General features: G+C 72.5%; 56 protein-coding genes (2 of these 56 only partly in view). 19 read left to right on the top strand and 37 right to left on the bottom strand.

Annotated elements, in window-relative coordinates; all coding sequences use genetic code 11:
• The 3 genes in view from ABT154_RS28515 to ABT154_RS28505 are tightly spaced (each overlapping or abutting the next) and all read left to right on the top strand, a layout consistent with a single transcriptional unit that may run on beyond the window.
• A protein-coding gene (locus tag ABT154_RS28515) for an ABC transporter permease (RefSeq protein WP_351860445.1) crosses the window boundary here: on the top strand, positions 1-221 show its 3' end. The gene continues 766 nt to the left of window position 1, outside the view; only the last 221 of its 987 coding nucleotides appear in the window; its start codon lies beyond the left edge, outside the window; the stop codon is at positions 219-221.
• Positions 221-1,225 (top strand): ABC transporter ATP-binding protein, encoded by a 1,005-nt coding sequence (locus ABT154_RS28510; RefSeq protein ID WP_351860443.1) that lies wholly within the window; start codon positions 221-223, stop codon positions 1,223-1,225. Before ABT154_RS28515 ends, ABT154_RS28510 begins: the two co-directional genes overlap by 1 nt.
• Positions 1,222-2,202 (top strand): ABC transporter ATP-binding protein, encoded by a 981-nt coding sequence (locus ABT154_RS28505; protein WP_351860440.1) that lies wholly within the window; start codon positions 1,222-1,224, stop codon positions 2,200-2,202. Before ABT154_RS28510 ends, ABT154_RS28505 begins: the two co-directional genes overlap by 4 nt.
• Before the next feature lie 56 nt (positions 2,203-2,258).
• Here ABT154_RS28505 and ABT154_RS28500 read toward each other — a convergent pair whose 3' ends face one another.
• From ABT154_RS28500 to ABT154_RS28490, 3 genes are all read right to left on the bottom strand, one after another.
• Positions 2,259-3,194, bottom strand: coding sequence for an ornithine cyclodeaminase family protein (locus tag ABT154_RS28500; protein WP_351860438.1), 936 nt, complete (start codon positions 3,192-3,194; stop codon positions 2,259-2,261).
• Complete coding sequence (locus ABT154_RS28495) at positions 3,191-4,177, bottom strand: proline racemase family protein (RefSeq protein ID WP_351860436.1); 987 nt, start codon at positions 4,175-4,177, stop codon at positions 3,191-3,193. Before ABT154_RS28495 ends, ABT154_RS28500 begins: the two co-directional genes overlap by 4 nt.
• Positions 4,178-4,392: 215 nt before the next feature.
• A complete protein-coding gene (locus ABT154_RS28490; protein ID WP_351860434.1) occupies positions 4,393-5,880 on the bottom strand; it encodes an MFS transporter in 1,488 nt (495 codons plus the stop codon).
• A 136-nt stretch (positions 5,881-6,016) separates the two neighbouring features.
• On the opposite strand from ABT154_RS28490, the gene ABT154_RS28485 reads away from it, so the two are divergent.
• The gene (locus ABT154_RS28485; RefSeq protein WP_351860432.1) at positions 6,017-6,457 is read left to right on the top strand and encodes a MarR family winged helix-turn-helix transcriptional regulator; all 441 of its coding nucleotides are present in this window, start codon (positions 6,017-6,019) and stop codon (positions 6,455-6,457) included.
• A gap of 72 nt (positions 6,458-6,529) precedes the next feature.
• Here ABT154_RS28485 and ABT154_RS28480 read toward each other — a convergent pair whose 3' ends face one another.
• The 6 genes from ABT154_RS28480 to ABT154_RS28455 form a co-directional block, all read right to left on the bottom strand.
• Positions 6,530-7,108: a hypothetical protein gene (locus ABT154_RS28480; RefSeq protein WP_351860430.1), complete on the bottom strand. Its 579-nt coding sequence runs from the start codon at positions 7,106-7,108 to the stop codon at positions 6,530-6,532.
• The gene (locus ABT154_RS28475; RefSeq protein WP_351860428.1) at positions 7,105-8,280 is read right to left on the bottom strand and encodes an ROK family glucokinase; all 1,176 of its coding nucleotides are present in this window, start codon (positions 8,278-8,280) and stop codon (positions 7,105-7,107) included. Before ABT154_RS28475 ends, ABT154_RS28480 begins: the two co-directional genes overlap by 4 nt.
• Before the next feature lie 57 nt (positions 8,281-8,337).
• Positions 8,338-9,144, bottom strand: a complete 807-nt coding sequence (locus tag ABT154_RS28470; protein WP_351860426.1) for an ATP-binding cassette domain-containing protein — start codon at positions 9,142-9,144, stop codon at positions 8,338-8,340.
• Complete coding sequence (locus tag ABT154_RS28465; protein WP_351860424.1) at positions 9,141-10,202, bottom strand: ABC transporter permease; 1,062 nt, start codon at positions 10,200-10,202, stop codon at positions 9,141-9,143. Before ABT154_RS28465 ends, ABT154_RS28470 begins: the two co-directional genes overlap by 4 nt.
• Positions 10,199-11,218 (bottom strand): sugar ABC transporter substrate-binding protein, encoded by a 1,020-nt coding sequence (locus ABT154_RS28460; RefSeq protein ID WP_351860422.1) that lies wholly within the window; start codon positions 11,216-11,218, stop codon positions 10,199-10,201. Before ABT154_RS28460 ends, ABT154_RS28465 begins: the two co-directional genes overlap by 4 nt.
• A gap of 111 nt (positions 11,219-11,329) precedes the next feature.
• A complete protein-coding gene (locus ABT154_RS28455) occupies positions 11,330-12,049 on the bottom strand; it encodes a GntR family transcriptional regulator (protein ID WP_351860482.1) in 720 nt (239 codons plus the stop codon).
• Positions 12,050-12,188: 139 nt separating this feature from the next.
• Between ABT154_RS28455 and ABT154_RS28450 the strand changes: the two genes are divergently transcribed.
• Complete coding sequence (locus ABT154_RS28450; RefSeq protein WP_351860421.1) at positions 12,189-13,196, top strand: Gfo/Idh/MocA family protein; 1,008 nt, start codon at positions 12,189-12,191, stop codon at positions 13,194-13,196.
• Positions 13,197-13,462: 266 nt separating this feature from the next.
• Here ABT154_RS28450 and ABT154_RS28445 read toward each other — a convergent pair whose 3' ends face one another.
• Positions 13,463-13,873 (bottom strand): SgcJ/EcaC family oxidoreductase, encoded by a 411-nt coding sequence (locus ABT154_RS28445; protein WP_351860419.1) that lies wholly within the window; start codon positions 13,871-13,873, stop codon positions 13,463-13,465.
• A 202-nt stretch (positions 13,874-14,075) separates the two neighbouring features.
• Between ABT154_RS28445 and ABT154_RS28440 the strand changes: the two genes are divergently transcribed.
• The gene (locus ABT154_RS28440; RefSeq protein ID WP_351860417.1) at positions 14,076-14,453 is read left to right on the top strand and encodes a nuclear transport factor 2 family protein; all 378 of its coding nucleotides are present in this window, start codon (positions 14,076-14,078) and stop codon (positions 14,451-14,453) included.
• A 110-nt stretch (positions 14,454-14,563) separates the two neighbouring features.
• On the opposite strand, the gene ABT154_RS28435 is transcribed toward ABT154_RS28440, so the two are convergent.
• From ABT154_RS28435 to ABT154_RS28420, 4 genes are read right to left on the bottom strand one after another with little or no spacing between them, the layout of a single operon-like run.
• Positions 14,564-15,568 (bottom strand): sigma-70 family RNA polymerase sigma factor, encoded by a 1,005-nt coding sequence (locus tag ABT154_RS28435; protein ID WP_351860415.1) that lies wholly within the window; start codon positions 15,566-15,568, stop codon positions 14,564-14,566.
• Entirely contained in the window at positions 15,565-16,743 is a 1,179-nt protein-coding gene (locus tag ABT154_RS28430) for a cytochrome P450 family protein (protein WP_351860413.1), read from the bottom strand. Before ABT154_RS28430 ends, ABT154_RS28435 begins: the two co-directional genes overlap by 4 nt.
• A gap of 9 nt (positions 16,744-16,752) precedes the next feature.
• Positions 16,753-17,430 carry a response regulator gene (locus ABT154_RS28425; protein ID WP_351860411.1) on the bottom strand — a complete coding sequence of 226 codons (678 nt, stop codon included), beginning with the start codon at positions 17,428-17,430 and terminating at the stop codon, positions 16,753-16,755.
• Positions 17,427-18,641, bottom strand: a complete 1,215-nt coding sequence (locus ABT154_RS28420) for a sensor histidine kinase (protein WP_351860409.1) — start codon at positions 18,639-18,641, stop codon at positions 17,427-17,429. Before ABT154_RS28420 ends, ABT154_RS28425 begins: the two co-directional genes overlap by 4 nt.
• A gap of 144 nt (positions 18,642-18,785) precedes the next feature.
• On the opposite strand from ABT154_RS28420, the gene ABT154_RS28415 reads away from it, so the two are divergent.
• Positions 18,786-19,010, top strand: coding sequence for a hypothetical protein (locus ABT154_RS28415; RefSeq protein WP_351860407.1), 225 nt, complete (start codon positions 18,786-18,788; stop codon positions 19,008-19,010).
• 21 nt (positions 19,011-19,031) lie between these two features.
• On the opposite strand, the gene ABT154_RS28410 is transcribed toward ABT154_RS28415, so the two are convergent.
• The 3 genes from ABT154_RS28410 to ABT154_RS28400 all read right to left on the bottom strand — a co-directional run bounded on the left by ABT154_RS28410 (position 19,032) and on the right by ABT154_RS28400 (position 21,136).
• Positions 19,032-19,394 (bottom strand): hypothetical protein, encoded by a 363-nt coding sequence (locus ABT154_RS28410; RefSeq protein ID WP_351860406.1) that lies wholly within the window; start codon positions 19,392-19,394, stop codon positions 19,032-19,034.
• Positions 19,395-19,405: 11 nt separating this feature from the next.
• Complete coding sequence (locus tag ABT154_RS28405; protein WP_351860405.1) at positions 19,406-20,341, bottom strand: DMT family transporter; 936 nt, start codon at positions 20,339-20,341, stop codon at positions 19,406-19,408.
• 186 nt (positions 20,342-20,527) lie between these two features.
• Complete coding sequence (locus tag ABT154_RS28400; protein WP_351860404.1) at positions 20,528-21,136, bottom strand: dihydrofolate reductase family protein; 609 nt, start codon at positions 21,134-21,136, stop codon at positions 20,528-20,530.
• A gap of 171 nt (positions 21,137-21,307) precedes the next feature.
• On the opposite strand from ABT154_RS28400, the gene ABT154_RS28395 reads away from it, so the two are divergent.
• A complete protein-coding gene (locus ABT154_RS28395; RefSeq protein ID WP_351860403.1) occupies positions 21,308-22,048 on the top strand; it encodes an SDR family NAD(P)-dependent oxidoreductase in 741 nt (246 codons plus the stop codon).
• Positions 22,049-22,286: 238 nt separating this feature from the next.
• Here ABT154_RS28395 and alc read toward each other — a convergent pair whose 3' ends face one another.
• On the bottom strand, positions 22,287-23,402 hold the full coding sequence (alc, locus tag ABT154_RS28390; protein WP_351860402.1) for an allantoicase: 1,116 nt from the start codon (positions 23,400-23,402) through the stop codon (positions 22,287-22,289).
• A gap of 1 nt (position 23,403) precedes the next feature.
• Positions 23,404-24,738 (bottom strand): allantoinase AllB, encoded by a 1,335-nt coding sequence (allB, locus tag ABT154_RS28385; protein WP_351860401.1) that lies wholly within the window; start codon positions 24,736-24,738, stop codon positions 23,404-23,406.
• 351 nt (positions 24,739-25,089) lie between these two features.
• Here allB and ABT154_RS28380 point away from each other — a divergent pair, with 351 nt between their 5' ends.
• On the top strand, positions 25,090-25,896 hold the full coding sequence (locus ABT154_RS28380) for an IclR family transcriptional regulator (protein ID WP_351860400.1): 807 nt from the start codon (positions 25,090-25,092) through the stop codon (positions 25,894-25,896).
• A gap of 244 nt (positions 25,897-26,140) precedes the next feature.
• On the opposite strand, the gene ABT154_RS28375 is transcribed toward ABT154_RS28380, so the two are convergent.
• Complete coding sequence (locus ABT154_RS28375; RefSeq protein ID WP_351860398.1) at positions 26,141-26,809, bottom strand: response regulator; 669 nt, start codon at positions 26,807-26,809, stop codon at positions 26,141-26,143.
• On the bottom strand, positions 26,806-27,933 hold the full coding sequence (locus ABT154_RS28370) for a sensor histidine kinase (RefSeq protein WP_351860396.1): 1,128 nt from the start codon (positions 27,931-27,933) through the stop codon (positions 26,806-26,808). The genes ABT154_RS28375 and ABT154_RS28370 overlap by 4 nt, the downstream gene beginning before the upstream one ends.
• Before the next feature lie 194 nt (positions 27,934-28,127).
• Here ABT154_RS28370 and ABT154_RS28365 point away from each other — a divergent pair, with 194 nt between their 5' ends.
• Positions 28,128-28,562 (top strand): DUF6223 family protein, encoded by a 435-nt coding sequence (locus tag ABT154_RS28365; protein ID WP_351860395.1) that lies wholly within the window; start codon positions 28,128-28,130, stop codon positions 28,560-28,562.
• Between the two features lie 63 nt (positions 28,563-28,625).
• On the opposite strand, the gene ABT154_RS28360 is transcribed toward ABT154_RS28365, so the two are convergent.
• Complete coding sequence (locus ABT154_RS28360; protein WP_351860393.1) at positions 28,626-29,306, bottom strand: ABC transporter ATP-binding protein; 681 nt, start codon at positions 29,304-29,306, stop codon at positions 28,626-28,628.
• Between the two features lie 40 nt (positions 29,307-29,346).
• Complete coding sequence (locus ABT154_RS28355) at positions 29,347-30,426, bottom strand: ABC transporter permease (protein ID WP_351860391.1); 1,080 nt, start codon at positions 30,424-30,426, stop codon at positions 29,347-29,349.
• Positions 30,427-30,538: 112 nt separating this feature from the next.
• Here ABT154_RS28355 and ABT154_RS28350 point away from each other — a divergent pair, with 112 nt between their 5' ends.
• Together ABT154_RS28350 and ABT154_RS28345 are read left to right on the top strand one after the other, a co-directional pair.
• Positions 30,539-31,720 (top strand): sensor histidine kinase, encoded by a 1,182-nt coding sequence (locus ABT154_RS28350; protein WP_351860389.1) that lies wholly within the window; start codon positions 30,539-30,541, stop codon positions 31,718-31,720.
• A gap of 4 nt (positions 31,721-31,724) precedes the next feature.
• Positions 31,725-32,351 (top strand): response regulator, encoded by a 627-nt coding sequence (locus ABT154_RS28345; protein ID WP_351860387.1) that lies wholly within the window; start codon positions 31,725-31,727, stop codon positions 32,349-32,351.
• Positions 32,352-32,516: 165 nt separating this feature from the next.
• Here ABT154_RS28345 and ABT154_RS28340 read toward each other — a convergent pair whose 3' ends face one another.
• Entirely contained in the window at positions 32,517-32,843 is a 327-nt protein-coding gene (locus tag ABT154_RS28340; protein ID WP_351860385.1) for a DUF5955 family protein, read from the bottom strand.
• A gap of 185 nt (positions 32,844-33,028) precedes the next feature.
• Between ABT154_RS28340 and ABT154_RS28335 the strand changes: the two genes are divergently transcribed.
• The 3 genes from ABT154_RS28335 (at position 33,029) to ABT154_RS28325 (ending at position 36,957) form a co-directional block, all read left to right on the top strand.
• Positions 33,029-33,655 (top strand): nucleotidyltransferase family protein, encoded by a 627-nt coding sequence (locus ABT154_RS28335; protein WP_351860383.1) that lies wholly within the window; start codon positions 33,029-33,031, stop codon positions 33,653-33,655.
• Between the two features lie 297 nt (positions 33,656-33,952).
• Entirely contained in the window at positions 33,953-35,575 is a 1,623-nt protein-coding gene (gene aceB, locus ABT154_RS28330) for a malate synthase A (RefSeq protein WP_351860381.1), read from the top strand.
• Positions 35,576-35,811: 236 nt separating this feature from the next.
• The gene (locus tag ABT154_RS28325) at positions 35,812-36,957 is read left to right on the top strand and encodes a GDSL-type esterase/lipase family protein (protein WP_351860379.1); all 1,146 of its coding nucleotides are present in this window, start codon (positions 35,812-35,814) and stop codon (positions 36,955-36,957) included.
• 42 nt (positions 36,958-36,999) lie between these two features.
• On the opposite strand, the gene ABT154_RS28320 is transcribed toward ABT154_RS28325, so the two are convergent.
• From ABT154_RS28320 to ABT154_RS28310, 3 genes are all read right to left on the bottom strand, one after another.
• Complete coding sequence (locus ABT154_RS28320; RefSeq protein WP_351860377.1) at positions 37,000-38,790, bottom strand: hypothetical protein; 1,791 nt, start codon at positions 38,788-38,790, stop codon at positions 37,000-37,002.
• Between the two features lie 90 nt (positions 38,791-38,880).
• Positions 38,881-40,059, bottom strand: a complete 1,179-nt coding sequence (locus ABT154_RS28315; protein WP_351860375.1) for a beta family protein — start codon at positions 40,057-40,059, stop codon at positions 38,881-38,883.
• A 120-nt stretch (positions 40,060-40,179) separates the two neighbouring features.
• On the bottom strand, positions 40,180-41,139 hold the full coding sequence (locus ABT154_RS28310; RefSeq protein WP_351860373.1) for a fibronectin type III domain-containing protein: 960 nt from the start codon (positions 41,137-41,139) through the stop codon (positions 40,180-40,182).
• Positions 41,140-41,282: 143 nt separating this feature from the next.
• Between ABT154_RS28310 and ABT154_RS28305 the strand changes: the two genes are divergently transcribed.
• On the top strand, positions 41,283-41,915 hold the full coding sequence (locus tag ABT154_RS28305; RefSeq protein ID WP_351860371.1) for a hypothetical protein: 633 nt from the start codon (positions 41,283-41,285) through the stop codon (positions 41,913-41,915).
• Positions 41,916-41,934: 19 nt separating this feature from the next.
• Here the strand turns inward: ABT154_RS28305 and ABT154_RS28300 are convergent, their stop codons facing one another.
• The 9 genes from ABT154_RS28300 to ABT154_RS28260 all read right to left on the bottom strand — a co-directional run bounded on the left by ABT154_RS28300 (position 41,935) and on the right by ABT154_RS28260 (position 49,966).
• The gene (locus ABT154_RS28300) at positions 41,935-42,582 is read right to left on the bottom strand and encodes an aspartate/glutamate racemase family protein (RefSeq protein ID WP_351860369.1); all 648 of its coding nucleotides are present in this window, start codon (positions 42,580-42,582) and stop codon (positions 41,935-41,937) included.
• A gap of 59 nt (positions 42,583-42,641) precedes the next feature.
• Positions 42,642-43,991 carry a nucleobase:cation symporter-2 family protein gene (locus tag ABT154_RS28295; RefSeq protein ID WP_351860480.1) on the bottom strand — a complete coding sequence of 450 codons (1,350 nt, stop codon included), beginning with the start codon at positions 43,989-43,991 and terminating at the stop codon, positions 42,642-42,644.
• Between the two features lie 394 nt (positions 43,992-44,385).
• Positions 44,386-45,774 (bottom strand): 8-oxoguanine deaminase, encoded by a 1,389-nt coding sequence (locus tag ABT154_RS28290; RefSeq protein WP_351860367.1) that lies wholly within the window; start codon positions 45,772-45,774, stop codon positions 44,386-44,388.
• A gap of 48 nt (positions 45,775-45,822) precedes the next feature.
• Positions 45,823-47,241 (bottom strand): nucleobase:cation symporter-2 family protein, encoded by a 1,419-nt coding sequence (locus ABT154_RS28285; RefSeq protein WP_351860365.1) that lies wholly within the window; start codon positions 47,239-47,241, stop codon positions 45,823-45,825.
• A 71-nt stretch (positions 47,242-47,312) separates the two neighbouring features.
• Positions 47,313-48,236, bottom strand: coding sequence for a factor-independent urate hydroxylase (pucL, locus tag ABT154_RS28280; protein WP_351860363.1), 924 nt, complete (start codon positions 48,234-48,236; stop codon positions 47,313-47,315).
• Between the two features lie 5 nt (positions 48,237-48,241).
• Positions 48,242-48,646, bottom strand: coding sequence for a hydroxyisourate hydrolase (gene uraH, locus ABT154_RS28275; RefSeq protein WP_351860361.1), 405 nt, complete (start codon positions 48,644-48,646; stop codon positions 48,242-48,244).
• Positions 48,643-49,176 (bottom strand): 2-oxo-4-hydroxy-4-carboxy-5-ureidoimidazoline decarboxylase, encoded by a 534-nt coding sequence (gene uraD, locus ABT154_RS28270; protein ID WP_351860360.1) that lies wholly within the window; start codon positions 49,174-49,176, stop codon positions 48,643-48,645. Before uraD ends, uraH begins: the two co-directional genes overlap by 4 nt.
• A 155-nt stretch (positions 49,177-49,331) precedes the next feature.
• The gene (locus ABT154_RS28265; protein WP_351860478.1) at positions 49,332-49,670 is read right to left on the bottom strand and encodes a helix-turn-helix domain-containing protein; all 339 of its coding nucleotides are present in this window, start codon (positions 49,668-49,670) and stop codon (positions 49,332-49,334) included.
• 44 nt (positions 49,671-49,714) lie between these two features.
• Positions 49,715-49,966, bottom strand: a complete 252-nt coding sequence (locus tag ABT154_RS28260) for a YkoF family thiamine-binding protein (RefSeq protein ID WP_351860476.1) — start codon at positions 49,964-49,966, stop codon at positions 49,715-49,717.
• Positions 49,967-50,106: 140 nt separating this feature from the next.
• On the opposite strand from ABT154_RS28260, the gene ABT154_RS28255 reads away from it, so the two are divergent.
• From ABT154_RS28255 to ABT154_RS28245, 3 genes are all read left to right on the top strand, one after another.
• A complete protein-coding gene (locus ABT154_RS28255) occupies positions 50,107-50,958 on the top strand; it encodes a TIM barrel protein (RefSeq protein ID WP_351860358.1) in 852 nt (283 codons plus the stop codon).
• A 47-nt stretch (positions 50,959-51,005) separates the two neighbouring features.
• A complete protein-coding gene (locus ABT154_RS28250) occupies positions 51,006-51,896 on the top strand; it encodes a 2-hydroxy-3-oxopropionate reductase (protein WP_351860356.1) in 891 nt (296 codons plus the stop codon).
• A 186-nt stretch (positions 51,897-52,082) separates the two neighbouring features.
• Entirely contained in the window at positions 52,083-53,540 is a 1,458-nt protein-coding gene (locus ABT154_RS28245) for a catalase (protein ID WP_317875516.1), read from the top strand.
• A 302-nt stretch (positions 53,541-53,842) separates the two neighbouring features.
• Here the strand turns inward: ABT154_RS28245 and ABT154_RS28240 are convergent, their stop codons facing one another.
• On the bottom strand, positions 53,843-54,595 hold the 3' portion of the coding sequence (locus ABT154_RS28240) for an MFS transporter (protein WP_351860353.1). It continues 540 nt past the right edge of the window; the window shows 753 of its 1,293 coding nt (coding positions 541-1,293); its start codon lies off the right edge, out of view — the gene reads right to left on this strand; its stop codon occupies positions 53,843-53,845.

Below are 54,595 nucleotides of genomic sequence, written 5' to 3'. Positions count from 1 at the left end.
CCATCTTCGGGATGGACCTGGGCGGGCTGCTCGCGGGCGCGGTGATCACCGAGTCCATCTTCGGACTGCCCGGAGTGGGACGCCTCTTCTACGGCGCCCTGTCCACCGGCGACCAGCCGGTCGTCCTCGGTGTGACCCTGCTCGCCGCCACCTTCATCGTCGTCGCCAACCTGGCCGTCGACCTGCTGTACGCCGTCGTCGACCCGCGAGTGAGGTACTGATGGCCGACTCCGCCTCCCTCCTGTCGGTACGGGACCTCACGGTCACCTTCCCGACGAAGCGCGGCCCCGTCCGGGCCGTCGACTCCCTCGCCTTCGACGTGCTGCCCGGCCGGACCCTCGGCATCGTCGGCGAGTCCGGCTCCGGGAAGTCGGTGACCTCCCTCGCCGTCATGGGCCTGCACACGGGCGCCGAGGTCACCGGCTCCGTCACCCTCGGCGGCCGGGAACTGATCGGCCTCTCCGACCGCGAGCTGAACGGGCTGCGCGGCCGGCGGATGGCCATGATCTTCCAGGACCCGCTGTCCAGCCTCCACCCCTACTACACCGTCGGCGAGCAGGTCGCCGAGCACCACCGGGTCCACTTCGGCTCCCGGCGGGCCGCCGCCCGCGAGCGGGCCGTGGAGGCGCTCGCCGAGGTCGGCATCCCCGAGCCCCGGCGCCGGGCCGGCGAGTACCCCCACCAGTTCTCCGGCGGCATGCGCCAGCGCGTGATGATCGCGATGGCGCTCGTCTGCGAACCCGACCTGCTCATCGCGGACGAACCCACCACCGCGCTCGACGTCACGGTCCAGGCCCAGATCCTGGACCTGATCGCCCGGCTCCAGCAGGAGCGGGGCCTCTCCGTCGTCATGATCACCCACGATCTCGGGGTGGTCGCCCGGGTGGCCCACGACGTGCTCGTCATGTACGGCGGGCGGGCCGCCGAACACGCCTCGGTGGACGACCTGTTCGCGTCCCCCGCCCACCCCTACACCCGGGGGCTGCTCGACTCGCTCCCCCGCCTCGACGACCCCGACGACGCCCCGCTGCGGGCGATCCCGGGCAGCCCGCCGTCGCTGCTCGCACCGGCACCGGGCTGCGCGTTCGCACCCCGCTGCTCCCGGGCCGCCGCCGGCTCCGCCGAGGAGCGGGCCCGCTGCACGGGCGAACGCCCGGCCCTCGGCGGCCCGGACGGCCACCCGGCCGCCTGCCACTTCCCCGCGTACGAAGGCGTCGCCTCATGACCACGACCCCACCGCCCCTGCTCCGGGTCCGGGACCTCACGATGACGTTCCCGGGGCGCCGCAGGAGCTCGGCCCCGGTCCGGGCCGTCGACGGCATCGGCTTCGACGTGGCGGCGGGCGAGACCCTGGGCCTCGTCGGCGAGTCCGGCTGCGGCAAGTCGACCACGGGCCGCACGATCGTACGGCTCCTGGAACCGACCGCCGGATCCGTCTCGTACGCCGGGCGCGACATCAGCCATCTGTCGCAGCGGGAGCTCAAACCGCTCCGGCGCGACCTCCAGATGGTCTTCCAGGACCCGCACTCCTCCCTCAACCCCCGGCAGACGGTGGCCCGGATCATCTCCGACCCGCTGCTCGTGCAGGGGAGTTCGGCGGCTGCGGCGCGCGAGCGGGCCTCGGAGCTGATGGAACTGGTCGGGCTCATCCCCGAGCACATCGACCGCTACCCGCACGAGTTCTCCGGCGGCCAGGCCCAGCGCATCGGCATCGCCCGCGCCCTGGCCACCGGTCCTCGTCTGGTGGTGGCCGACGAACCGGTCTCCGCCCTCGACGTCTCCGTCCAGGCGCAGATCGTCAATCTGATGGAGCGGCTCCAGCGCGAACTGGGCCTCGCCTACCTCTTCATCGCCCACGACCTGTCCGTGGTGAAGCGGGTCTGCGACCGGGTGGCCGTGATGTACCTCGGCCGGATCGTGGAGATCGGCGCCAAGGAACGGGTGTACGCGGCCCCCGCGCACCCCTACACCCGGGCGCTGCTGTCCGCCGTACCGCTGCCGGACCCGGCGGCCGAGCGGGCGCGCGAGCGGATCACGCTGCTCGGTGACCCGCCGAGCCCCGCGTCTCCCCCGCCGGGCTGCACCTTCCACCCGCGCTGCCCGAAGGCGCAGGCGATCTGCCGTACGGAGGCTCCGCTGCTGCGGATCGCGGCGCCGGGCGAGGCGCGGGAGGTCGCCTGCCACTTCCCCGAGGCCGCCTGAGGAACGCCGAATGCCCCGGTCCCGCCTTCGGGCGGGGCCGGGGCATTCGGCTGTGGTCAGGCCGAACCGGCGGCCCGGTAGAGGGCGGTGGCGACGGCGAGGTCCTCCCAGGCCATGCCCACGCTCTTGAAGAAGCGCGGACGGTCCTCGGAGGGCAGGCTGCGGCCGGTCACCAGCTCGGCGAGGTCGCCCGCGATGTGGTCGGCCCCGATCGCTCCCTCGAAGAGGGGGACGAGCAGGTCGCCCGCCTCGCGCAGCGCTGCGGCCCGCCCCTCGACGTAGACCTCGGAGCGGGCGACGAGCGTGCTGTCGGTCTCGCGGGCGTCCGGCTCGTGCGAGCCGACGGCGACGACGGTGGCGCCCGGCGGCACCAGGGCGCCGTCGAAGAGCGGTTCGCGGGCCGTGGTGCAGCAGACGACGAGGTCGGCCTTGGCGACCTCGTCGGGGGCGCCGGTGCGGGCGAGGACGCCGAGGGTGCGGGCGTATCCGGCGAGGGCGCGTCCGCCGGCCTCGTTGCGCGCGACGACGACGGCCTCGGCGACCTCGCGGACGGCGAGGACGGCCTCCAGGTGGCCGTAGGCCTGGGGGCCCGAGCCGAAGACGACGAGACGCAGCGGCCGGTCGGCCGGGGTCAGCCGGCTGACGGCGAGGGCGGAGACGGCCGGGGTGCGCAGCTCGGTGAGGGCCGCCCCGTCGAGGAGGGCGAGCGGCCGGAGGTCGGTGCCGTCGAGCAGCAGGTAGGAGCCGGTGATGCGGGGCAGCCCGAGGGCGGCGTTGCCGGGGGCCACTCCGGCGATCTTGACGCCGGCGAAGGAGCCGAAGGCGGCGGGCATCAGGAGGAGTTCGCCGGCCGGGACGGGCACGGCGGAGCGGTGCGGCTGGGCGTCGGGTTCGAGTCCGGCGCGCAGGACATCGGCGAGGACGTCGGCGACGGCGGCGGGGCCCAGCAGGCGGGCCATGGTCGCGGCGTCGAGGAAGAGCGGCCTGGTCACAGGAGGAACCCCGCTCCCAGGTCGTCGTGGGGGTCGAGGTGGAAGGCGTGGCTGCCGGTGCGGTGGGTGGTGCCGGTGACCTCGGTGACCCCTCCGTCGAGGAGGCGGCCGGTGAAGACGGTGCCGACGACGGATTCGTGGCGCAGGGTCTCGCCGGGGGCGAGGCGGCCGTCCTCGCCGAGCAGGACGAGGCGCGCGGAGGTGCCGGATCCGCAGGGCGAGCGGTCGATCTGGCCGTCGGCGAAGACGGTGACGTTGCGCTGGGCGGGCCCCTCGGGGGTGTCGGGCAGTTCCTCGTGGAGGATGACGCCGTAGACGTCGTACGTGGGGAGCGCGGCGCGGATCTCCCGTCCGGCGCGGACGAGTTCGGGCAGGGCCGGCACGGTGACGTCGAGGCCGAGCGCGCGGGCGGGGACGGAGACGTAGCAGGCGCCGGAGTCGGCGATGTCGACGTCGACGGTGCCGAAGGTGGTGGTGACCGGGACCTTGCGGGCGAGGGTGCGGGCCGGGATGTTGCGGAAGGTGACTCCGGTGGTGCGGCCTTCGGCGCGGTGCACGGTCGCGGTGACGCGGCCGGAGGGCACGTCGATGCGGACGGGGACGTCGCCGTCGTCGGGGGCGGGGACGCGGCCGGTGTCGACGGCCCAGGCGCCGAGGGCCATGGTGCCGTGGCCGCAGGCGGTGGAGTAGCCGTCCTTGTGCCAGAAGAGGACGCCGAAGTGGGCGCCGTCGTCGTCGGGCGGCACGATGAAGCCGCCGTACATTCCGGCGTGCCCGCGCGGCTCCCGGGAGAGGAGGCGGCGCAGGTCGTCGAGGGCGCCGGGGCGCGGGTCGGTGCCGGAGCCGCCGGGTCCGAGCGCGGTGGCGCGGCGCTCGGCGACGGTGTCGCCGGGGATGGGGGGCAGGTCCTCGTCCACGATCCGGAAGGGCTCGCCGGCGGCGTGGTAGTCGGTGGTGCGGACCGTGTGCGGGGTGGTGCTCACGAAGTACAGCCTCCGGGAAGGGATGTCGGGATGACGCGCCTGTACCATAGTAATGTGAAATTGTACTGACAACCCCTGAGCGGAAACCGGTTGCCTCACCCTCGTGGGTCCGGCCGCCCGACCGGTCTCCGAACCGGGTACGACGAAGCCCCGCCGGACCGCTCCGGCGGGGCTTTCTCACTGTCGGCGCCGCTCGACGACGGCCCGGGGGCTCCCTATCCGGCGGCCACCTTCTCGGCGTCGGCGACCGGGGCCGCCTCCGTGGCCGTGCGGGGCTCGGGGCGGGCGCGGAGGCCGATCCAGGCCACCAGACCGACCAGGGCGAAGGCCGTCGCCCCGATCCAGAAGGTGAGGGTGAAGCCGGGCTCCGCCGGCAGCGGCGGGATCCCGGCCGGGAGGTGCTCGACGGTCCGCGAGGCCAGGATCGTCGTGACCACCGCGCTGCCGATCGCGCTGCCCGTGGAGCGCGAGATGGAGTTGATGCCGTTGGCGATGCCGCTCTGGTGGTGCGGGACGCTCGCCATGATGACCGCCGGCATCGCCGCGTACCCGAAGCTGACGGAGGCGCCGACGACCACACCGGCCCCGATCACCGAAGCCGCCTGTCCGTGGCCCAGGGCGAGCCAGACGAAGCCCACCGCGCCGAGGGCGGCGGCCACGGCCAGGGCCGTGCGCGGGCCCCGGTGGCGGACCAGCTGGCCGCCGACGGGCGAGGCGAGCAGCGAGACGATCGCTCCGGGCAGCAGGAACTCGACGGAGGCGCGCAGGACCGACGCCCCGAAGCCGTACCCGGTGAGCGCCTCGGGCATCTGGACCAGGTAGGAGACGCCCAGGAAGTTCGCGAACATGCCGAAGCCGACGAGGACACCGGCCAGGTTGGCCATGAGGACGGGCCGGTGGACGAACATCCTCATGTCGACGAGGGGTTCGCGGACCTTCAGCTCGGTGAGGACCCAGACCGCAGCCATGACGGCCGACCCCGCGAAGCTGCCGAGGGTGCGGGCCGAGGTCCAGCCCCACTCATGGCCCTGCGAGATGGGCAGCAGGAGCAGCAGCAGGGTGAGGCCGAGGGTCAGCGCGCCGAGGAGGTCGGTGCGCCCGCCGGTCTTGTGGCGGGTGGCGGGGACGAGGAGGACGACGGCCAGCAGGGCGAGCGCGGCGAAGCCGGTCGCCATCCAGAATGCGTTGCGGTAGTCGGCGCCGGAGCCCGAGGTGAGCAGGCCGGTGGCGACGAGCGCGAGTCCGCTGCCGAAGGCGAGAGTGCCGCTGACCAGCGACATGGCGCCGGGCAGCTTCTGCGGGCGGACCTCCTCGCGAAGCACGGAGAGGGCGAGCGGGAAGATCGCGGTGGCGGCGCCCTGGAGGACGCGGCCGAGGACGAGCAGGGGCAGCGAGGTCGCGAGGGCGGCGACGACGGAGCCGGCGACCATGACGCCGAGGACGGCGACGAGGGTGGGCTTCTTGCCGTGTTGGTCGCCGAAGCGGCCGAGCAGCGGGGTGAAGACGGCGGCGGAGAGCAGGGTCGCGGTGGTCACCCAGCTCACGTTCGCGGCCGAGGTGCCCAGGTCGGCGCGGATGAGGCCGAGGATCGGGACCGGCAGGGTCTGCATCATCGAGACGACCATGGCGGCGAGGCTCAGGGCGAAGACGATGAGCGTCTCGCGCCGGGGGTCGGCGGAGGGCGGCGCGGGGGTGTGGCTCATGGCAGGAGAGGCCTTTTCAGTGCTTTAGACCGTCGATGTTTGATCTCATCAAGTAACTCGACGAAGGTAGGCCCGGATACTTGAGGTGGTCAAGTAAACAATTGATAATGTCAAGTGTTCTGAGTAGGCTCGTCCCATGAGCGCGACCACCCCCGCCCACCCCACCAAGCTGCAGCTCATGGAGCTGCTCGCCGCCATCGGCACGGCCCAGTGGCGCGACTTCGCGTCCGCCGCCGCGCACCACGGGCTGACCTCCACCCAGGCGAAGGTCCTCGCCCAGCTGAACGGCCCGCTGCCGATGCGCGCGCTCGCCACCCTGCTGGTCTGCGACGCGTCCAACGTCACCGGGATCATCGACCGCCTGGAGGCCCGCGAGCTGGTCCGTCGCGAGCCCGACCCCGCCGACCGCCGCGTGAAGAACGTCGTCGCGACCGACGAGGGCCGCGAGCTCATACGCCGTGTCCGCGAGGAGATGCAGGCCACCAGCGGCGCGCTCGACACCCTCGACGCGGACGAGAGCGCGACCCTCCACACCCTGCTCGCCAGGCTGCGTCCGGGCATGGAGAAGAACGCCTGACAGCAGGGCGGGCCGGGCGTTGTCCGGCCGCTCTCAGGACCGGATCTCAGGACCGGATCTCAGGACCGGATCTCAGGGACTCGTCGCCGAGACCGCGTACACCCGGGGGAACGCCGGGTCCGTGAGGTCGACCGTGATGTCGGTGTGCGGCCGCGGCTTCTCACGCTTCACCGTGGTGCCCGACCACTGCATGCCCTCCACGAAGCGCCAGCCGGCGATCTCGACGTCCCGCTCCCCGACGGTCACCCGCCCGGGAGTGAGGGCCGCGCGGCTCGTGCCGGACTCGGCGAGGAAGACGTCGAGACCCGTCGCGGTCGTCGAGAACTGCACGTACAGCCGGCTCGTCTTCCAGTTGCTGGTCTCGTAGTAGGCGACGCCCCACGCCCCGGCCGGGACCGGCACCTCGAACACCCGGCGCTTCATCAGCGAGGGCCAGTTCTCCTGGAGGCCGGCCGCCGAGGACTCGCGCTCCTTGTCCCGGCCGCTGTCGCGGCTCTGCCCGGCGGAGATGACGAGATAGCCGGCCGGAATGCCGACGAGCAGCACGATGATGACGGCCGTCAGCCAGCGGCGGCGGATCATGTGCCGGTGGTCCTCGGGGAGCCTCTCCTGCGGGGTGCGGGGCGGGGTGGACTGGTGGGGCACGGTCATGAAGGCGGGTCCTCGGGGGTACGGGGGGCCCGGGCCGAGGTCCCGCTGCGCAGGGCCTGGGCGTAGCGCTCGTACCGTTCGTACCGCTCCACCCGGCGCCGGTTGGCGCGGCGGAAGCGGCGGGCGACGAGCCGGGCGAGGTCGGCGGCGCCGACCATGCCCGCCTCGGGGCCGAGCTGGGCGCGGGTGATACGGGCCTCGGGGCGGTAGCCACGGCCGGTGAGATGGCGGCGGAAGGCGTCCCGGGCGGGGCCGATGAGCAGGTCGTCGGCGGCCGAGACACCGCCGCCGATGACGAAGCAGGAGGGGTCGAGCGCGGCGGCGAGGTTGGCGATGCCGACGCCCAGCCACTGGCCGATGTCCTGGAGCAGCTCGACGCACATGGCGTCGCCCTCGCGGGCCAGCTCGGTGATGAGCGGTCCGGTGATCTCCGGGATGTTCCCCTTGACCCGATCGATGATCCCGTACGCCACCGGGGAGTCGGCGGCGGCCAGCTCGCGGGCCTCGCGGACCAGCGCGTTGCCCGAGCTGTACTGCTCCCAGCAGCCCCGGTTGCCGCACGGGCAGCGGTGTCCACCGGGCACGACCTGCATGTGGCCGAACTCGCCGGCGACCCCGTACCGGCCGCGCTTGACCTGGCCGCCCTCCAGGATGGCGCCGCCGATGCCGGTGCCGAGGGTGATCATGACGAGGTGGTCCTCGCCGCGTCCGGCGCCGAAGCGCCACTCGGCCCAGGCGGCGGTGTTGGCGTCGTTGTCGACCATGACGGGCACGGCGAGACGGCCCTGGAGGGCGTCGCGCAGCGGCTCGTTCCGCCAGGCGAGGTGCGGGGCGAAGAGCACGGTGGCGCGCTCGGCGTCGACCCAGCCGGCCGCGCCGATGCCGACGGCGTGCACATCGTGCCGGTCGGAGAGGTCGAGGACCAGCTCGACGATGGTGTCCTCGACGACCTTGGGGCTCTTGGACTTGTCCGGGGTCTCCGTGCGGAGCTTCTCCAGGATGTTGCCGTCGGCGTCGACGACACCGGCCATCACCTTCGTACCGCCGATGTCGATGCCGACGGTCGGCACCCGGGGCGCCGTCAGGTGGGAGCGCCGCTCCCGGGTCCCGACGGTCCGCAGCACGGTGCCCCGGGCCGATCCCCGGTGCGCGAGGTCACGGTAGGTACTCATCGGCTCCGATTCTGCCAGGTGCGGTGTGAAGCGGCCGTCTGGTCGAGGCGGGTCGGGCTACGGCGCGGAGGGGCGCTCCAGCTCGTGGCGGAGGTCCTCCAGCTCGGTGCCGCCGGCCATCTGCCGGGTCAACTCGTCGAGCGTCACGGAGTCCTTGGTGTGGCTGCCGGCCATCACGCCCCGCTTGAGGAGCACGAAACGGTCGCCGACGAGGTAGGCGTGGTGCGGGTTGTGGGTGATGAGGACCACGCCGAGGCCCTGGTCACGGGCGGCGGCCACGTACTTCAGGACGACCCCGGACTGCTTCACGCCGAGCGCGGCGGTCGGCTCGTCGAGGACGAGGACCTTGGCGCCGAAGTGGACGGCGCGGGCGATGGCCACGCACTGCCGCTCGCCGCCGGAGAGGGTGCCGATCGGCTGGTCGACATCGCGCAGGTCGATGCCCATGCGCAGCAGCGCCTCGCGGGTGGTGGACCGCATCAGGGCGACATCGAGCCGCTTGAAGGGGCCGGAGCCCCTGGTGGGCTCGGAGCCCAGGAAGAAGTTCCGCCAGACCGGCATCAGCGGGACCACGGCCAGGTCCTGGTAGACGGTGGCGATGCCCCGGTCGAGGGCGTCGCGCGGGTTGGCGAGGGTGACCTCCTCCCCCTCGATGCGGAAGGTTCCCGCGTCGTGCCGGTGCAGACCGGCGATGATCTTGATGAGGGTGGACTTCCCCGCGCCGTTGTCGCCGAGGACGCAGGAGATCTCGCCGGAGCGGACCTCCAGGGAGACCCCTTCGAGGGCGCGGATGTTGCCGTAGTACTTGCTGACGTCGTCGAGCTCGACCAGCGGGGCGGCCTGCGCCGTGGCTTCGGTCGTCACTTGGTGGCCTCCACGCGCTTGCGGATCCAGGCGTTCAGCAGGGTCGCCAGGAGGAGCATCGCTCCCAGGAAGAACTTGAACCAGTCCGGGTTCCACTCGGCGTACACGATGCCCTTGCTGGTCATGCCGAAGATGAGCGCGCCGACCGCCGAGCCGATGGCGGAGCCGTATCCGCCGGTGATCAGACAGCCGCCGATGACGGCCGCGATGATGTAGATCAGCTCGTTGCCGACGCCTTCGCCCGACTGGACGACGTCGAAGGAGAACAGCAGGTGCTGCCCCGAGATCCAGGCGCAGAAGGCCACGCCCATGTAGAGGCCGATCTTCGTCCGGTAGACCGGGACGCCGACCGCGCGGGCCGCGTCGGCGCCGCCGCCGACCGCGAAGATCCAGTTGCCGAAGCGGGTGCGCAGCAGGATCCAGGTGGCGAGCGCCACGAGCCCGAACCACCAGAGGATGGTCACCTTGAACTCGACGCCGCCGATGGTCAGCTGCGAGGCGAAGAGCTTGCGGGCGGAGTCGAAGCCCTCCATGTCGGCGATGGTCTTGGTGGAGACGGTGCCGCTGATGAGCTTGGTGAGGCCCAGGTTCAGACCGGTCAGCATGAGGAAGGTGCCGAGCGTGATGATGAAGCTGGGCAGTTTCGTACGGGTCAGCATGAAGCCGTTGAAGACGCCGATCGCCAGCGTGACGAGCAGCGAGACCCCGACGCCGACCCAGACGTTCGCCGTCATCTGGTAGCTGAACATCGAGGAGATCAGCGCGGAGCTGGTCACCAGGACACCGGCCGAGAGGTCGAACTCGCCGCCGATCATGAGCATCGCGACCGGGACGGCCATGATGCCGATGGTCGAGGCCGCGTAGAGCACGGTCCCGAGGCTGGAGGCGCGCAGGAAGCTGTCGGCGACCGCCGAGAAGAAGACGAAGACGGCGACCGCGCCGACGACCGAGCCCAGTTCGGGGCGGGCCAGCAGCTTCTTGAGCGGGGTGGTGCGCAGCAGCCGCTCGTCGACGTGGTCGACGCCGGGCGGTTCCGGCGCCGGGGCGGTGGAGCTCATCGGGTGCCCCGCTCCGCGTACCCGACGAGCGCGGCGGCGTCGTCCTTGGTGATGATCTGGGGGCCGGTCAGGACCGGCTTGCCGCCGCCGAGGACGTCGGCGTTGTAGCGGTAGAGCCAGAGCAGGTCGACGGCCTCGTAGCCCTGGAGGTAGGGCTGCTGGTCGACGGCGAAGCCGAGGGTGCCGGCCTGGAGAGAGCTCGCGACCTTGGCGTTGAGGTCGAAGGTGTCGATCTCGGCCTTGCTGCCCGCGCTCCTGGCCGCCTGGACGGCGGTGCCGGCGAAGGGGGCACCGAGGGTGACGACGGCGTCGATGGCCTTGTCGGACTGGAGCTTGGCCTCGATGGAGGCCTTCACGTCGGGCATGTTGGTGCCGTCGACGTACAGGTTGACCAGCTCGCCGCCGAAGGTCTTCTTCGCGCCGGCGCAGCGCTGTTCGTGGCCGACGTTGCCCTGCTCGTGCAGGACGCAGAGCGCCTTCTTCTTGCCGCGCTTGTCGAGTTCCTCGCCGACCGCCTCACCGGCGACGGTCTCGTCCTGGCCGATGTGGGTGAGCGCCCCGTACGCCTTGGACTGCTCGGCGCCCGAGTTCACGGTGATCACCGGGATGCCGGCCTTGACGGCCTTCTCCACGGCGGCCTTCATGGCGTCGGGCTTGGCGAGGGTGACGATCAGTCCGTCGACACCCTTGGCGACGTACGAGTCGATCAGCTGCGCCTGCTGCTGGGCCTCGTCACTGTGGGCGTAGAGGAAGTTGATGTTGTCCTTGACGGCCGCCTGCTTGGCGCCCTTCTGGACGATGTCCCAGAACGTGTCGCCGTCGCCGGAGTGCGTCACCATGGCGACGGTCCAGCGGGGGGTGTCGACGGCCGCCCTGCCCTGGGCCTCGGCTGCCCTGCGGGCGTCCTCCGCCCGCTTTCCGCCGGTGCTGCTGCACCCGGCGAGCGCCCCGGTGAGCGCGAGCGCGAGCACGGCACCGATGACGGCGCGTACCCCTCCTGTCCGAAGCCTGGTCACGAGGCCGTGCCCTCCTTTGTGTCCTTCTGCGTGCATTGCAGTATCGGTCATGCGGGTCGTGGCGCTCGCCGGGGGGCCTGTCTCCGGCCGTCCGGTCGGCCGCCCCGGGTCCTACGGACGGACCATCAGCCGGAACTCGAAGGAGTAACGGGCGGCCCGGTAGAGGTGGGAACCGTACTCGACGGCGCGGCCCGTGTCGTCGTAGGTGACACGTTCCATGGTGAGCAGCGGGGCCCCTTCCCGTTCGTCGAGCAGCGCCGCCTCGGCGGCGGTCGCGGCGCGCGCGCCCACGACCTGCCGGGCGCTGTGCAGGGTGAGCGCGGCGGAACGCAGCATCCGGTAGAGGCCGGTGGTCTCCAGACGGGCGGTGTCCGGGTCGAGCAGGCCGGGCGGAAGATGGTTCCGGAGGTACGCGACGGGCTCCCCGTGCGCCGTCCGGAGCCGCTCCAGATAGTGGACCTCGCTCCCCTCGGGTACGCCGAGGGCCTCGGCGACCGGTCCGGTGGCGGGTTCGACGCGGTTGACCAGGACCCGGGTGGTGGGGCTCCTCCCGGCGGCGTCCAGGTCGTCGTAGAGGCTGCTGAGCTCCGGCGGGCGCCGCACCCCGCTCTGCACGACCTGGGTGCCGACGCCCCGGCGGCGGACCAGGAGGCCCTTGTCGACGAGGGTCTGGATGGCCTGGCGGACGGTGGGCCGGGAGAGGCCGAGGCGGGTGGCGAGGTCGATCTCGTTGCCGAGGAGGGTGCCCGGGGTCAGCGTGCCGTCCTCCACGGCCCTCTCCAGCTGCTGGGCCAGTTGGTGGTAGAGCGGGACCGGGCTGCTGCGGTCCACGGAGAGCGGGGGCAGGGAGGAGCCGGACTGCTTGGACACGGGGGGAGCGTAGCCGGGTGCGCTGATGACGGGAAGCCGTGACGTCCGGTTGTCCTGACAAATCCTTGACAGCGGGGACGGACGGCTCCACGGTGGGGCCATGCGCATCGGACTCATCGGTACGGGACGGATCGGGAGCTTCCACGCGGGGGTGCTGGCCCGGCACCCGGAGGTCGAGTCGCTGGTCGTGGCGGACGCGGACGCCGGCCGGGCGGCCGGGGTCGCGGGCGCGCTGGGCGCGGAGGCGGCGCCGGATGTGACGGCCCTGTTCGGTCACGCCCTCGACGCCGTGGTGATCGCCTCGGCGACGGCCGCGCACGCGGAGCTGATCGCCCGCGCGGCGGGCGCGGGGCTGCCGGCCTTCTGCGAGAAGCCGATCGCCCTGGACGTGCCGGGGACGCGGGTGGCGCTCGCGGCGGTGGCCGAGGCGGGCACGGAACTCCAGCTCGGGTTCATGCGGCGCTTCGACGCGGGGTACCGGGCGGCGCGGGAGGCGGTGCGCTCGGGGCGGCTCGGCCGGCTGCACACCGTACGGGCCGCCACCTCCGACCCGGAGCCGCCGCCCGCCGCGTACCTCCCGCTCTCGGGCGGTCTGTTCCGTGACTGCCTGGTGCACGACTTCGACATCGTCCGCTGGGTGACCGGCCGGGAGGTCGTGGAGGTGTACGCGACCGGCTCGGACGCGGGCCCGGCGATGTTCCGGGCGGCCGGCGACGTGTCCACGGCGGCGGCGCTCCTCACCCTGGACGACGGCACGCTGGTCACGGCGACGGCGACCCGCTGCAACGGCGCCGGGTACGACGTCCGCATGGAGCTGGCGGGCGACCGGGACCAGGTCGTGGTGGGCCTGGACGACCGGACCCCGCTCACCTCGCTGGAGCCGCAGGAGCCGACCGCGCCGGGGAAGCCCTGGCCGGGGTTCCTGGAGCGGTTCGGTCCCGCGTACGAGGCGGAGCTCGACGCCTTCGTCCGGCTGGTGCGCGGGGAGGCGGCCAACCCGTGCGACGGCCGGGAGGCCCTGGCGGCCCTCCGCGTCGCGGAGGCCTGCGAGACCTCGCGCAGGGAGCGGCGCCCGGTACGGGTGGACGACGCTCCCGGGGCCGGCTAGCGCTTCTCCGATGGGCGCGGTCCCACGATCGTGCGCTCGGCCTGTGGGGGAAAGCCGTGGCGGCGGGCGAGTGCGGGGGAACCGCTCGCCCCCGACGCCGAACTCAGCACGCGCATCACCGACTACCGTCTGCGCGCCCTCGACCGGGCCCTGAACAGCCCGCCCGCACCCGGCCGCCCACGCTTGGCCCACGAAACCGGCACCGGCCGCCGTCGGGCGGCCGGTGCCGGTTTCGGCGCCCGGCCCGCGGGTCCGAGCGCCGGGGATCAGCTCCCGGGGGCAAGCACCGGGCTGTTGTGGTGCGCGGCGATCAGCCACCGGCCGTCCCGCTTCTCCAGGACCCAGGTCGCGTACACCTTCCGCGACTCCGGCACCTCGCTCTCGCCGGGGAAGAGGATCCCGGACTCGCTGACGACGATCGCGCCGTCCCCGCCGAGGAGGCGGATGCCCAGCTGCCTGTTGCGGGTGGAGCTGCCCTTGAGCGGCCCCTCGAAGCCCAGGGCCATGTTCTGGCGGATCACGTCACGGCCGTCGCGGAACGAACCGGTCATGATGGCGGTGGCGTCCGCCGTGTAATGGGCGACCATGCCCTCGGCGTCCCCGGCCTCCCACGCCTTGTACGAATCGACCAGCACGGCCTGGACGGCGGCCTCGTCGGCCGCACGACTCCCGGACATCGGACTCTCCCTCACGAACGGCCCGCCGGGCTGTTCCGGCGGACTCGCCCGTACATACCGACGGCGGGAGCGAAACTCATCGCACCCGCCGCTGTTGGTCGAATCCGGTCCGCGCTGCCCGTCGGATCCGGCCCCCGCCAGTGCTGTGACCGGGATGGTTCAGCGTTACGAGCGCACGCGAAACGGCTGGTATTACTGGAGCATGCAGGAAGAGACCGCACGCTCCGCGATCGACACGTTCATCTCCGCGTTCAACGCCTCGGACGACAGCTATGTGACCACCCTGCTCTCCCAGGCCCTGACCTCAGACGTGGTCTTCTGGGGACCGTTGGGTCGCAGCGAAGGAATCGCGGCGGTCGAGCGGTTCGTGCTGGACATCCGGCGCCACCCGGCGGGGACCGGCACGATGGCGCGCTGCTCAGCGGTGGACATGCCTGACGAATGGGCCCGGTACCAGTGGGTCTTCACCACGCCTGACGGAGGCCTCCGCCTGGCGGGAACGGACGTCGTCCATCTGCGACGGAGCCTCATCGACCAGGTCATCGTCTTCGCGGGGGAGATCGAGCCGTCCGCCTCCTGAGTGGTGGGAGTCGGCCAGGGTGAACTGCCGCAGCGGGCCGAAGCGGGTCTCGATCGGGTCGGCCCGGGAAGCGTGGGGTGCTGCAGCTTCTGCCCCTCCTGGTGGGAGCACTAGTCGTCGATTCCGGGCGCCAGGCCGAAGGTCGCGAAGACCTCGGCATCCTGGAACACCGAGTTCCGGCTGATCCCCTCGGTGGTGACCGTGAAGACCTGGAGGGTGTGGAGCTCGTACCCGCCCTCGACGCGCCGGTAGGCGGCGAACCCGGGCTGCCCGTTGGCCGTGACGGGCTTGGCCCGCCAGTCCGTTCCCAGCCGCCCGAAGACCCACTCCATGAACAGCCCGTAATTGCCGCGCCCGACGAACCAGTTGAGCACCGGCGGCATCTCCATGAGCACGTCCTCGGTGAGCAGCCGCTTGAGCCCCTCGACGTCGGCACGCTCGAACGCCTTCATGTAGCGGTCGACCCAGGCGCGCTGCTCGGCGGCGGACGGCTCGCCGAGACCTTCCCGCCGGACCCCGGCCTCCTTCATCCGGATACGCGCCCGCTGGAGGGAGCTGTTCACGGACACGGTGGTGGTGCCGAGGACCGCCGCCGCCTCGGACGCGGAGAAGCGGAGCACGTCACGCAGGATCAGCGCACCCCGCTGCCGGGCCGACAGATGCTGCAGGGCGGCGGCGAACGCCAGGCGCAGGGTGCTGCGGTCGATCACCGCTCCCGCCGGGTCGCCCGCGTCGAGCAGGGCGTCCGGGAGGGGCTGGAGCCATGCGGCGCTCTCGCTCCGGACGAGCGGCCCGAGCGGGTCCGACGCGGCCACGAACCCCGAGGGCAGCGGTCGGCGGCCCCGGGCCTCCAGAGCTGTCATGCAGGCGTTCGTCGTGATCCGGTAGAGCCAGGTGCGCGGGGAGCTCCGGGCTGCGTCGTAGCGCTCGCGCGCCCGCCAGGCCCGCAGGTAGGTCTCCTGGACCAGGTCCTCGGCGTCGTGGGCCGAGCCGAGCATCCAGTAGCAGTACGCGAGCAGCTCCGTACGGAACGGCTCGATCATCCGGCCGAAGACTTCGTGCCCACCCGCGCCGACGTCCTCGCCCACGCCCTTCCCCTCTCCGGTCGTGATCACCAGCGGACCGGCAGGTGGCGGACACCCCGCATGAGAAGGCCGGGGAGCCATTCCCAGGGTTCGGCCTCGGGGTCGAGCGCGAGGCCGGGGAAGCGGTCGAGGAGCGTACGGAGGGCGATACGGCCCTCCAGGCGGGCCAGTGGGGCGCCGAGGCAGTAGTGGATGCCGTGGCCGAAGGCGAGATGGCCGCGGGCGTCCCGGCGGATGTCGAAGCGGTCGGGGTCGGGGAAGCGGGCGGGGTCGCGGTCGAGGGCGCCGATGCCGACGAGCACGCTCTGCCCGGCCGGTATCTCCGTACCGCCGATGGTGACGGCCTCCCGGGTGAAGCGGAAGGTGCCGGTCTCCACGGGGCCGTCGTACCGCAGGGACTCCTCGATCGCCCCGTCCAGGAGGCCGGGATCGGCGCGCAGGGCCGCGAGCTGTTCGGGGTGGGTGAGCAGGTTGCGGACGGTGTTGGAGATCAGGTTGACGGTCGTCTCGTGGCCGGCGATGAGCAACAGATAGGCCATGGCCCGGAGTTCGGGAAGCGAGAGCCGGTCGCCGTCCTCGGCCCGGGCGGCGATCAGACCGGAGAGCAGGTCGTCCGCGGGCGCCGACGCCCGCTTGTCCGCGATGAGTTCGTCGAGGTAGGCGCCGAAGCCCTCCATGGCCTCCTGGAAGCTCCGGTCGTCGGTCGGGGTGACCAGCTCGCTGGACCAGCGGCGGAAGGTGTCGTGGTCCTCGGCGGGGACGCCGAGGAGTTCGCAGATGACGGTGATGGGCAGCGGGTAGGCGAAGGCGTCGACGAGGTCGGCGCGGCCGGCCGGTTCCATCGCGTCGGCGAGCTCCCTGGTGAGCCGCTCGATGCGGGGGCGCAGGCTCTCCACTCGGCGGCCGGTGAACTCTCCGGCGACCAGACGGCGCAGCCGGGTGTGGTCGGGAGCGTCCGCGGCGAGCAGGTGGACGCCTATGAGGTCCTCCTCCGGCGACCGTACGCCGATCACGGAAGGGGACTTGGCGAACCGGGCGTCGGCGAGTGCCGCCCGGCCCTCTTCGTGCCCGACGACCAGCCAGAACTGGAAGCCGTCGGGGAGTCGTACCTCGTGGACGGGACCGGACTCGCGGAGCTTCGCGTAGTAGGGGTACGGGTTCGCGGTGAAGTCCGCGCCGTACTCCCCCAGTTCGATGACGGACATCGGCCCAGCCTACGGGTTGTCCCCCCGGTTCTCGTCGAGGAGTCCCGCGTCGTGGACGAGCAGGGCGATCTGCACGCGGTTGTTGAGGCCGAGCTTGGCGAGCACCCGGGAGACATGGGTCTTCACGGTCGGGACGCTCATGTACAGCTCGGCGGCGATCTCGGCGTTGGCCAGGCCGCGGCCGACGGCGACGGCCACTTCCCTTTCCCGCTCGGCGAGTTCGGCGAGCCGGCCGCCGGCCGCCGCGCGCGGACTGTGTTCGGGCTGCCCGGCGACATGGGTCATGAGCTGGCGGGTGACGGCCGGGGAGAGTACGGGGTCCCCGGCGGCGACCCGGCGGACGGCGGCGACGATCTCGGCGGGCGGGGTGTCCTTGAGGACGAACCCGGCGGCTCCGGCGCGCAGCGCGCGCAGCACCTGCTCGTCCGCGTGGAACGTGGTGAGGACGACGACCTCGGGGGCGCCGGGCCGGGCGCGGAGGAGTTCGGTGGCGGTGAGGCCGTCGACGTCCGGCATGCGGATGTCCATGAGGACGACGTCGGGGGCGTGGCGGGCGACGAGTTCGGGGACTTCGCGGCCGTCGGCGCCCTCGCCTACGATCTCCAGTTCCTCGGCTCCGCCGAGCATCAGGGTGAGGCCCGCGCGGACCAGGGGGTCGTCGTCGACGATGAGCAGCCGGATGGTCATGCGGTCCACGGTAGCCAGGCGCGCAGGGCGAATCCTCCGTCGGGGTCCGGGCCGTGCTCCAGCCGGCCGCCGGCGAGGGCGGCGCGCTCGGTGAGTCCGATGAGTCCCTGACCGGAGCCGGGGACGTGGGGGACGGGTCCGCCGGGTGCCGGGTTGCGGACCTCGACGGTGAGGCCCTCGCCGGGCCGGCCGCGCACGGTGACGGTGACGGTGGTGCCGGGGGCGTGCTTGCGGGCGTTGGTCAGGGCTTCCTGGGCGATGCGGTAGACGGTGCGGCCGGTGGCGGCGGGCACGGCGGCCGGGTCGTCGACGGTGGTGTCGAGGACGACCTCCGCGCCGGCCTCGCGGGATTCGGCGATCAGGGCGCCGAGGGTGGCGAGGGTGGGCTGCGGCCGGTCGCCCGCCTCGCCGTTCTCGCCGGGGGCGCGCAGGACGCCGATGATCTCGCGGAGGTCCTGGAGGGCTTCGTGGGCGCTGTCGCGAATGACTCCGGCGGCGCGGGCGACCTGCTCGGGCGGGGCGTCGGGCCGGAACTCCAGGGCTCCGGCGTGGACGCTGAGCAGGGTGAGCCGGTGGGCGAGGACGTCGTGCATCTCGCGGGCGATGGCCTCACGGGCGAGCCGCTGGGCCTGCGCGGCGCGCAGTTCGGCCTCGGCCTCGGCGCGGCGGGCCCGTTCCCTGAGGGCCTCGACGAGCTGGCGGCGGGAGCGGACGAGCATGCCCCAGGCGGTGACGAGAAGGATGAAGACGAAGCCGATGGCGATGGCGAGGCCGACGTTGATGGTGGGGTCGGGACGGACGATGACCTGGGTGATGGAGGCGGCGACGGCGAGCGCCCCGATCCAGGCGACCTCACGGAAGGGGCGACGTACCGCGACGCTGAACAGGCTCGCGAGGACGGCGCCCGCGGCGACCGGGGCGACGGCGCTCGCCAGACAGAGGCCGACGGCGAGCCCGACGGGCCACCGTCGGCGCAGCCAGAGGGCGCAGCAGGCGGCGGCGCCGGCGAGCTGGTCGAGGAGAGCGACGGTCTCGCTGGTGTACTGCGCGCTGGCGTCGGCGGCGAGCAGGCCGACGAACGCGGCGAGCAGGAAGAGCGAGATGTCCACGACCCAGTCGCGGGCGGTACGGCGGGGCCTGGCCGCCCCGTTCCCACCCGGTTCGACCAGGTGGGAGGGGAACAGCCAGCGCTGTCGGTCCGTACGGGTCATGGGGCGAATCTACGCAGCCGGGCCGCCGCCGCGGGGCATCGGCGGCGGGGGCGCTACCTAAGTCGTACCGGTCGATACTTCGGTAGCGGCGCCGTGGACGGGAGGCGGACGCGCCCCCTCCCGCGCCCCGCCCATGATCACCTCATGAAGAAGTTTCTGGAAGTCGCCGGATTCCTGCTCGCGCTCTTCGGTGCCGCCGGGGTGGTGCGCGAGCTGACGGACGGCTCGTTCCGGCTCCTCGGGGTGACGCGGTACCTCACCGAGAACGTGGGGTTCCTGGAGGGCCGGGAGCTGTTCGCCAACATCGTGATCGCGGTCCTCGGCGTGGTCCTGATGATCGTGTCGGACCGGGTGCCGAAGCCGTCCTGAGGGCGGGCGCCGGGGGTGCGGTCAGGCGCTCGCGGAGTCGAGCCGGGTCACCTCGGCCAGGTGCTCGGCCATGCGGTGCGAGACCGAGCCGCTGGTGTAGAGGACGGCGCCGACGACGGCGAGGGGGACGGATCCGCCGAGGATCGCGAGGAGTTCGGGCCAGTCGCGCTCGTTGACGCAGGCGCTGTTGCCGTTGTGGAGGTTCTCGCTGGTGAACCGCGCGGTGCACTCGCGGCTGCGGTGCTCGCCGGCCTCGTAGGGCGTGAAGAGGAGGACCGCGAGCCAGATCCAGAGCAGGCCCGCGAGGGCGAGCAGTCCGAGGCCCCAGCCCTGGGTGCGCCGGGCGCGGGCGCGGAAGTCGTTGTCGTAGGCAAGTGAACGCATGGTCGAAGAACCTACCCGGCGTCCTTGTCGACGGCCCGGCGGCCCCAACTGGTGCCCGCCAGCAGGAGGATCGCGCCCGCGAGGCCGAGGGGTCCGGGCCGGTCGCCGGCGAGGGCGATGCCCGCGGCGGCGGCCCAGAGCGGCTCGGTGCCGAGGAGGAGGCTGACCCGGGACGGGGAGGTGCGGCGGACCGCCCACATCTGCACGAAGAAGGCGAAGAGGGTGCAGAAGACGGAGAGGAAGAGCAGGCCGGCCCATTCGCCGGGGCCGAAGTCGAGGGCGACCGCCCAGGGCGAGGCGCCCGTACCGGGGAAGCAGGCGATGACGGCGAAGACCGCGACGGCTGCGCCGAGTTGGACGGTGGTCAGGGAGAGCGAGTCGGCCGAACGGACCGCCTTGATCCGTGCCATGGCGAGGACGTGCACGGTACGGGCGACAGCGGCGAGCAGCATGAGCAGGTCGCCCGGGGACGGGGCGGTGAAGCCGGCGCCCTGGGTGAGCAGGACGACGCCGGTGACGGAGAGCGCGGCGGCGGCCAGGAAGGCGCGGGGCGGTCTGCTCCTGGTGACGGCGGCCTCGGCGAGCGGCGTGAGGATCATGGTGAGACTGATGATCAGGCCCGCGTTGGTGGCGGAGGTGTGGACGACCCCGTAGGTCTCCAGGAGGAAGATCCCGCCGAGGATCAGCCCGAGGGTCGCGGCCCCGCGCCACTGGGCCGCGCTCAGCGCCCGGAGCCTCTGCCATCCGGCGGCGACGAGGACGGGCACCACCACGGCGAACCGCAGCACGAGGACGGCGATGACGGTGTGGACGGTGGTGATGCCCTTGGCCGCGAGGTAGCTGGTGCCCCAGACGACCGCGACGAGGAGGACGGGCAGGTCGGTGAGCCAGGCGCGGCGCGGCGCGGCGAGCGCCACGGGCGCGGCGAGGGGGGACGAAGCTGCCATGGCGGACCGGGTCTCCAACGCTCGGGGTGGGGTGGAGACTTCGACGGCTCGCACACGGAGCGATCACCGTACCCGGAGGGGCCCGTGGCGGCTACACCTTTCCAGCGGGCGGGACCGGCCGGGTGCGGGGCGGCCGGTGACGGCCCCGACTCTCCTGGCCGGGCCCTCGCCGGCGGGTCGGCCGGTTCAGAAGCTGCCGTACGTCGGGCGGCCGGCCAGCTCGTACGTGTGGAGGGCGACGCCCTTGCTGGTGACGCGCGCGTCGGTGAGGCGGAAGGCGGTGGGGCGGACCCCTTCGGTGAAGAGGCGGCGGCCGGTGCCCAGGACCACGGGGAAGACGTGCAGGTGGAGGGTGTCGATGAGGTCGTGGTCGAGCAGGGTGCGGGCGAGGCCCGCGCTGCCGTGCATCTGGATCTCGCCGTCGGTGCGCTCCTTGAGGGCGGTGACCTCCTCGACGATGTCCCCGCGGAGCAGGGTGGTGCCCTCCCAGTCGGCCGAGGCGAGGGTGGTGGTCGCGACGTACTTGGGGAGGCCGTTGAGCTTGGAGGCGACGGGGTCGGCCGGGTCGGTGTGCTGGGGCCAGTAGCCCGCGAAGATGTCGTACGTGCGGCGGCCCAGGAGGAAGGCGGTCGGCCGGGCGAAGATCTCGGTGATGCGCTGCCCGAAGTCCTCGTCGCCGTACGGCGCGGACCAGCCGCCGTGCTCGAAGCCGCCGCTGCGGTCCTCGTCGGGGCCTCCGGGTGCCTGGACGACGCCGTCGAGGGTGAGGAACTGGGTGAGGCTGAGGGTGGCCATGCCGGGTGCCCTTTCTGTTCTCGGGACCATCGTGTCCCACCTCTTCCGACCCCACCGCCCGGCGAAAGTCATCGGTGACCGGGTCGGCGTCCGATTCCCGCCAGCGCCGGCACCCGCACCGGAGTTTGCTTGAACCCGCAACCAATCAGCGGGTTCTACGGAGGTTTCGGGATGTCCACGATGAACGGCACGGCGGTACTGATCACGGGCGGCAGCAGGGGCATCGGCGCGGCCACGGCCGTCCGGCTGGCCCGGGAGGGCGCCGATGTCGCCTTCACCTACGTCCAGGACGAGGCGCGGGCCGAGGAGGTCGCCGCGCGGATCGAGGCGGTGGGCCGGAAGGCGCTGCCGCTGCGGGCGGACGCGGCCGACGCCGGGGACGCGGCGGGGGCGGTGGAGTGGGCGGCGGACGCGCTGGGCCGGCTCGACGTCCTGGTGAACAACGCGGGCGTCGGCGTCCTCGGTCCGCTGGAGTCCTTGGCGCTCGCGGATGTGGACCGGGTCCTCGCGGTCAATGTCCGGGCGGCTTTCCTCGCCTCTCAGGCGGCGGCCTCGCGGTTGCCGGAGGGCGGGCGGATCGTCACGATCGGCAGTTGCATGGCGCAGCGGGTGCCGGGCCCGGGCGGGGCGCTGTACGCGATGAGCAAGACGGCCCTGATCGGCCTGACGAAGGCGCTGGCGCGTGAACTCGGCGGGCGTGGCATCACGGCGAATCTGGTCCACCCGGGTCCGATCGACACGGACATGAACCCGGCGGACGGCCCGTACGCGGACGGCCAGTCGGCGCTGACGGCGCTCGGCCGCTTCGGCACGGCGGAGGAGGTGGCGGCGACGGTGGCCTTCCTGGCGGGCCCGGAGGGACGGTACGTGACGGGCGCGGAGTTCGCGGTGGACGGCGGGCACGCGGCCTGACGCGGGAGGCGAAACCCGGCGAGTGAGCCGAAGGGCGCCGCCGGGGGAAGAACCCCGAGCGCGCGGAGCCTCCCGAGGAACGAGGGAGGCGAGCACGGTCGGGGTTCTTCCCCCGGCTCTGGGCGCCCGGAGGCGAACCGAGCCCCAAAAAGAGGGGAGGGAGGCGAGCACGGTCGGGGTTCTTCCCCCGGCTCTGGGCGCCCGGAGGCGAACCGAGCCCCAAGAAAGGGCGGCGTACCTACCCGCCCAGTTCCTGGTGCCGGGCGGTCAGCCGGGTGCGGCCCGCCTCCGTGAGGGAGCCGAAGAGACGGAGGCGCGAGATGCCGCCGTCCGGGTAGATGTCGATCCGGACGCGGGAGCCGACCGCCGGGGTGTCGAGCACGAAGCGGTGGTTGGTGTCGGGCTGGAGGCGGGTCCGGGGCAGGATCTCGGTCCAGTCCTCGGAGCCCTCCGCGGCGACGGAGAGCGCCGCCCAGCCCGCGCTGTTGCCCTTGAGGTACGCGGTGTCGATCTCGACCGCGCGGATCTCGGCCTCGGCGACCAGCTGGTAGCGGATCCAGTCGTTGCCCTCGTCGCGGCGGCGGCGGGTCTCCCAGCCGTCGTCCATCTTGCGGGAGCGGCCGGGCTGGATGGTGTTGGTGGCCGGGGAGTAGAAGCGGTCGGAGGCGTCCTCGACCTGGCCTCCGTTCTCCAGGGCCGCGAGGTCGAACGTACCGAGGACACCGAGCCAGGCCGGGTCGGGGGCGACCTCGCCGTGGACGCGGAGGCGGGCGATGCCGCCGTCGGGGTGCTGGTTGACGCGCAGGTGCGTGAAGCGCCGTTCGACGTCGACGGCGAAGCCGTTGGCGGCGTGGCCGCCGACGGCGGTGCGCGGGACGAGCGTCGTCCACTTCACGTCCTCGGCGAGGAGTTCCTCGGGCGAGGGCGAGCCGGCGACGGAGGCGGCCTCGACGGAGACGGCCTGCGGGTGGTTGCCGCGGAAGTGGGCGGTGTCGAGGACGATGCCGCGGACGACGCCGGGCGCGCCGAGCCGTACGAGGGCCCAGTCGTGGTCGTCCTCGGTGGGGTGCGGCTGCTGGGCGGAGATGCCGCGGCGGCGGCGGGTCTCCCAGCCGTCCATGATCTTGCCCTTGTGACCGAAGTGCTCGGGGTCGAACTCGGCGGCCCCGGGCTTGAGCAGGTTCTCGCGCTCGGCGAAGAACTCGTCGTTGGCGGCGACGACACTCGCGCCGAGGCGCCGGTCGGCGAGGTCGGCGTACTGGGCGAAGGGGAAGTCGGCGGTGCGGTAGTCGGCGTACGGGTCACCGCCGCCGTAGGGGCCGGCGTCGCCGGTGAAGGAGGGGATGACGGACACGTCAGTTGTTCCTTTCGAGGAGGCGGCCGGTGGGCTCGGTGAGGGTGCCGTGGTCGGCGATCCGCTGTCCGCGCAGCCAGGTGGAGGTCACGACGCCGCTGAGGGTCCTGCCCGCGTAGGCGGTGATCCGGTTGCGGTGCTGGAGCTCGGCCGGGTCGACGGTGAAGGTGGCCTCCGGGTCGAGGACGGCGAAGTCGGCGTCGCGGCCGGCCGCGATGGCGCCCTTGCGGGAGAGTCCGGCGAGCCGGGCCGGGCCCTCGGACATCCAGCGGACGACGTCGGTCAGGTCGAAGCCGCGGCGGCGGGCCTCGGTCCAGATGGCGGGCAGGCCGAGCTGGAGGGAGGAGATGCCGCCCCAGGCGGACGCGAAGTCGGGCGTCTTGAGGTCGGCGGTCGACGGGGAGTGGTCGGAGACGACGCAGTCGATCGTGCCGTCCGCGAGCCCCTGCCACAGGGCGTCCTGGTTGGCGGCCTCGCGGATGGGCGGGCAGCACTTGAACTCGGTGGCGCCGTCCGGGATCTCCTCGGCGGTGAGCGTGAGGAAGTGCGGGCAGGACTCGACGGTGATCTTGACGCCCTCGGCCTTGGCGGCGGCGATCAGCGGCAGCGTGTCGGAGGAGGAGAGGTGCAGGACGTGGACGCGGGCGTTGAGCCGGCGGGCCTGGTTGACCAGGTTCTCGATGGCCGTGTTCTCGGCGTCGCGGGGACGCGAGGCCAGGAAGTCGGCGTAGGCGAGGCCGGACTTCTGGGGCGCGGCGGCGAGGTGGTGGGGGTCCTCGGCGTGCACGATCATCAGGCCGTCGAAGCCGGAGATCTCGGCGAGCGAGGTCGCGAGGCGTTCCTGGTCGAGCTCGGGGAACTCGTCGACGCCGGAGGGCGACAGGAAGCACTTGAAGCCGTAGACGCCGGCGTCGTACAGCGGGCGCAGGTCCTTGACGTTGTCGGGCAGGGCGCCGCCCCAGAAGCCGACGTCGATGTGCGCCTTGGTGCGGGCGACCTCCTGCTTGACGCGCAGGTTCTCCACGGTGGTCGTGGGGGGCAGCGAGTTGAGGGGCATGTCGAGCAGCGTGGTGATGCCGCCGGCGGCCGCCGCGCGGGTGGCGGTCCAGAAGCCCTCCCACTCGGTGCGGCCGGGGTCGTTCACGTGGACATGGGTGTCGACGAGGCCGGGCAGGACGACGTCGTCGCCGACGTCCTCGAGCCGGGCGCCGACGGGTACCTCGGCGTCGTACGGCAGCACGGCCGCGATCGTCCCTCCGGAGACGGCGATCGACGCCGGGCGCGTCCCCTCGGGGGTGATGACACGCGTCGAGCGCAGGACCAGGTTGACGTCCACCCGTACCCCTTCTTCAAGTTCTTCAAGTGCTCCGGCGGGAATCCGCCCGGCAGGGAATTCAACGAACTGTTGAAGGAGTCTTCACTTCCGGACGACATGCCGTCAAGGGCACACTTCCAGCATCGGGCCGAGCGAACCCCGCTTGGGCGTTTCCACGAAGTGGAATGTAAATTTCGTACAGTAGAACGTAGCTCCGCACATGCGGGGCGTACGCGGACCGCCCCGGACCGTCGGCGACACCGGACAAACACGCCCTGACCGGCGCGGACGCCGACACCGGGACCGTGTGCCCCGGCCGGGGGCGCCCGGTAGGCTGCTGCCTTGCCCGCCTGCCCCGAAAGGACCGTTGACGTGCCGACGTCCAGCGCCAGCACCACCGACGCCGCCAAACCCGCCGCGAGCGGGGGCGTCCAGTCCCTTGAGCGTGCCTTCGACCTCCTTGAGCGGATGGCCGACGCCGGGGGCGAGGTCGGGCTGAGCGAGCTCTCCGCCAGCAGCGGACTCCCGCTCCCCACCATCCACCGGCTGATGCGCACCCTGGTCGCCTGCGGATACGTCCGCCAGCAGCCCAACCGCCGCTACGCCCTCGGCCCCCGTCTGATCCGCCTCGGCGAGTCGGCCTCCCGCCTCCTCGGCACCTGGGCCCGCCCCTACCTGGCGCGGCTGGTCGAGGAGACCGGCGAGACCGCGAACATGGCGCTGCTCGACGGCGACGAGATCGTCTACGTGGCGCAGGTGCCGTCCAAGCACTCGATGCGCATGTTCACCGAGGTCGGCCGACGGGTGCTGCCGCACTCCACCGGCGTCGGCAAGGCGCTGCTCGCGCACACCCCGGCGGAGGAGGTGCGCGCGCTGCTCGCCCGCACCGGCATGCCCGCCGCGACCGAGAAGACCATCACCACGCCGGACGGCTTCCTCGACGCGCTCGTCGCGGTCCGCGAGACGGGGTACGCGGTCGACGACAACGAGCAGGAGATAGGAGTCCGCTGCCTCGCGGTGTCGGTCCCCGACTCCCCCACCGCGGCGGCGATCTCGATCTCGGGCCCGGCGGGCCGCGTGACGGAGGCGGCCACGGAGAAGATCGTCCCGATCCTCCAGGAAGTGGCCCGGGACCTCTCGGCGGCCCTCGCGAACACCTCGGGGAACGGCCAGGGTTGAGCCCCGCCGTGGGGTGGACCCCGACGGCGTGACCGAGGTCCACGAGCGCGACGGCCGTCGGGCCGTCGGGCTCGGTTCCGCGCGACGGTCCGGTTCGACCGGTCCGGTTCGACCGGACCCGGTACGGCAGGACCCGGTACGGCAGGACCCGGTACGGCAGGCCGCGTACCTCAGGACCCGTACGCGAGGGACCCGCACGTCAGGGACCCGCACGTCAGGGACCAGGCTGTCAGGGACCAGGCTGTCAGGGACCAGGGGCGCGCGGTGTCGCCAGGCCCAATTCGTAGGCGAGGACGACCAGTTGGGCGCGGTCGCGGGCCCGGAGCTTCGTCATGGCCCGGTTGACGTGGGTCTTCGCGGTCATCGGCGTGATCACCATGCGGTCGGCGATCTCGTCGTTGGACAGGCCCCGCGCGACCAGGACCACGGCCTCGCGCTCCCGGTTGGTCAGCTCCTCCAGTCCGGGCCCCGGACCGGGCCCGAAAGGCTCGGCGACGTACCGGTCGATGAGCCTGCGCGTGATCGACGGCGCGAGCAGCGCGTCGCCCCGCGCCGCGACCCGTACCGCGTGCAGGAAGTCCTCCGGCACGATGTCCTTGACCAGGAACCCGGCGGCGCCCGCCCGCAACGCGTCGAAGACGTACTCGTCCAGGCCGTAGTTGGTCAGGATGACCACGTGCACCCCGGCTAGCGCCGGATCGGCGGCGATGCGCCGGGTCACCTCGACGCCGTCCATGACCGGCATCCGGATGTCCACGAGCGCGATGTCGGGCAGGTGCTCCGCCGCCAGGGCCAGGCCCTCCCGGCCGTCACCGGCCTCGCCCACCACCTGGATGTCGTCCTCCAGGTCGAGGAGCGCGCGGAACCCGCTGCGGATGAGCGGCTGGTCGTCGACGAGCAGGACGCGGATCACGGGGTCCGCCCCAGGGGGAGCCGGGCCCGGACGGTGAAACCGCCCTCCGTACGCGGCCTCGCGCTCAGCCCCCCGCCGAGCGCGGTGACCCGTTCGCGCATCCCGAGCAGCCCCCTTCCGGGCGTCGGTACCGAGTCCGGCGCCGCCCTCCCGTCGTCGTCGACCCGTACGGTCAGGGCGTCCGGACGGCAGTCGATACGCACCGAGGCGGTGGCCGCGTCCGCGTGACGGGCGATGTTGGTGGGCGATTCCTGGACGATCCGGTAGACGGTCCTGTCCACCGCGACCGGTACGTGGTGCCGGTCGCCCTCGATCGTCAGCGTGGCGTCCAGACCGGCCAGCCGGGCCCGCGCCACCAGGCCCGACACATCGTCGAGACCGCGCGGCGGGGCCGTGTCGTCGTCGCGCAGCGCCTCCAGGGTCGCCCGCAGTTCCCGGGTCGCCTCCCGCCCGGCCTCCTGGATCGCGAGCAGGGCCTCCGGCACCCGCTCGCCGCGCCGACGGGCCACATGCACCGCGACCTCGGACTGCACCTTGATGATCGAGATCTGATGGGTGAGCGAATCGTGCAGCTCACGCGCGATGCGCAGCCGCTCCTCGTCCGCGCGGCACCGCGCGGTCTCCTCCCGGGTCCGCTCGGCCTCGTCCGCCCGCCACTCGGCCTGCCGCAGCGCCTCCCCCGCGGCACCGGCCGCGACCAGCCAGGCCAGCTCCAGGGCGCCGCGCGCCCGCGCGAACGCCTCGCCCGTGTCGTGCAGGCCCGAGAGCAGCGCCGCCAGCGGCAGCGCGGCGAGCACGGCCACGCTCACCACGATCGCGACCGTGCGGTGCCCCGCCCGTACGGCCGCGTACACCGCGAACAGATACGCGACGGCGGGCACGTCGAGACCGGCCGCCTGGTAACCCACAGCACAGAGCCCGGTCACGACCAGGACGGGGACCGGGGCGCGGCGGCGCGCGGCGAGCGCCAGACCGCCGGCCGCGAGGAGCGCATAGCCGAGCGGGCCGAGCTCCGTGGTGGAGTGCTGCCCGGACGCCCCGGCCGACAGCAGCGCCGCCGCCACGCCGACGGCGATCACCCCGTCCCCGACACGCTCCGGGACACCGAACCGTCCTCTGATCATGCGCGCACCCTAGCCGCGCGGGGAGGCGGGCGGATCCCGCTCGCGGAGGAGCCCGCGGCTACCACGGACGCGGTAGCCGGGACGTTCCTGCCGCGTGCGCGGCAGCGGGAAGTGACCACGCCTGCCGGACGACGCGCGGCCGGTCCGGTGGCGATGCTCGGGTGGTCCCGTTCCCCCGAGGAGAAGGAGCACCCATGTCGCCCCGCACCGTGCCCGTCCTGACCGGAGCCGTCCTGATAGGCGGTCTCGTGCTCGCCGTACCTGCGGCGGCCGACCCCGCCGTGCAGCCGGTCGCCGCGAGCGTCTACACCCTGAGCGTCGGCCGGGTCGCGGCCTCGGCCGCCGCGCTGATCGGCCTCCTGGGCGCGGTCAACGGCGGCCTCGCCCTGGTCCGCACCACGCGCCGGGGCCGCATCGCCACCTGGGCCCGCCGCCACGGGGCCGTCACGGCCCTGGTGGCCGGGCCGGTCGCCGTGGCCGTCGGCGGGGCGGTCGCCGCGACCGCCGACGGTGGCCTCGGCACCGGCAACGGGCTGGGCGGCGCCTACGTCGCCGTGCTGGTGGGCCTGGTCGCCGTCACCCTCGGGTGGCGGGCCCGCGCCCGCGCCCGCGCCCACCGGCACGGCTGAACGGCCTCCCGGGCCGCGAGCCGTTGCGAACGGCGCATCGCCCCGGGGCCCGTCTCCCCCGGCTCAGGCCCGCACCGACTCCGTCAGGCGTCCGTCCTGGACCGTCACCGTGTGGTCCGTGCGGGCCAGGTGGGTGCGGTCGTGGGTGACCAGGACCGTCGCCGTGCCCCGCTCGGTGGTGAGCGTGGCCAGGAGGTCCATGACCGCCGCCCCCCGCTCGTGGTCCAGGGCGCTCGTCGGCTCGTCGACCAGGAGCAGGGAGGGCTCGTTCATCAGCGCCCGCGCGATGTTCACGCGCTGCCGCTGGCCGCCCGACAGCTGGTGGGGCCTCCGGTGGGCCTGGTCCGCGAGGCCCACCGCGTCGAGGAGGTCCATGGCCCGGCCCCGTACCGCCTTCGGCTGACGCCCCGAGAGATGGGCCATCACCTGGAGCTGCTCCGCCGCACTCAGCGAGGGCAGCAGATTGGGCTGCTGGAAGACGATCCCGATGTGCTCGCGGCGCAGCTCCGCCTTGGCGGCGGGGGTGAGCGGCCCGGTGTCCGTACCGGCGACGACGACCCGCCCCTCGTCCGGGGTCACCAGGGTGGCGGCCACGGCGAGCAGGCTGGACTTGCCGGAGCCGGAGGGGCCGACGACGGCGGTGAGGGTACCCGCGGGCACGTCGAGGGAGACGGCGTCGAGTGCGGTCAGCCGGCCGTCCCCGTCGGGGTAGGTGAGGGTGACGGCGTCGAGGACGAGGCTCATCGGGTGCTCCGGGGGGTGGAGAGGGGGCGGAGGACGACGCTCATCGGGCACTGCCGAGGGCGGTCAGGGGGTCGACGGCGGTGATCCGCCGGATGGAGAGGGCGGCGCCGAGGACGCCGAGGACGACGATCACGGCGGCGGGCCCGAGGACGGTGAGCGGTTCGAGGACGAACGGCACGTTGCCACCGCTGACCAGGGCGCCGATGCCGACGGCGAGTGCCGTGCCGAGCAGGGTGCCCGCGGTGAGCATGAGCACGGCCTGTCCGAGCGCGTCCTTGAGGAGGTACGGAGTGGAGGCGCCGAGCGCCTTGAGGACGGCGACGTCGCCACTGCGCTGGATGGTCCAGACGGTGAAGAAGGCCCCTATGACGAGCGCGGAGATGGCGAAGAGGAAGCCGCGCATGAGCTGGAGCGAGCCGTTCTCCGCCTGGTAGGACCCTATGGCGGTGAGGGCGCCGTCGACGGTCCGCGCCTCGGTGCCGGCCGCCTTGTCGCCGGCGGTCCAGTCGACGCTGTCGCCGCCGGTCAGGGCGATGACGGTGGCCTGCTCCTCCGGGCTCGTCCCGTTGTGGCCGAGCTTCTGCCAGTCGTCGAGGGCGGTCCACACGACCGGGGTGTGGCTGTACGAGGCGTCACCGGAGACGGCCGAGACGGTGAGGTCGACGGGGCCGAGGCGGACGGCGTCACCGGGCGAGACACCCAGTTCCTCGGCCGCCGACTCCGAGAGGACGGCCTTGCCGGGGGCGACGGCGGCCGGGGCGAGGCCGGCGTCCGGCTCCGAACCGAAGGCGGAGACGGCGGCGGTACGGTCCCCGGCGGCGCCGTTGATCGTACGGATGCCGAGCGGTTCCGCGCCGGTCACTCCGGGCCGGTCCGCCCACTGCTGCCACTGCTTCTCCGTCACCGTCGAGTTGGTGAAGGAGACCGACTGTCCCGACGGCGGCGCGGCGAAGGCCAGCCGGTCGGCGGACAGGCCGGTGATCGCGGAGATGTTCTCCCGCGCGAGTCCGGCGGTCAGCCCTGACAGCAACCCGACGAGCAGCGTGATCAGCACGATCACGGTGCCCATGAGGGTGAACCGCCCCTTGGCGAATCTGAGGTCTCTCCATGCCACGAACATGCTGACCAGAGTGGTCCCCGGGGTGCCCCTCGGGCATCGCGCCACGGATGGCTCCGCAATCAATCTTTCGGTTGAGTCCGGATTGTCTCCCTCCGCCTAGGCTGGTGGAACCATGGATCCACGTTCCCTCACCCCTGCCCTCCGCGCGCTGCGCCTCTGTCTGCACCTGTTGATCGCGGGCCTGCTGGTCCTGGCGGCGGTCCGCGCGGACTCGGCCGCCGGGACGGTGGCGGCGGTGGTCATGGGGGCCGTCTACGCGGCCGGCTCGTACCTCCCGTCCGTGAGCGGCTCGCAGCGGGCCGCCGCCGTGTGGCTGGGGGTCCTGGGCCTGTCGTGGCTGGTGTTGCTGGGGCTGACGCAGGAGGCGCTCTGGCTGGCGTTCCCGCTGTACTTCCTCCAGCTGCACCTGCTGCCCACCCGCTGGTCACTGCCGGTGGTCACGCTGACGGCGGTCGCGGCGATCCTCTCGTACGTGAGGCACGGCGCGCCGATCACTCCGGGCGTCTTCATCGGCCCGCTGCTCGGCGCGGCGGTCGCGGTGGCGACGGTCCTCGGCTACCAGGCCCTGTACCGGGAGAGCGAGCGGCGGCGGCAGCTCATCGAGGAGCTGATCACGACGCGGGCGGAGCTGGCGTCGGCGGAGCGGCACGCGGGGACGCTGGCCGAGCGGGAGCGCCTGGCCCGCGAGATCCACGACACGCTCGCGCAGGGGCTGTCCTCGATCCAGCTGCTGCTGCGGGCCGCGGAGCGGGCGCTGCCGCCGGGCTCCCCGGCGGCGGGGCACATCGACCGGGCGCGGCAGGCGGCGCAGGACAACCTCGCGGAGGCGAGGCGCTTCGTCCGCGCGCTGTCGCCCCCGGACCTGGAGCACGGCTCGCTCGCGGCGGCCCTGGAGCGCCTGTGCGAACCGGGCTCCGGCGGGGACGCGGGGGCCTACGGGGCCGGGCCGCGCGTGCGGTTCTCCGTCAGCGGTACGCCGGCCGAGCTGCCGACGCCCTACGAGGTGGCGCTGCTGCGCATCGCGCAGTCGGCGCTCGCGAACACGGTGCGGCACGCGGCGGCCTCGCGCGCCGAGATCACCCTCTCGTTCATGGACGCCTCGGTGACCCTGGACGTCGTCGACGACGGCGCGGGCTTTGATCCGGGTGCCGTACGCCCTTCCTCCGACGGCGGTTTCGGGCTTCCGGCGATGCGCGTGCGCGCGGAGTCGCTGGGCGGCACGTTCACCGTGGAGTCCGCGCCCGGCCAGGGCACGGCCGTCGCCGTCTCCCTCCCTCTTCCCGCTGGAGTCTGAAGCCATGACCATCCGCCTCCTCCTCGCCGACGACCACCCGGTCGTACGGGCCGGCCTGCGCGCGGTCCTCGACACGGAACCGGACTTCGCCGTCGTCGCGGAGGCGGCCACCGCCGAGCGCGCGGTGGAGCTGGCCGCCGCGGGGGGCGTGGACGTGGTCCTGATGGACCTCCAGTTCGGCTCGGGGATGCACGGCTCGGAGGCCACGGCGGCGATCACGGCGGTCCGGGGCGGACCGAAGGTCCTCGTCCTCACGACGTACGACACGGACGCGGACATCCTGGCGGCGGTGGAGGCGGGCGCCTCCGGCTACCTCCTGAAGGACGCGCCGCCGGAGGAGCTGGCGGCGGCGGTCCGGACGGCGGCGGCCGGGCAGTCGGCGCTCGCCCCTGCGGTGGCGCACCGGCTGATGGACCGGATGCGGACCCCGGCGGAGGCGCTGACCAAGCGGGAGCTGGAGGTTCTCCAGCTGGTGGGCGAGGGGCTGTCGAACCAGCAGATCAGCAAGGCGCTGTTCCTGAGCCAGGCGACGGTGAAGTCGCACCTGGTGCACATCTTCGCGAAGCTGGGCGTGGACTCGCGGACGGCGGCGGTGGCAGCGGCGACGGCGCGGCGGCTGATCAGACGCTGACGACCGGCTGCCTTCCGGGGGAGCGACGGCCTCCCGGCGGGCGACCGCCCCGAGCCCGCACGCCCGGCCCGGCAGCCCGGCGGCAGTCCCCTTCGGTTCCCGCTCGCCCGGCCCTGGCAGCCGAGCAGCCCCTTCAGTCGCCGCTCCCCCGGCCCGGCAGCCCCCTCAGCCCCCGCTCCCCCGCTCCTGTGGCGGTCCGAAGAGTTCCACCGCCCTGCGCACCCCCGCCAGCCCCGCCGCGAGCGCGCTGACGGAGCCGACCGAGCCCGCGACGAGCAGCAGGGAGCGGCGCAGCCGCCGTATCTCGGGGGCGCCGCTGAGCGCCATGGCGTCCAGCGCGGCGAGTTCGTCCTCGGCGATGCCCCGGTCGGCGAACTCGACACGGTGGGCGGCCAGTTCCCGCCTGAGCCGGGACACGGCCGACCGCAGTTCGGCCACCCTGGGGTCCACGCCCTCGCCGGTCACTCGCCTCTGTCCCACGCTTCGCAACATGGTTCTCCCCCTCGCACGACACCGTGCGCAGAACTCCACTCCGGACACTCCGAACCGGCCGTCTGGCGGTGGTCGGGCGCCGCGAGTCGCGGGTCAGTTAACTCCTTCGCCACCCCGGCGCGCCACCCTCCGCAAGGGTGATTCAGGCGAGCGTGTCATTCCGCCTGATGAGGTATGCAGTCCTCATGACAACCACGCATGACCGAACACCCGTCCGACCGCCCGTGGTCGCGGGGCTGCTGCTCGCCGCAGGAGGCGGGCGGCGGCTCGGGGGGCGCCCGAAGGCACTCCTTCCCCACCGCGGCCGTCCGCTCGTCGAGCACGCCGTGGGGGTGCTGCGCGCGGCCGGCTGCGAGGTGGTGCACGTGGTTCTGGGCGCCTCGGCCGATGTCGTACGGGAGCGGGCGGAGCTGCCCGGGTGCGTGCTGGTCGACAACCCGGAGTGGGCCGAGGGGATGGGCTCGTCGCTGCGGGCGGGGCTCGTGTCGCTGGCCGCCGACCCGCGCGGGGTGGACGCGGCGCTCGTGTCCCTGGTGGACCAGCCGGGGATCGGCGCGGAGGCGGTGGCGCGGGTCCGGTCGGCGTACACGTCGAGGGACACGCTGGCGGCGGCCTCGTACGACGGCCGGCGGGGCCATCCGGTGCTGTTCGGCGCCGCGCACTGGGCGGGGATCGCGGAGCTCGCGGTGGGCGACCGGGGGGCGCGGGACTATCTGGCGGCGCACCGGGATGCGATCACTCCTGTGGACTGTTCGGATGTGGCCGAGCCCTACGACATCGACACGGAGGCGGACCTGGCCCGTCTGGAGTGACACGACCGGCGCGACGCACCCCGAACGGCACGCCCGGCGCGACGCACCCCGCTACGGCGTACCTGGAGTGAACGCTCTGGCACCGAGCGCCATGGTCTGTCGATCCGGAGAATCTCGACATCAACAAACCATTGAACTTCCACCATGAGGAAACTAGTATCCACTGTTCAGAAGCGCCTGCTGTTTCAGAAGGCGCTCGCGGCCGTATCTCGGCGCCTGCGGCACTCCGTGCCGTTCCGTGACGCCCGGCGGCCGATTGGCACCGCCCGTGAAGTCCGCTGAAGGAAGTGACAGTTCATGTCCGCACCAGCGCCGTCCCCCCTGGCCGTCGTCGATGCCGAGCCCCTGCCGCGTCAGGAAGAGGTGCTCACCGAGGCCGCCCTGGCCTTCGTCGCCGAACTGCACCGGCGGTTCACCCCGCGCCGGGACGAGCTCCTCGCCCGCCGAGCGGAGCGTCGCGCCGAGATCGCCCGTACGTCCACCCTGGACTTCCTGCCGGAGACCGCCGCGATCCGCGCCGACGACTTCTGGAAGGTCGCACCCGCCCCGGCGGCCCTGAACGACCGGCGCGTCGAGATCACCGGCCCGACCGACCGCAAGATGACGATCAACGCGCTCAACTCCGGCGCGAAGGTCTGGCTCGCCGACTTCGAGGACGCCTCGGCGCCGACCTGGGAGAACGTGGTCCTGGGCCAGCTCAACCTGATCGACGCGTACGCCCGGAAGATCGACTTCACGGACCCGCGCTCGGGCAAGTCGTACGCCCTCAAGCCGGCCGGCGAGCTGGCCACGGTCGTCATGCGGCCGCGCGGCTGGCACCTGGAGGAGCGTCACCTCGCCTTCGACGGGCGCCCGGTGCCGGGAGCCCTGGTCGACTTCGGCCTGTACTTCTTCCACAACGCCCAGCGGCTGATCGACCTCGGCAAGGGCCCGTACTTCTACCTGCCGAAGACGGAATCGCACCTGGAGGCCCGCCTCTGGAACGACATCTTCGTCTTCGCCCAGGACTACGTCGGCATCCCGCAGGGCACCGTCCGCGCCACGGTCCTCATCGAGACGATCACGGCCGCGTACGAGATGGAGGAGATCCTCTACGAACTCCGCGACCACGCCGCCGGATTGAACGCGGGCCGCTGGGACTACCTGTTCTCCATCGTGAAGAACTTCCGTGACGGCGGCGCCAAGTTCGTCCTGCCGGACCGCAACGCGGTCACGATGACGGCCCCGTTCATGCGCGCGTACACCGAACTCCTCGTGCGCACCTGCCACAAGCGCGGCGCCCACGCGATCGGCGGCATGGCGGCGTTCATCCCGTCCCGCCGCGACGCCGAGGTCAACAAGGTCGCCTTCGAGAAGGTCAAGGCCGACAAGGACCGCGAGGCCGGCGACGGCTTCGACGGTTCCTGGGTCGCCCACCCCGACCTGGTCCCGATCGCGATGGCCTCCTTCGACGCGGTCCTCGGCGAGAAGCCGAACCAGAAGGACCGTCTCCGCGAGGACGTCTCCGTCGCGGCCGGCGACCTCATCGCCATCGACTCGCTGCACGCGAAGCCCACGTACGCCGGCCTGGTGAGCGCCGTGCAGGTCGGCATCCGCTACATCGAGGCATGGCTGCGCGGGCTGGGCGCCGTCGCCATCTTCAACCTGATGGAGGACGCGGCCACCGCCGAGATCTCCCGCTCGCAGATCTGGCAGTGGATCAACGCCGGTGTCGTCTTCGAGAACGGCAAGGCCGCCACCCCGGAGCTGGCCCGCGCGGTCGCCGCCGAGGAACTGGCCGCCATCCGCGCCGAGATCGGTGAGGAGGCCTTCGCGGCCGGCAAGTGGCAGCAGGCGCACGACCTGCTGCTGCACGTCTCCCTCGACGCCGACTACGCCGACTTCCTGACGCTGCCCGCCTACGAGCAGCTGGTCGGCTGACCCACCAGCGTCGGCCGACCGCACAGCGGCCGCACACCGTCTGATCAGGGCTCCGCCTCCGGTGACGCACATCGCCGGGGGCGGAGCCCCGCCGCGTTCCCGGTCGGCTCACAGGTGACGTGACGGAACCGAGATATGCAACTACCTAGCGGTAACAAGCCGGGGGGTGACAGATTCCGCCATGCCACCGGCCGGCGGCTGTCCCCCACGTCACTGCGTACCGCAGGAGCACAGCCATGCCTTCGACCCCCCACCGCGCGCTGCGCGCACTCCTGGCACTGTGTACCGCCGCCGGGCTGGCCTCCCTCGCCGCCCCGGCCGCCCATGCGTCCCCCGGCACCGGGCCCACCGCCGTCGTCACCATGGGCGACAGCTACATCTCCGGCGAGGCCGGCCGCTGGCAGGGCAACAGCCTGACCAACTCCGGGAGCCGCAACGGCACCGACCGCGCCTGGACGGGCAGCGGATACGACCCGTCCCGGGTGTACGGCTCCACCGCGGGCGGCTGCGACCGCTCGGACACCGCCGAGGTGAAGAGCGCGGGTCCGATCGCGGGCTCCCTGATCAACCTGGCCTGCTCCGGCGCGACCACCCGGAACGTCTTCCGGGCCTCGCGGGGCGGCCAGTCGTACAAGGGCGAGGCGCCGCAGGCCGACCAACTGGCGGCGGTCGCCGCCGCGAACGACGTGAAGCTGATCGCGCTCTCGATCGGCGGCAACGACCTCGGGTTCGCGGACGTCATCACCACCTGCGCCACCGACTACATCGTCTGGTACTCGTACTGCCACGACGACCAGCAGGCCGAGGTGGACGCGAGGATCGACGGCGTCATGGCGGACGTCGGCCGCTCGGTCGACGAGATCAGGGCCGTCATGGCGGGCGCCGGCTACGGCTCCTCCGACTACCGGATCGTCCTCCAGTCGTACCCCTCCCCGATCCCCCGCGCCGCCGACAACCGCTACGGGGAGAGCGGCTGGTCCCGTACGAACACCGGCGGCTGCCCGTTCTGGAACGCCGACTCCGACTGGGCCCGCGACTCCCTCGTCCCCCAGCTCGCCGACCGCCTGAAGGGCGTCGCCACCGCCAAGGGCGTCCAGTTCCTGGACCTCCGGGACGCGCTCCAGGGCCGTGAGGTCTGCGCGAAGGCGAGCCGTCAGGTGACGTCGACGGCGCCCGCCTCGGGCACGACGAGCGAGTGGGCGCGCTGGATCGACAGCCAGAGCACCCAGGGCCTCGTCCAGGAGTCCATGCACCCCAACGCCTACGGACAGCAGGCCCTCGGCCGCTGCCTGGCCCTGGTCAACGCCCGCCCGACGGGCAACCAGAGCTGCCGGAACACGGCGGGGGCGGGCCCGTCGGCGATGTATCTGACGGCGGGTTGACGGACCTCGCCACGGCACGGGACGGAACGGACCTGGGCCCCGCTACGGCATGAGACCGAGCGGGCCGAGGACCCGCTCCGTCTCGTGGCGGTCGGCCGCGGCCATCGCCGTGAGCAGGGCGGCGGAACCGCCCGGCCAGGCGGCGGCGGCCGTGTCGAAGGCGGTACGGCGCGACTCCAGGGGCCCCTTCTTCGCGGGCAGCGCGTCGAGCACGAACAGCGCCCGCGCCGAGGTCCGTACCTGGATCAGGTCGGAGGGCTCGCCCCGCGCCTGCAGGGCCTGGTGGGCGTACGCGCCGATCACGGGGTCACGAAGCGCGGCGCGCAGGGCCTCGGGCGGGGCGGAAGCGGTGTCCAGGACGGCGAAGAGGCCCCGGGTGGCGGCGGCGTCGGAGCCGCCGGCGTGGACGGTGCCGAGGGCCGCGAGCAGTTCGGACCAGGCTTCGACGGTGTCACCGCGCGCGTGGAGCCGGTCGGCGAGCACGCGCGCGGCGACACAGCCGGGCCAGCCCGCGGCGCCGGCCACCACATCGGCCGCGGCCCACGATCTGACCTCCTCGGCGTCGGGCGCGGCGATCCCGCGCACCCCGAGCAGATAGCGCACGACGCCCGCACCGCGCGGGGTGAGCCCGAAGGCGTCGCCGGTGCGGAAGACCAGGCCGGTGGCGGCGAGCCGGTCGAGGACGGCGGCCAGTTCGCGGGCGGGTCCCTCCAGAGCGGCGCGGTCGGCCTCGGTCAGCCCGGCGGAGCCGAGGAGGCGGACGAGCTCGGGCAGCGGCGGGACGATGTACGGCCCGGCGGCCTCGGCCGGTACCGGTACGGGCAGGTCCTCAAGCGCCGGATCGACGGCCCGGTCCTCGTACTCGGCGGCCTTGCGGACGACGGAGTCGGCGGAACAGCCACGCCGGTAGACCACGTACAGCAGGTGGGGCGCCTCCCCGCCGTAGGGCTCGAACTCCTCCTCGGTGAGTTCCTCCACGAGGGTGATGAGGGTGTCCGCGTCCTCCTCGACGGGTACGGGCCCGGGCTCGATCGCGGGCGGCGGGGGTACGGGGACGGCGACGTCGCCGTAGTGGTCGAGGTGTTCGTCAAGGAGGGCGTCGGCCAGGACGAGGTGCGGGAAGGCCTCGGGTCCGGGAGCGAAGCGCGCGTACGGCCCGGAGAGCTGCTCGGCGAGCCCGGCGGCGGTCCACCGGTCCTGGAGCGCCGCCGCCACCTGCCCGATGCCGGTCGCGACGGCGTGGTCGGTGAGCAGCGGCCCGACGGCGGGCGGCTCCTCGGCGTCCCGTACGTACGCGCGCGCGAGGGCCTCGGCGAGCAGGACGTCCGCGAGGGCCGTGCGTCCCATGAGGTCGGCCCGGTGCACACCGGCGGGCAGCGGTGCCCCGTCGAGCGCGGCGAGCCTGCGGCGCACGTCATCGGGATCGGCGAGATCGGCCCCGCAGGTCCGCAGCAGTGAGGCGTACCAGCGGTGCCAGGTCAGATTCCCCGGATCGGTCATGGCCCGCTCGAAGTCGGCGGCGGCCTCCCGGACGACGGCGCCGATCCGTTCGCCCCGCCCCCCGTCGAACCGCGCGGCCAGCCGCGCGAGCACGGCCGGGTAGGCGTCGAGCGTCCCGGGCGGCGCGTACACGAAGATCGGCAGATCCTCGACGAGCAGCTGCCGCACCAGCCCCGGCGTGGGCTCGGGCACCCCACTGCCCCGATCGGCCCCCCGCAGAGCCAGAAGCCCCAGCACCGCCTCGGCGGCACGCACGAAGACGGGATCACGGCACTCGGCGGTTCCGTCGAGGAAACTGTCGAGCCCGGTGTTGGTGAGAACGGTCTCGGCCACGCTTCCCAGGGTAGTTCGACGGGGAGGAATCGGGCGGGCGACGCAGGCGGGGCGGAGCGGGGAATCGACGGAGCGGCGGAGGTCAGGGGGTCACGGGCGTCTCCGCAGGGCGCGGACGACCTGGGCCAGGTGCTGGACATGACCGGTGCGCAGCCAGACCTCCGGGCCGCCCGCCCCGGAGCCGCGTGCTCCGGCCCGCACCCTGCCCGCCGCCCGGCCGGCCGCGCAGGAGTCGAGCCAGCGTTCCCCGGCGCTGAACTCCGCGCCCCGGAAGCCCTCCGCGTGCACGATCTGCCGGACCAGCTCGCGGATCACGTCCGCGTGGTCGGGCCCCCGGGTGGGCACCCGCGCCAGGAGGAAGGTGCGCTCGGTCGTGTACCGGACGACTCCCCAGGGGGAACCCCCGCCCGCGTCCACGGGCCGGTCGGCGCTCGCGGCGTGGTCGGCGCCGTAGTCGCCGTACACGACGCGTACGGCCGGGCGGTGGGTCCCGTCGACGAGCATGTGCCAGATGTCCCAGTCGAATCGGTGCGCCTCCCCGAGCGGTGCCCCGTAGTCCTCGGGGTACGTACGGGGGAAGGAACCGGCCAGCACGACGACCGTGCGCCAGTGGTGGAGGGGGCCGAGCAGGCCGAGGGCGCGCAGCGCCCACTTCTCCGCCGGGTGGTGCTCGTCGTCGACGGCGCCCAGGTCGAGCAGCAGGTCCACGGGGCAGCGCGCGAAGGCGATCCGGTCCAGGAGGAGACGGACCCGGTCCCTCAGCCGCTCGTCGGGGAGGGCGGTCAGGAAGACGCGGACGCCGAGGCCGTGCCCGCTCAGCCGAGCGGCCTCGGCGCAGGCCGCCTGCTGTCCGGGGGCCCGCCCGACACCCGTCACCGGCCGGAGCGGGGTGCTCCCGGGACCCGGCCCGAACGCGGCGGCCAGGGCCCCCGGCTCGTCCTCGACATGGAAGGTGTCCACCCAGGCGGGCAGGCCTCCCTGGACCCTTTCGATCGCGTGCAGGGTGGTCCGCACGTGGGCGGCGAGCGCGACGGGGTCGGGGTCGAGCGGTCGGCGCGGTCGCATCCCCATGGTGCGGTCCCTTCCGAACCGGGGCGGGACGGTCCACAGGGGTGCCACGCGCGCGCGTACCGCCGGCGCGGACTTCTCGTACGCGTCGAGCGCACTCCGGCGCGCGGGCAGGGCGGGTACATAGAGCGGCTCGGACGACGGGTCTTCGGACCGCGGGCTCTCGGACGACGGGTCCTCGGACATAGGCTCTTCGGACATCGGCTCGGACATCGGCTCGGACATCGGCGCCCCCCAGCGGCCCGCTGCATCCCCTGTTCGCAGGGTGAGGGGCGGCGGGGCGGCGCGAAAGGGTGCACTTCCGGCCAATGCCCGTCGGAGTCAGCGCACCACGACCGTTCTCGGGGCCGAGAAGTCGCCCCAGGTGCCGTCCGGGAGTTGGGCGCGGAGGGTGAGGGTGTAGCGGGTGCCCGGGGGGTCCTGGACCGGGAAGGTGTAGGTGGCGCGGCCGGGGGGCGGGGTGCTGCCCCAGACGATCGTGGTGGCGAAGCGGCCGTTGAGGTGGAGTTCGTGGTGGGTCACGGGGGCGCCGGTGGCGGGCGGGGTCCAGGTGACCGTGATCTCGCCCTCGGCCGCGGTGACGGCGAGGTTCGTGGGGGCGGTGTTCGCGGGGGCGCCCGGTGAGGGGGCCGTGGTGAGGTCGGCGGGGGCACTGTCCGGGGAGGAGTTCTCGGCGGCGTCGCGGGCGCGGACGGTGAAGGCGTAGGCGGTGCCGGGGCGCAGACCGGTGAGGTGGGCGGTGGTGGCGGTGCCGGGCACGGTGTGGATGCGGGTGTCGGCCTGGTAGACGTCGTAGGCGGTGACCCGGGTGTCGTCCCGGGCCGGGTTCCAGCGGAGGGTCGCGGCGCGGCTGCCGCCGGCGGTGACGCGGAGGGCGGACGGAGTGGTGGGCGGTGTGCGGTCCTCGGCGACGGCGCGGAGGGTGGTGGCGGTGACGGTGGCGCTCGGGGGCGAGGCGTTGCCGGCGGCGTCCCGGGCGCGGACGGTGAAGCGGTGGCGGGTGGCGGGGGCGAGTCCGACCACGTCGGTCATCAGCGTGGTGGCCGGGAGGTCCTTGAGCTTGCGGCCCTCGCTGTAGACCGCGTAGCCGGTGACGGCCCGGTCGTCGGTGGCCGCGCTCCACATGACGTGGACGGTGGTCGCACTGCCGGCCGTGGCGGTGACTCCGGTCGGGGCGGTGGGGGCACGGACATCCTTGGCCACGGGCACGGCGGCCCCGGAACAGGCGGTGAGGGCGAGCGCGAGGGTGGTCAACAGGCTTGCGGCGAGCGGGCGTTGCACGGGCCGGCCTCCGTCCATCGAAAAGGTCCAGACCTATATCGCACACGGGGACCGACCCCGACAAGGGGGCGTCGGCGAGGGCGTTGTCAGTGGCGTGCGCTTCACTGGGGACATCACTCTCCGTAGTCGATTCTGGGGGAATCATGACGGACCGTACGACCTATGTGACGCTCTCCGGGGTACGTCGGCGTGGCTGGACCGACACGATGGTGCGCGACCTGCTCGGCACACCCGACGTCCAGGGCCGCGACCCGCGCCGGTGGTCCCTGGCGCCCGTACGGCTCTACCTCCTCGCCCGGGTCCAGACGGTGGAGCGGACACCCGAGTTCGCGGAGACCTCGGCGCTCGCCCCCGGGCGCTCCGCCGCCGCCGGGGCCTTTGCCGAGCGGCGCCGGGCGGCCGTGCTGACGGCGATCCGCGCGGAACCGATCGAGGTCCCGCGCCTGCCCGGCCCGGAACTTGAGAGGCGGGCTGTGCGCCACCGACAACTCCTCGGGGCGCGGAGCCCGGGGACGAAGCAGGGCACCGCCACCCCTCCCGTCACCTCCTCCGCCCCCGCATCGCCCGGGTTCCCCTCCGGGGCGCTCGTGCGGTGGCAGGTGAGCTATCTGCGGCAGGCCCTCTCCCGCTACGAGGCCCTGCTCGACGGGCTGTACGGCGAGACCGGGCGCGGCGAGGCCGAGCGGCTGCTGCGGTGGCGGCTCTACGAGGCCATCGCCGCCGCCTACCCGGCGCTGGCCGGCGAGTGCCGACGGCGGATCGCGGTCGAGCGGTGAGCGGGCGACGCCTCCGGTCTCAGCCGGCCAGGAGGCCTTCGACCGCGCGGCAGGCCGCCGGGATCGGGGCGACGATCCTGGTCGCGCAGCGGGCGCGGAGTTGCTCGGCGGCCTCGCCCAGCGGGCCACCGCCGATGACGACGGCCCGCGCCCCGTCCCGCTCGACGCAGGCGCGGACGGCCCCCTCCAGCCGGGCGAGGAGCAACTCCGGTTCGACGGAGAGGCGTTCGGGGGTTCCGGTGGTGAGGCGCAGGCCCGTGTACCGGTCGGCGAGGCCGAGGGCCGTCACATGCGCGGTGATGGCCTGGGCCAGGAGCGGCGTGGTGGTGGCGATGCCGAAGGGAGTCCCGTCGGCGGCGGCCTCCTGGAGCGCGGCCTCGCCCAGGCCCACCACGGGGACGTCGGTGGCCGCGCGCAGCGCCGCGAGGCCCGGGTCCCCGAAGGCGCCGACGAGGAGCGCGGCGCAGTCGCCGCCGGCGAGGGCGCGGAGGCCGGCGGCGAGGACCTCGGGGGCTGCGGCGCGCAGGGCGGCGGGGGCGGTGAGCATGCGCGGGCCCCTTGCGACGGTCACCCCCCGGACGCGCAGGGCCGGGTGCAGGCTCCGCCGGGCGATGGCGGTCATCATCGCGGTCGTGACGGAGGAGGTGTTGGGGTTGATCAGCACCACGGCCCCGGGCCCCGCGGCGGGCGCGGGGACCGGGGCGTCGGGTGGGGTGACGGGCGGGTTCAGTGGACGTGCGCCGCCTTCGCCGTACGGCTGCCGGAGATCTCCCCGCCCGGTTCCATCGGCGCGGTGACCTCGTCGGCGTCCCGGCCTCGGCCCAGGTGGTTGAAGACCACGTTGAGCAGGACCGCGGCGACGCAGCCGGTCGAGATGCCCGAGTCCAGGATGATCTTCGCCGTCTCCGGGAAGGCGTGGTAGAACTCCGGCGCGGTGATCGGGATGATGCCGACGGCCAGGGAGACGGCCACGATCAGGACGTTGTTGTCCTTCTCCAGGCCGGCCTTGACCAGGGTCTGGATGCCGCTGGCGGCGACCGAGCCGAAGAGGACGACGCCCGCGCCGCCGAGGACCGGCCGCGGGACGACCGAGATCAGGGAGGCGGCGACCGGCGAGAGGCCCATCAGGACCAGGAAGCCACCGCCGCAGGCGACGACGAAGCGGCTGCGGATCCGGGTCATGGCGACCAGGCCGATGTTCTGTGCGAAGGCGCTGCACATGAAGCCGTTGAAGAGCGGGCTGATCGCGGAGCCGAGGGTGTCGGCGCGCAGTCCGGCCGCGATGGTCTTCTCGTCGGCCGGCCGGTCGACGATCTCGCCGAGGGCCAGCATGTCGGCGGTGGACTCGGTCATCGAGACCAGCATGACCACGCACATGGAGATGATCGCGGCGAGCGCGAACTGCGGGGCGCCGAAGTGGAACGGCGACGGGAAGCCGACGATGTCCGCCTCGGTCACCGGGGAGAAGTCGGTGACGCCGAAGGGTATGGCGATGACCGTGCCGATGACCAGGCCGACGAGGACGGCGATCTGCTTGAGGAAGCCGCGGGTGAAGCGGCGCAGCAGCAGGACGACGACCAGGGTGATGCCGGCCAGGGACAGGAAGGTGGTCGAACCGTAGTCGGCCGCCCTGGGATTGGGCCCCTGGGCCCAGCCGAACGCGACCGGGAGGAGGGAGACACCTATGAGGGTGATGACGGTGCCGGTGACGACCGGCGGGAAGAACCGCACCAGCCGGGAGAACCAGGGGGCGGCGAGGAAGCCGAGGAGTCCGGCGACGATGATCGCGCCGAAGATCACGGGAAGCGCGTCGGCCTTGTTCTCGGTGGTGTCGACGATGGCGAGCATCGGAGCGACACCGGCGAAGGTGACGCCGTTGACGAACGGCAGCCGGGCGCCGATCTTCCAGACCCCGAGCGTCTGGAGGAAGGTCGCGAGGCCGGCCGTGAAGAGGCTGGCGCCGGTCAGGAAGGTGAGTTCGGTGCCGGAGAGGCCGACGGCCGCTCCGACGATCAGGGGCGGGGCGACGACGCCCGCGTACATGGCGGCCACGTGCTGGAGGCCGCTGGTGAGCATCTTCAGTGGGGGCAGCTTCTCGTCGACCGGATGCCTCTCACGGTCGTCGGGGGCGGAGCCTGCTTCTTGTGCATTGCGAACCTGGGGCTTGGCGGCCACGGCGGTTCCTCCGGTCGGGTACGCGTCGGCGGTGACACGGGTGTCAGGGAGGTGGAGCGATGCGGTGCGAGGTGCAGGAGGTGCGGCTCGTTGCGGGGGTGGTGCGGTGCGCGCGGGGAGGTACTGCGGCGCGGGGACGATGGGCCCGGTGGGGGTACGGGTGTGCATCACCTTCCCGGGAGGCGCCGTACGGCTTCTGCGTACGGCACCTCCCGGGCCGGCTGCCGCGGACCCCGCTCGGGTCCGCGGCGACCGACCGAGGGCCGTCCCCCTCGGTCGGACTCCATGGGGAGGGTCAGGCCTGGGCCGCGATGCGGGCCAGGCGCTGCGCCTCCGCGCGCGCGTCGCGCGCGATGGTGTCCTCGTCGACGGTGAGCAGGTGGTCGTTCTCGACGATCTGCTTGCCGTTGACGAAGGAGGCCGTGACCGGGGCCGCCGCGCCGAAGACGATGGCGGTGACCGGGTCGGCGATGGTGGAGTGGCCGAGGCCGTCGATCTTCCAGAGGACGAAGTCGGCGAGCTTGCCGGCCTCCAGCGAGCCGATGCTGTCGGCGCGGCCGAGGACCTGCGCGCCGCCGTAGGTGCCGAGGCGCAGGGCCTGGCGGGCGTTGAGCGCGGACTCGCGGTGGGCGCCGAGGCGGTTGATCAGGAGCGCGTTGCGCAGCTCGGTGTGGAGCTCGCCGGACTCGTTGGAGGCGGTGCCGTCGACGCCGAGGCCGACGGGTACGCCCGCCTTCAGCATGTCGGGGACGCGGGCGATGCCGGCGGCGAGGCGCGCGTTGGAGGACGGGCAGTGCGCGACACCGGTCTTGGTGCGGGCGAACGCGGCGATGTCGGAGTCGTTCATGTGGACGCAGTGCGCCATCCACACGTCCTCGCCGAGGAAGCCGGTGGACTCGAAGTAGTCCGTCGGGCCCATCCCGAAGAGCTCGTGGCAGAACTTCTCCTCCTCCACGGTCTCCGAGCCGTGGGTGTGCATGCGCACACCGAGGCGACGGCCGAGCGCGGCGCCCTCCCGGAGGAGTTCGGTGGAGATGGAGAAGGGAGAACAGGGGGCGACGGCGACCTGGGTCATCGCGTCGAAGGAGGCGTCGTGGAACTTCTTGACCGTCTCCTCGGTCGCGGCGAGCGCGCCCTCGGTGGTTTCGACGGCGAAGTCCGGCGGCAGTCCGCCGTCCTTCTCACTGCGGTCCATGGAGCCGCGGGCGAGGGTGAAGCGGACACCCATCTCGGAGGCGGCGCCGATGATGGCGCCGGACAGGTCACCGGAGTTCACCGGGTACACGTAGTGGTGGTCCATGGCGGTGGTGACACCGCCGCGGGCCATCATCGCCAGCGAGCCCTGGGCGGCGGCGCGCACCATCTGCTCGTCGATCCGCGCCCAGGTCGGGTAGAGGGCGACGAGCCAGTCGAAGAGGTTGTGGTCGGTCGCCAGCCCCCGGGTGATCCACTGGTAGAAGTGGTGGTGGGTGTTGACGAGACCCGGCGTGACGAGGTGGCCGGTGGCGTCGATGCGCCGGACCACGTTCTCCAGGCCCTCGGGGGCCTTCCCAGCGCCGATGGACTCGAGCCTGTTGTCCGCGACGACGAGGTAACCGGAGGCGTACTCGGTGTCGTTCACGTCCACGGTCGCGATCGCCGCGTTCTCGATGACGATGCGCTGGGCTGCCGAAGGTGCTGCCATGGCGGTGCTTCCTTCATTCCTCGGGGATGGTGTGGGCACGGCAGGACCCTAGGAGGATTTGAGTGCCGGAGCCGGGTGACGGCTCCGGGTGCCGAGATGGTGGAAGAACAGATTCAGCAGGACGGCGACGAGCGCGCCCGCGCTGATGCCGGAGCCGAGCACGGTCTGCGCCCAGGCGGGGAACTCGGCGTAGAAGGTGGGTGCGGCGAGCGGGATGATGCCCGCTCCGAGCGCGACGGCCACCAGGATGATGTTGGAGCTGTCGTCGAGTCCGGCTTCCGACAGGGTGCGGATGCCGCTGACCGCGATCGAGCCGAAGAGGACGATGCCGGCGCCGCCGAGGACGGGCATCGGGACCATGGAGACGACCGCGCCGAGGGCGGGGAACGCACCGAGGACGATCAGGGCGCCGCCGGCGACGGCGACCACGTAGCGGGAGCGCACCCGGGTCAGCGAGACGACGCCGACGTTCTGGGCGAAGGCCGAGGTCGGGAAGCCGCCGAAGACGGGGCCGAGCAGGGTGGCGATGCCGTCGGTGCGCAAGCCCCGGGTGATGGTCCTCCCGTCGCTGCGCCGCTCGCAGATCTCGCCGAGGGCGAGCATGCCGGCGCTGGACTCGGTCATGAGCACCAGCATCACGATGCACAGGGAGAGGATGGCGGCGGGCTGGAACTCGGGGGCGCCGAAGGCGAAGGGGGCGGGCAGGGCCGCGACGGGCGCCTCGCGCAGGGCGCTGAAGTCGGCCATCCCGAAGGGGATCGCGGCGATGGTGCCGATGAACAGGCCGAGCAGCAGGGCGATCTGCTTGACGAAGCCCTTGCCGAAGCGCTGGAAGAGCAAAATGACGACGAGGGTGAAGCCGGCGAGCGCCAGGTACTTCATGGCGCCGAAGTCGGCGGCGGTCCGGTCGCCGCCCTGGGCCCAGCCGACGGGCACGGGCATCAGGGTGACCCCGATGAGGGTGATCACGACGCCGGTGACGAGCGGCGGGAAGAAGCGGAGGAGCCGGCCGAAGAAGGGTCCGACGGCGAGGCAGAAGACTCCGGCGACCATCACCGCGCCGTAGATGGCGGGGAGTTGGTGCCCGGGGGCGCTGGTCTCGGCGATGGCGAGCATCGGGGCGATTCCGGCGGAGGAGGCGGCGTTGACGAACGGCAGCCGGTTTCCGGCGAAGCGTCCGATGCCAAGGGTCTGCAGAATGGTCGCGCAGCCGGCGATGAGCAGGCTGGCCGCGATGAGCCGGGTCATCCCGGCCGCGTCCAGGCCGACGGCCTGGCCGATGATGAGCGGCGGGGTGACGACGCCGGCGTACATGGCGGCGATGTGCTGGAGTGCCGCGGGGACGAGCCGCGAGGCGGGGAGCTTCTCGTCCACCGGGTGGCACTCGGCCGAGGCCGGACCCGGGGTGGACGGAGGGGTGGAACACGGGCCTTCGGCGGTTGCCGGCCCCTGTGCAGGCTGTGCCATGAGATTCCCTCCGGTCTGGTGCGGCCCCCGCCCGACTGCGGGCGGGCGGGGGCCGGTCACTCAGATGCCGCTTAGAGGTTGGTCATGTCGACCGGGATCTGCGCCGTGGCTCCGTCGCGGAGGACGGTGGCCTCGATGAGGCCGTACATGCGGTCGGCGGCGTAGTAGACCTCGTTGTCGTTCTTCAGGCCGAAGGGCTCGAGGTCGACCAGGAAGTGGTGCTTGTTCGGGAGCGAGAAGCGGACTTCGTCGATCTCCGAGCGGTGGTTGATGATGCGCGTGGCCATCTGGTAGAGCGTCTGCTGGAGGGAGTACGAGTACGTCTCCGAGAAGGCCTCGAGCATGTGCTTCCGGGTCTGCTCGTAGGACCGCTCCCAGTTCGGCATGCGCTGGTCGTCGTCGGTCCAGTTGAAGCGCCAGCGGGCGGACACCTGCGTGGCCAGGATGCGGTCGTACGCTTCCTGGAGCGTCGTGTACTGGTCCTTGATGTAGCCCCAGAACTCCGAGTTGGTGGAGTTCATGACGACGAGGTCCTTGAGACCGGAGATGATCTCCCAGGTCCGGCCGTCATAGGTGATCTGGGTGACCCGGGTCTCCTGGCCCTTGCGGGCGAAGGAGTGGTTGACCTGGTCGGCGCCGATGAACTTGGAGTTGGCCTCGGAGGACGCGATGCGCTCCCAGGAGTACTCCTCGATCCGGATGCGCGCCTTCTTGATCGGCTCCTGGCTCGTCACGAAGTGGCGGGCGAGGTGGATGCCGAACTGCTCGGCGGACTCGATGCCGTACTCCTTGGCGAACGCGAAGATGGTGTTCTTCGTCGTGTCGGTGGGGAGGCAGTGGGCGTTCGAGCCGGTGAGGTGGACGTCGTCGAGGTCGCCGGAGAGGGCGACGGAGACGTTCAGGTCCTTGATGTGGTGGGTGTCGCCGTCCCGCGTGATCTTGACGACGCGGTTCTCTGCTTTGCCGTACTGGTTCTGGCCGAGAATCGTGGGCATGTCTGCTAGCTCCCTCGGTATACGGAGTAGCCGAACGGGTTGAGCAGCAGCGGTACGTGGTAATGCTCGCCCGGGGTGACGGCGAAAGTGATCGCCACCTCGGGGAAGAACGCACCGCTGTCCCTTACGCGGGGGGCGTCCTGCTGCGCCTCGGCTTGCTTCTTGGAACTGTGCTGATGGGAGAAGTACGTCTCGACCTGGAAGTCGAGCCGTACATGGGTGGTGCCTTCCGGCAGCGCCGGCAAGTCCTTGCAGCGTCCGTCCACGTCGGTGGCCGAACCGCCGAGCGCGACCCACTCCGCGTCGAAGCCGCTGCGGGCCGCGAGCGTGACGGCCACGCCCTCGGCGGGGCGGCCGACGCTGGTGTCCAGGATGTGCGTGGACACCGAGGCCGTGGTGTCGGTGCTCATGCGGAGCTCTCTTCCTCGGAGGTCTCGGAGGTCTCTACGAGACGGGTCAGCCGGATACGGTTGATCTTGCCCAGTTCGGTGCGGACGATCTCCCGCTCCGCCTCGGGCGAGTTCCCGATCCGCTCCCGGAGCGCGTCGCGCATCTGTTCGCCGGTCCTGCCGGTGGCGCAGATGAGGAAGACGTGACCGAACCTGTCCTGGTAGGCCAGATTGAGGTCGAGCATCTCGGTCTTGAGCTGATCGGAGGCGGCGGCCATTCCGCTCTGTTCGCGGGAGGAGGTCGGGTCCCCTGCCTTCGGACGACCGATCGGCGGGTGCCCCGCCATCGCCTCGGCGAGGTCCTCGGCGGTCAGCTCGGCCATGGCGGCGTCACTGGCGAGGAAGAGAGCTTCGGCGGTGGAGTACGGGCGCTGGGCGAGGACCTTGCTCCCCCACGCCGAACTGGAACACACCTCGTGGAGCGCGGCGACGGCCTCGCTGTCCGCCGAGGTGTTGAACCGGGTGAGACCCGGTGTCGTACCTGAAGTCACGGGAAGCCTCCGTGGCTGTTTTTCGCTGTGCGTCGGACGGGCTGCGGATAGCTAACGCCCTCCGCAACACAACGTCAACACTTTGTTGAAAACTCGGCCACGCAAAAGCCGTCGTCCCGACATCTGGACGACGGCTTGTGGTCTCAGGTGATCAACTAGTCGCCCTTGGCGGCCTTTTCCCTGTTCAGGGCGGTCTCCCTGTTGAGGTAGTTGTACACGGTGAAGCGGCTGACACCGAGTGCACCGGCCACCGTCTCCACTCCATGGCGCACCGAGAAGGCGCCGCGCGCCTCCAGCAGCCGTACCGCCTCCTGTTTGGTCTTGCGGTCGAGTTCGGCCAGCGGCACCCCGTGCCGCCGCTCCATCGCCGCGAGGATGTGGTCGAGGGATTCGGACAGCTGGGGCAGCCGTACGGCGAGGACGTCCTCGCCCTCCCAGGACAGGACGACATCGTCGGCCCCCGCCTGCGCGGGGACCAGCAGCTCGGCGCCCATGGCGTCGACCAGGGGCTTCACCGCCGCCACCAACGGGTGCTCGCTCACTTCTCCCCCTCGCCGATCACATTGACCTGGAGCGAGACGCGGGTGGCGCCGGCCGCGAGCGACTTGCGCAGCAGCGCGTCGACCGCGGTGAGCACCGCGTCGGCGCCGCCCTCCGCCGTATTGCCGAAGGGGCCGACGTCGACCGCGTCCAGTTCGGCCGACTGGATGACCTCACGGGCCACGACCGCGTGCGCCGGGGCCTCGTCGAGGTCGAACGGCTCGGTCGTGAACTCCACTCTCAAACGCACCATGACCCCAAACTACGGCCCCGATCCGGCCTGCGGCAGCCCCGGACCTGCGGGGACCTCTTGACAAGCGGGGCAACCCCCTTGCAGCATTCCGTCAGACAGAAACTTACTTCCGCGATACGGAAGGAGCGCCGCCCCTCATGGCCCGCTTCTCAGTAGGCGCCGGCTCGGACCAGCGCTTCGATGTGAACCTGTCGATCCTCTTCACTGAACTCCCGCTCCTGGAGCGCCCCGCGGCCGCCGCCGCGGCGGGCTTCACCGCGGTCGAGCTGTGGTGGCCCTGGATCGACACCGCCACCCCCGAGCAGAGCGAGCTCGACGCCCTCAAGAAGGCTCTCGAGGACGCCGGCACCCAGCTGGTGGGACTGAACTTCTACGCCGGGCAGCTGCCCGGCCCGGACCGCGGGGCCCTCTCCGTACCGGGCGAGGAGTCGGACCGCTTCCGCGCCAACATCGAGGTGGCGGCCGACTTCGCCGCCTCGGTCGGCTGCGAGGCGCTCAACGCGCTCTACGGCAACCGCGTGGAGGGCGTCGACCCCCAGATCCAGGACACCCTCGCCCTGGAGAACCTGGTCCTGGCCGCCCGCGCCGCCGACCGGGTGGGAGCGATCCTCCTCGTCGAGACCCTCAACAAGCCGGAGTCGCCGCTCTACCCGCTGGTGAGCGCCCCCTCGGCCATCGAGGTCATCGACAAGGTCAACGCGGCCACCGGACTCGGCAACGCCAAGTTCCTCCTCGACATCTACCACCTGTCGATGAACGGCGAGGACGTCAGCCACGTCATCGCGGAGTACGCGGCCAAGACCGGCCACGTACAGATCGCGGACAACCCGGGCCGCGGCGCGCCGGGCACCGGCGACCTGCCGCTGGAGCGGCTCCTCGACGAGCTGAGGAAGGCCGGCTACGACGGCTGGGTCGGCCTGGAGTACAAGGCCGCCGACGCCACCGCTTCCTTCGAGTGGCTGCCCGCCGAGGCCCGCCCGGCCCGCTGACGCAGGCACCCTCCCCGTATCACCTTGTTCCGAGAGGCACCCTCACCATGAGCACTCTTCCCAAGATCGCTTGGATCGGCCTCGGCATCATGGGCTCCCCCATGTCCGAGAACCTCATCAAGGCCGGCTACTCGGTCACCGGCTTCACCCTTGAGCAGGACAAGCTGGACCGCCTGACCAAGGCCGGCGGCACCTCCGCCGCCTCGATCGCCGAGGCCGTCAAGGACGCCGACGTCATCATCACGATGGTGCCCGCCTCCCCGCAGGTCGAGGCCATCTCGTACGGCCCCGCCGGCATCCTGGAGAACGCCAGGCAGGGCGCGCTGATCGTCGACATGTCGTCGATCACCCCCCAGACCTCGGTCGACCTGGCCAAGAACGCCGCCGAGAAGGGCATCCGCGTCATCGACGCCCCGGTTTCCGGCGGCGAGGCCGGCGCCATCGAGGCGGTGCTCTCGATCATGGTCGGTGGCGAGCAGGCCGACTTCGACGAGGCCCTCCCGATCCTGGAGGCCCTCGGCAAGACCATCGTGCTCTGCGGCCCGCACGGCTCCGGCCAGACGGTGAAGGCCGCGAACCAGCTGATCGTCGCGGTCAACATCCAGGCCTGTGCCGAGGCCGTCGTCTTCCTCGAGAAGTCCGGCGTGAACCTCCAGGCCGCCCTGGACGTCCTCAACGGCGGCCTGGCCGGCTCGACCGTGCTGACCCGTAAGAAGGACAACTTCCTGAACCGGGACTTCAAGCCCGGCTTCCGGATCGACCTGCACCACAAGGACATGGGCATCGTCACCGACGCCGCCCGCAACGTCGGCGCGGCCCTCCCGGTCGGCGCGGTCGTCGCCCAGCTGGTCGCCTCGCTGCGCGCCCAGGGTGACGGCGGCCTGGACCACTCGGCCCTGCTCCGCGCCGTCGAGCGCCTCTCCGGCCGGCAGGTCTGATCCGCCGCCCCCTCGCGGGGCCCCAGACTTCCGGTCGGCGGCGGCGCTGACAACCTGTCCTGTCGCGCCCAGGCGTCGCCGCCGACCGGAACACCACACTTCCCTTTCAACAAACTGTTGACGTCATGTTCGGGCCGAATTTACGCTCCTCGGACCGTCAGCAGAGCTCCCGTACGGAAGGTCACGATGTCGAAGCGCGTGCTTACGACCGAGTCCGGCGCCCCCGTCGCCGACAACCAGAACTCCGCCACCGCCGGCGTCGGTGGCCCGATCCTCCTCCAGGACCAGCACCTGCTGGAGAAGCTCGCGCGCTTCAACCGTGAGCGGATCCCGGAGCGCGTGGTCCACGCCCGCGGCTCCGGCGCGTACGGCTACTTCGAGGTGACCGACGACGTCACCGCCTACACGAAGGCCGGCTTCCTCGGCGAGGTCGGCAAGAAGACCGAGACCTTCATCCGCTTCTCCACCGTGGCCGACTCGCTCGGCGGCGCGGACGCGGTGCGCGACCCCCGCGGTTTCGCCCTGAAGTTCTACACCGAAGAGGGCAACTACGACCTCGTCGGCAACAACACCCCGGTGTTCTTCATCAAGGACCCGATCAAGTTCCCCGACTTCATCCACTCCCAGAAGCGCGACCCCTTCACGGGCAAGCAGGAGGCGGACAACGTCTGGGACTTCTGGGCGCACGCCCCCGAGGCCACCCACCAGATCACCTGGCTCATGGGCGACCGCGGCATCCCGGCCTCGTACCGTCACATGAACGGCTACGGCTCCCACACCTACCAGTGGAGCAACGAGGCGGGCGAGGCCTTCTTCGTCAAGTACCACTTCAAGACGAACCAGGGTGTCCGTAGCCTCTCGGCCGATCAGGCCGCCGAGCTCGTCGGCAAGGACGCCAACTCACACCAGACCGACCTGCTCCAGGCGATCGAGCGCGGTGTCAGCCCCTCCTGGACCCTCTACGTCCAGGTCATGCCTGCTGCCGAGGCCGCGGACTACCGCTTCAACCCCTTCGACCTCACCAAGGTGTGGCCGCACAGCGACTACCCGCTGCAGCGCGTCGGCCGGCTGGTCCTCGACCGCAACCCGGACAACGTCTTCGCCGAGGTCGAGCAGGCCGCGTTCTCCCCGAACAACTTCGTCCCGGGCATCGGCCCCTCGCCGGACAAGATGCTCCAGGGCCGCCTGTTCGCCTACGCGGACGCCCACCGCTACCGCCTCGGCGTGAACCACACCCAGCTGCCGGTGAACGCCCCCAAGGCGACCGTGGCCGAGAACTACGGCCGCGACGGCGCCATGGCCACCCGCCAGGGCTCGCGCCACGACAAGAACTACGAGCCCAACTCGTACCAGGGCCCGGCCCAGACCGACGCGGCGCTCTCCGCCCCGCTCGCCGTCCACGGCTGGACCGGCACCCACGCGGCGCCCGCGCACACCAAGGACGACGACTTCTTCCAGGCCGGTGAGCTCTACCGCCTGATGTCCGAGGACGAGAAGGGCCGTCTGATCGCCAACATCGCCGGCGGTCTGTCCCAGGTGTCCCGCGAGGACGTCATCGAGAAGAACCTCGCGCACTTCGCCGCCGCCGACGCGGACTACGGCAAGCGCGTGGCCGAGGCGGTCCGCGCCCTGCGCGAGGACTGATCCTCAAGGAACACCCAGACTGCGTACGGCACCTGACGGGAGGTCAGTGCCGTACGTGGTCCGGATCGCCGGCCCGGATGAGGGGTGGCCGGTGGACCGGACAAGCGTGAGGACCGCGGCGGCGCCGAGCCAGTGCGGTGGTAAGGGCATGAGGCCCCCCTTCTTGACCTGAAAGAAGGGGTGCGCCGGCCGCCCGTCGGTGCCGCCGCGGTCCCAACGCCCCTCCTACCGGAGGAACTTCCCCCAAGACTCCGCCCGGCGGTGCGAACGCCCTGTCGCGCCAGCCTCGTACCGTCGGGTGGTCACTGGCCGGAGAGTGCGGAACCAGGTTTACGGTCCCTGGTTCCGCGCTCTTCTTCGTTCCCGGGCTCTTCTTCGTTCCCGGGCTCTTCTTGGTTCCCGGGCTCTTCTTCGTTCCCGGGCTCTGCGCCAGGCCGCTGCGTCCCCCGGTCGGCCCACGCCAGCACGAGCGTCACCGTGAGCGAGACGACGGCGAGCGCCACCATCGCCGTGCGCGGGGACGTGTACTGCGCGAGGGTTCCGGCGAGCGCCGCGCTCACCCCCTGGAGGGCGATCATCCCGGAGGAGTGCAGACCGAGCGCGTGGCCGGACAGTTCCTCCGGCACCAGGGTCATCAGCCGCTCCTGGTGCAGGAGGCTCGCCCCGTACCCGACCGCCGAGACCGTCACCGCGAGCAGCGCGAGCGGCAGCGGCGGGTCGAGCGCGAACAGCAGGAACGGCGCGGCCAGTTGCGCCTGGAGGGGGAAGCGGACGCGGCCCCGCAGCCGGGACGGCAGGAAGCGGCCGACGACGGTGTCCCCCACCAGCATTCCGAACGCCGCACAGGCGAAGAGGAGTCCGGCGCGCTCGGGCGCGTACGGCACGAAGAGCGACTCGCAGCCCACGATCAGGCCGTTGGGCACCCAGAGGGCCAGATAGGTCCGGCGGCGGGCGGGCAGGGACCACAGCCGCGCGTTGGTGCGCCAGGTCTCGGCGACCGAGGGCCGGCCCGCGGCGCGCGGCGGACGCGCCCCGAGGCCGAAGCGGGCGAGGAG

Source organism: Streptomyces sp. NPDC001728 (assembly GCF_040297565.1).
In the GTDB taxonomy this organism is placed as follows: Bacteria; Actinomycetota; Actinomycetes; order Streptomycetales; family Streptomycetaceae; genus Streptomyces.
The sequence above is the reverse complement of the archived record's forward strand: the minus strand, read 5'-3'. Positions and strand labels throughout refer to the sequence as shown.

Bases quoted from the DNA above. Each gene is read 5' to 3' on its own strand.
- ABT154_RS28510 (WP_351860443.1), top strand. From the start codon at position 221: ATGGCCGACTCCGCCTCCCTCCTGTCGGTACGGGACCTCACGGTCACC.
- ABT154_RS28505 (WP_351860440.1), top strand. From the start codon at position 1,222: ATGACCACGACCCCACCGCCCCTGCTCCGGGTCCGGGACCTCACGATG.
- ABT154_RS28490 (WP_351860434.1), bottom strand. From the start codon at position 5,880: ATGAGCCACACCCCCGCGCCGCCCTCCGCCGACCCCCGGCGCGAGACG.
- ABT154_RS28485 (WP_351860432.1), top strand. From the start codon at position 6,017: ATGAGCGCGACCACCCCCGCCCACCCCACCAAGCTGCAGCTCATGGAG.
- ABT154_RS28480 (WP_351860430.1), bottom strand. From the start codon at position 7,108: ATGACCGTGCCCCACCAGTCCACCCCGCCCCGCACCCCGCAGGAGAGG.
- ABT154_RS28475 (WP_351860428.1), bottom strand. From the start codon at position 8,280: ATGAGTACCTACCGTGACCTCGCGCACCGGGGATCGGCCCGGGGCACC.
- ABT154_RS28465 (WP_351860424.1), bottom strand. From the start codon at position 10,202: ATGAGCTCCACCGCCCCGGCGCCGGAACCGCCCGGCGTCGACCACGTC.
- ABT154_RS28450 (WP_351860421.1), top strand. From the start codon at position 12,189: ATGCGCATCGGACTCATCGGTACGGGACGGATCGGGAGCTTCCACGCG.
- ABT154_RS28445 (WP_351860419.1), bottom strand. From the start codon at position 13,873: ATGTCCGGGAGTCGTGCGGCCGACGAGGCCGCCGTCCAGGCCGTGCTG.
- ABT154_RS28440 (WP_351860417.1), top strand. From the start codon at position 14,076: ATGCAGGAAGAGACCGCACGCTCCGCGATCGACACGTTCATCTCCGCG.
- ABT154_RS28430 (WP_351860413.1), bottom strand. From the start codon at position 16,743: ATGTCCGTCATCGAACTGGGGGAGTACGGCGCGGACTTCACCGCGAAC.
- ABT154_RS28425 (WP_351860411.1), bottom strand. From the start codon at position 17,430: ATGACCATCCGGCTGCTCATCGTCGACGACGACCCCCTGGTCCGCGCG.
- ABT154_RS28420 (WP_351860409.1), bottom strand. From the start codon at position 18,641: ATGACCCGTACGGACCGACAGCGCTGGCTGTTCCCCTCCCACCTGGTC.
- ABT154_RS28415 (WP_351860407.1), top strand. From the start codon at position 18,786: ATGAAGAAGTTTCTGGAAGTCGCCGGATTCCTGCTCGCGCTCTTCGGT.
- ABT154_RS28410 (WP_351860406.1), bottom strand. From the start codon at position 19,394: ATGCGTTCACTTGCCTACGACAACGACTTCCGCGCCCGCGCCCGGCGC.
- ABT154_RS28405 (WP_351860405.1), bottom strand. From the start codon at position 20,341: ATGGCAGCTTCGTCCCCCCTCGCCGCGCCCGTGGCGCTCGCCGCGCCG.
- ABT154_RS28400 (WP_351860404.1), bottom strand. From the start codon at position 21,136: ATGGCCACCCTCAGCCTCACCCAGTTCCTCACCCTCGACGGCGTCGTC.
- ABT154_RS28395 (WP_351860403.1), top strand. From the start codon at position 21,308: ATGTCCACGATGAACGGCACGGCGGTACTGATCACGGGCGGCAGCAGG.
- ABT154_RS28370 (WP_351860396.1), bottom strand. From the start codon at position 27,933: ATGATCAGAGGACGGTTCGGTGTCCCGGAGCGTGTCGGGGACGGGGTG.
- ABT154_RS28365 (WP_351860395.1), top strand. From the start codon at position 28,128: ATGTCGCCCCGCACCGTGCCCGTCCTGACCGGAGCCGTCCTGATAGGC.
- ABT154_RS28360 (WP_351860393.1), bottom strand. From the start codon at position 29,306: ATGAGCCTCGTCCTCGACGCCGTCACCCTCACCTACCCCGACGGGGAC.
- ABT154_RS28355 (WP_351860391.1), bottom strand. From the start codon at position 30,426: ATGTTCGTGGCATGGAGAGACCTCAGATTCGCCAAGGGGCGGTTCACC.
- ABT154_RS28350 (WP_351860389.1), top strand. From the start codon at position 30,539: ATGGATCCACGTTCCCTCACCCCTGCCCTCCGCGCGCTGCGCCTCTGT.
- ABT154_RS28345 (WP_351860387.1), top strand. From the start codon at position 31,725: ATGACCATCCGCCTCCTCCTCGCCGACGACCACCCGGTCGTACGGGCC.
- ABT154_RS28340 (WP_351860385.1), bottom strand. From the start codon at position 32,843: ATGTTGCGAAGCGTGGGACAGAGGCGAGTGACCGGCGAGGGCGTGGAC.
- ABT154_RS28335 (WP_351860383.1), top strand. From the start codon at position 33,029: ATGACAACCACGCATGACCGAACACCCGTCCGACCGCCCGTGGTCGCG.
- aceB (WP_351860381.1), top strand. From the start codon at position 33,953: ATGTCCGCACCAGCGCCGTCCCCCCTGGCCGTCGTCGATGCCGAGCCC.
- ABT154_RS28325 (WP_351860379.1), top strand. From the start codon at position 35,812: ATGCCTTCGACCCCCCACCGCGCGCTGCGCGCACTCCTGGCACTGTGT.
- ABT154_RS28315 (WP_351860375.1), bottom strand. From the start codon at position 40,059: ATGTCCGAAGAGCCTATGTCCGAGGACCCGTCGTCCGAGAGCCCGCGG.
- ABT154_RS28305 (WP_351860371.1), top strand. From the start codon at position 41,283: ATGACGGACCGTACGACCTATGTGACGCTCTCCGGGGTACGTCGGCGT.
- ABT154_RS28295 (WP_351860480.1), bottom strand. From the start codon at position 43,991: ATGCTCACCAGCGGCCTCCAGCACGTGGCCGCCATGTACGCGGGCGTC.
- ABT154_RS28290 (WP_351860367.1), bottom strand. From the start codon at position 45,774: ATGGCAGCACCTTCGGCAGCCCAGCGCATCGTCATCGAGAACGCGGCG.
- ABT154_RS28285 (WP_351860365.1), bottom strand. From the start codon at position 47,241: ATGGCACAGCCTGCACAGGGGCCGGCAACCGCCGAAGGCCCGTGTTCC.
- pucL (WP_351860363.1), bottom strand. From the start codon at position 48,236: ATGCCCACGATTCTCGGCCAGAACCAGTACGGCAAAGCAGAGAACCGC.
- uraH (WP_351860361.1), bottom strand. From the start codon at position 48,646: ATGAGCACCGACACCACGGCCTCGGTGTCCACGCACATCCTGGACACC.
- ABT154_RS28265 (WP_351860478.1), bottom strand. From the start codon at position 49,670: ATGGGCGCCGAGCTGCTGGTCCCCGCGCAGGCGGGGGCCGACGATGTC.
- ABT154_RS28255 (WP_351860358.1), top strand. From the start codon at position 50,107: ATGGCCCGCTTCTCAGTAGGCGCCGGCTCGGACCAGCGCTTCGATGTG.
- ABT154_RS28250 (WP_351860356.1), top strand. From the start codon at position 51,006: ATGAGCACTCTTCCCAAGATCGCTTGGATCGGCCTCGGCATCATGGGC.
- ABT154_RS28245 (WP_317875516.1), top strand. From the start codon at position 52,083: ATGTCGAAGCGCGTGCTTACGACCGAGTCCGGCGCCCCCGTCGCCGAC.